Here is a 57,671-nt window from a genome sequence, read left to right as displayed (position 1 = left end):
CAGCTTCATCATCAGTGCTTTCCGTTGGCAGAAGACGGGGAGGAGGAGCGGGACGACCGGGTGCGGACGGCGCCGCCGATCCCGACGGCGAGCAGCGCCACCAGGGCCAGCCCGCTCGCCAGCAGTCCGGGCTTCAGTCCGGGCGTCTGGAAGGAGCACGAGAGCCGGGATCCGCCGTCGCCGAGGTTGACGGCCATCAGCCCGCCAAGAGTACCGGGGGCTCGGGCGGGCTTGCCGTCGACCGAGCACTGCCAGCCGGTGACGGCCGGGGTGGAGATCACGACGGTGCCGGTGGTGCCCTCGCGGAAGGTGGCGTCGATGGTGTGGCCGCCGGCGGTGACCTTCACGGGCGCGGTCGCCTTGAGGTGGTCGACGGCGGCATCCAGCTTGGCCTGGTTCAGGCAGCCGACGGGAAACTGCGGGACGCCCTGCGCCTTGTGGGTGCCGAGCGCGACGGTGAAGGTGCCGCTCGCGGGGACGGTGCCGAGCGGCAGCAGGGTGTTGCTGGTCATGCTGTTGCGGCCGTGCTGTTCGGTGGTGGTGCCGAGGGCCTGGACGCTGCCCGCGTACCAGGGTCCGTACCAGTAGGCCTGGCTGCCGGGGGTGCAACGGGCGGTGAACGACGTCCACTTGGCGCCCTTGGCGTTGCCGGGCAGCCACCAGTCGTTGTAGCGCCCGGTCTTCGGGGTGGGGCCGCCGGCGGGGGTGAGGGCGGGCACGTCGTAGACGGTGGCGCCGAGCACGCGCTCCTGGCGGGCGAAGACCGAGGCGTCGTGGGTCTTGGCGTCGGTGGCGTTGCCGGGGCGCAGGGTGACCACGGGCGGGGCGGCCACCGCGTGCTGGGTGAAGCCGTTGCCGTTCTTGGCCCAGTCCAGATAGCTGCCGACGCCCATGATGGCGCGGCCGACGGGGTCGGTGAAGCTCAGGGTGTGGCGGCCCTGTATGTACCAGCCGGCGCCGAGGGCGTGCAGGGCCGCGGCGGTCTTCGCCGGGACGTAGCTGCTGTAGTACGAGCCGCCCTGGCCGCCGAGGAGCAGGGGGTCGTTGTTGGCGAACTCGTGCGGGCCGGGGTCGCTGCGGGTGGCGGGCCAGTCGTCGTGGGCGCGGACGGCGTCGCGGGCGGCGAGCGAGCGGGAGTCCAGGGTCCGCTTCGGCTGCCACCAGGCGTTGCCGTCGCGGATGACGGTGACGGCGAAGACGGAGTAGGCGGTCGACAGGAACACGCCGCACGCGAGCGCGCCGGTCAGCACGGTGCGCATCCGGCGGTCGTCGCGGTGGCGGTGCAGCAGGACCAGCAGCACCAGGGCGAGGATTCCGCCGCCGATGGTGAGGATCCAGGTGGCGCCCGAGGCGTAGGGACCGCGCAGGGCGACCAGCGCGACGACGGCGGTCACGGCGGCGCCGTACAGCAGTTCCCGGGGGCTGGGGCGGCGGGACAGCGCCAGCCAGGCGACCATCACCAGCATCGAGGTGAGGGCGATGGAGGCGCGGTAGGGGCTGCCGTTGGGCATGGCCAGGCCGTGCCAGAGCAGGATCGTCGGCGCCCAGATGTAGGAGAGGGCGACCAGGACGAGCAGCACGCACCAGGCGATGCGCTCCTTGCCCGGCACCCGTCGCATGAAGGGGAAGGCGAGGACGAGGAGCAGCGGCAGGATGCCGACGGAGATCTGCGGCGCGTTGCCGAGCAGCCCGCCGGGCAGCAGGTGCGCGAGGTAGTCCGTGGCGCCGGGCGCGCCCTTGTAGGAGGCGTCGGGGGCGGGCTGGGAGAGCTTGCTGGCCTTGAGGCCGACGGTGAGGACGGGGGCGGCGAGCAGCAGCCCGGTCGCGGTCATGGCGCCGGCCCGCAGCGCCACGTTCAGACGGTGGCGGACCGGGGTGTCCTCCAGGATCAGCCGGACGACGAAGACCAGGCCCATGCCGATGGTGGCCATGGCGGCGATGTAGAAGTTGCCGGCCCAGGCGGCGAAGACGAGCAGCGCGCCGGGGATCCAGTGGCGGCCGCGCAGGCACCAGTCGGAGGCGATGCCGAGCATGGGGAAGGCGGCCAGGCCCCACATCCACATGGGGTCGGAGAACCCGTCGGAGATCATCCAGGCGCTGACGGCGTAGCCGACCGAGAGCAGGGCGCGCAGCCAGGGCGAGCCGGGGCGCAGCCGGCCGAGGAAGACGGTCATCAAGAACGCGGCGAGGCCGACGCTCAACAGGGTGACCAGGAAGACCGGTATCTCGACCTGGTCGCGGGGGAAGAGCCCGACGAGCCAGGAGAAGGGGTTCATCAGATAGGTGAAGAAGTCCCCGAGGAAGGGGACGCCGAAGCCGCTGCCCCAGTTGAAGACGAGGTCACCGGAGGTGGTGCCGTGCATGAGGTCCCACAGGTGCGCGTGGAACGGCACGAACTGGTTGCCGAGGTCGTTGACGGCCCGCGAGCGCGACCCGAAGGGATACGTGCCGTGAACGGCCATCGCCAGACAGTAGGCGCCCATGGAGATCAGCGCCGAAAGGGTGGCGGCCAGCGTCTGGGCCCCGGGGAGCCGGGCCCCGAGGATCTTCCTGCGGGGGCGGCTGCTGTCTTCGGTCGTCGCCGGTTCCGCGGGGGAGGTTTTCAGCACCGTGCCTTCTCGTTCGCTCGCTCTGTGACTTCTTCGCCCGCAGTGTCCTGCCGCAGCGGCAGGACAGGGTCCGAGGAAAAGTATGACGTTCCCGACGGGCCTGCGCCGCCGGCACGGCCCTATCGGGAGATGACCGGGAGGGGGCCTTGGTTGCCCACTCCATTCTCACGGTTGCGTAACGAAGGGCTGAAAGGGGCGGCACGCCCGTTCCACAAACGGGCGACGGCCGCCCCGGGCGGCTGCCGAGGGGGGCGTGGATACCAGGTAGCGTTGAACCGCATGCCAAGCACAAAAGGATTGAGGTGCCAGTGCCTGACGTCTCTGTGATCGTCATCGTCTACAACGATGCCGATCGACTGCCGACGGCCGTCCAGTCCGCTTTGGACCAGACCCACAAGAGCGTCGAGGTCCTGATCGTCGACGATTGCAGCAAGGACCGCTCCTACGAGGTCGCCCAGGAGCTCCAGGCCGCGAACCCGGGACGGGTGCGGGCGTTCCAGCTGCCGCAGAACAGCGGTGGCTGTGGAGCGCCCCGCAACCACGGCATCTCCGAGGCCCTTGGCACGTACGTGATATTCCTCGACAGCGACGACGTGCTGGAGAAGAACGCCTGCCGGAACATGGTCGCCGCGGCCGAGCGCACCGGCGCCGACCTCGTCTCCGGCATGTGTGTGCGGGTGCACGTGGACAACCGGCACGGCAAGACCGTCGACTGGTACCCGTGGATCTATGCGACGAGCCGCACGCTCGAGTCGATCACCGAGATGCCCGACCTGCTGGTCTTCGACACCCTGTCCACGAACAAGTGCTACCGGCGTGACTTCCTCCTGGAGCAGGGACTGTCCTTCCCGGTCGGCATCCACTACGAGGACCTGCTGTTCTCCGCGCAGGCCTATGTCGCCGCGCGCCGCATCGCGCTGATCCCCAACCACGTGTACTCGTGGAACGTCGTGGAGAACTCCGCCGCGAAGTCGATCAGCAACCGGCGTCATGAGATCGCCAACTTCGTGCACCGCATGGAGATCCACCGGCGCGTCGACGAGCTGTTGGAGGAGAAGGGCTACGACGACCTCAAGTTCCGCAAGGACGTCAAGTTCCTCAAGCACGACCTCGTACTGCATCTGCGCGATCTTCCGTTGCTCGACGACGCCTACCGGCACGAGTTCGCGGAGCTCGCCAACAGCTACCTGGCGACGATCTCCCCGCAGGCCTACGCCGAGGTTCAGCCCATCCAGGCGATCTGCGCCTACCTCCTGGGCAAGGAGGACTGGACGAACCTGCTGCCGGCGGCCGACGCCCTCATCAGCGCCGGCAAGCTCTCCGCGCCGCTGGTGGAGAAGAACGGTCGGATCTATTGGTGCGCCGAGCACTTGGACGACCCCGAGGGCGCACGCATCCTCGATGTCACCGAGGCCGGCTATCACACCCGCCCGCTCAGCAAGCTGTCGCTGGGCAATCGCCTCACCTCCTACTCGGATGACGGCCATGGCAAGGTACGGCTCGGCGGTTCCGTGGTGAACCCGCTGGGTCGCGTCAAGCCCGGAGCGAAGCTGAGCGGCACCCTGGAGTTCCGCGCGCGCCGCACCAGCCTTCAGTCCTTCCGCTTCCCGCTGACCTCGCTGACCCACGCGGGGCGCACCCTCGACTGGACGGGCGAGGCGGACATCGCGCGCAAGCTGCGCCCGCTGGGCATCATCGACGTGGTCTGGGACGTCCGGCTCGACATGGACATCGACGGCGAGACGGTCTCCACCCGCGTCTCGGCCGGCGCCATCGACGTGAACTCGGGTCATGCGCTGCACATCCGACCTCGTCTGACGCGCCTGGTCTCCGACCGCATCGAGCCGTCCATCTCCAAGAAGGGCAACCTGAGTTACGTCCTGACGTCCTCGGGCGCGGCCTCCGTGCGCACCCAGGGCCTGATCGAGGAGGCCCTGCAAAGCAGGGCCGCCGGCGTCGCCAAGAAGGGCCTGCGCAGGGCCCGCCGAGTGAAGAAGGACCTCAACTCGGGCCACACCAAAACGCGCGTCTACCACGAGGTGCTCTCCAAGCTGCCGATCCGCAAGGGTCTGGTGGTCTTCGAAAGCCACATGGGCAAGCAGTTCAGTGACAGCCCGAAGGCGATCTACGACGAGATGCGCCGCCAGAACGTCGACTTCGAGGCCGTCTGGTCGTACGAGGGCGCCAAGCCGACCGGCTTCCCCAAGGACGCCACGCTGGTGCGGCGCTGGAGCTACCCCTATCTGCGGGCGCTCGCCCAGGCCGAGTTCTGGATCGACAACCAGGGCTTCCCCCCGGCGCTGACCAAGCGGCCCGGCACCACCTACATCCAGACGTGGCACGGCAGCGCACTCAAGCGGATGGGGTTCGACCTGCCGCAGATGAAGGTGCTCAGCCGTCCCGAACGGGAGCGCCACCAGCGGGGCCTGGACCGCTTCGATCACTTCCTGGTCCGCTCCGAGCACGACGTACGCACCCTGGCCCGGGGCTTCAGGCTGCGCGAGGACCGGCTGCTGCGCACCGGCTACCCGCGCAACGACGAGCTCGTCAAGGCCCGTGAGAAGGAGACCGAATCCGGTGCGCGCGAGCGGGGCCCGCTCGCCGCCGCCCTGAAGATCGATCCGGCGAAGAAGGTCCTGCTGTACGCGCCGACGTTCCGGGCCACGCCCCAGGGTTCGGTGCGCCGCTTCGAGCTGCCCTTCGACGTCGAGGCGTTCGCGGACCGGTTCGGCGACGACTACACGCTGCTGATCCGCTCGCACTACCTCAACCAGGTCGTGCTCCCGCCCTCGGTGCGCGGCCGCGTGATCGACGTTTCCCAGGGCTATGACATCTCGCCGCTCCTGGTCCTCGCGGACGGTCTCATCACCGACTACTCGTCGCTGATGTTCGACTACACGCTCCTGGACCGCCCGATGATCTTCTTCACGTACGACTACGAGGAGTACGCGGGCGAGACCCGCGGCACCTACTTCGACCTGCGGGAGAAGGCGCCGGGTCCGGTCGTCGCCACCGAGGCCGCGCTGTTCGCTGCGGTGGACGAGTTCAAGTCGGCGGACACCGAGTACGCCCGGGCGCGGGAGCTCTTCGCGGCCGAGTTCGGCGAGTACGACAAGGGCACTGCCGCCCAGCAGATCGTTGCCAAGTTCTTCACCCCCGGGAGCGGCAAGTGACCGAGCAGACCGCCAGGGACGGCGGCCGTGACATCTTCTTCGTCTCGAACGCCGTCAACGAGCTGGGCGGCGTCGCCACCTGGTCGCACCAGATGGCCGGGCTGTTCGCGGCCAACGGCAACCGGGTGCACATGGTTGGCATCACCCCGCCGAGTCACCCCTTCGAGCTCGGCGACGACCTGCCGTACCTGACGACGACGCTGTACGACGTCCATCCGCCGTCGGTGCCGGGCCCGCGTGGCCTCAGGGGCAAGCTGAACCTGGCCGAGCACCGCCGTCGCACGGCCCGTGCCGCCGGCATGCAGGCGCAGGCCGCCAAGCTCACCCGGATGTTCCAGCAGGCCGGGCCGGGAGCGGTCGTCATCGTCACGCAGGTGTGGGCGATGGAGTGGGTGGCGCTGGCCGACACCTCCAACGTCACGGTCATCGGCATGACCCACGAGTCGTTCGAGACGTGCCGCAGGTCCTCCCGGTTCGGGCGGGTCAAGCGGTTCTACAAAGACGTCGACCGGCTGCTCGCGCTGACCCGCGAGGACGCCGACCTGTGGGCCCAACAGAGGCTCGACAACGTCGACTTCATGCCGAACCCGCTGCCGTTCTTCCCCGAGACGCCCTCGGAGCGCACCACCAAGCACGTGGTGAGCATCGGCCGTCTCCACGAGGAGAAGGGCACCGACCTGCTCCTGGACGCCTGGGCCGAGGTCGCCCCGCGCCACCCGGGCTGGACGCTGCGGATATACGGCACGGGCTCCGACGAGGAGGCGCTGCGCCGCCAGTGCGGCGAGCTCGGTCTGGACGGTTCGGTGGAGTGGATGGGCCGCACCGACGACCCGGCGGGCGCGCTGAAGGACGGCGCGGTCTTCACGCTGGCCTCGCGCGGCGAGGGCTTCCCGCTCTCGCTCCTGGAGGCCATGGCGACGGGTGTTCCGTGTGTGGCCTTCGACGTGGCGCCCGGCATCCGCGAGATCATCCGGGACGGCGAGGACGGTCTGCTCGCGCCGCCCGGCAACACCCTGCTCTTCGCACGTCGCCTGGACTCACTCCTGGCCGACCAGGACCTGCGCGACCGGCTCGGAAACGCGGCCCGGAAGAACATCCAGCGCTACCGCACGGACGAGATCGTCCGGCGCTGGGAGGATCTGTTCGCGTTCCTGGAGCGCTGATCCACCGCTCGGGCCGTCAGCGTCCCGGACCTGTGCGAAAGGCCCCGCCGATCCGGCGGGGCCTTTCGTCGCTGGGGGGACGGCCGGGTCAGCCGTCGCGGTGGTGGCGCCAGCCGGACCAGGCCGAGGAGATCATCGAGCGGACGTCGTGGTGGGCCTTCCAGCCGAGTTCGGCGGCGATGCGGTCGGCGGAGGCGACGACGCGTGCCGGGTCGCCCGCGCGGCGCGGGTGGACCTCGGGGGCGATGCCCCGGCCGGTGATCTCGTTGATCAGGTCGACCATCTCGCGCACCGAAACGCCTTCGCCGCGGCCGATGTTGACGGTCAGGTCGCGGTACTCGCCGGCCTTGGCGGCCTCGGCGAGACTGCGGGCGGCGGCCAGGTGGGCGTCGGCGAGGTCCTCGACGTGGATGTAGTCGCGCACACAGGTGCCGTCGGGGGTGGCGTAGTCGTCGCCGAAGATGCGCGGCGGCTGCCCGTCCTCCAGCTTCTCGAACACCATCGGTACGAGGTTGAAGATGCCGGTGTCGGCGAGCTCGGGGGTGGCGGCGCCGGCCACGTTGAAGTAGCGCAGGCAGCCGGTGGCGATGCCGTGGGCCTTGCCGGCCGCGCGCACCAGCCACTCGCCGGCGAGCTTGGTCTCACCGTAGGGGCTCATCGGCAGGCAGGGCGTGTCCTCGGTGACGAGGTCGACGTCCGGCATGCCGTACACGGAGGCGGAGGAGGAGAACAGGAAGGTCCGCACGCCCGCGGCGGCGACCGCCTCCAGGAGGACGGTCAGGCCGAACACGTTCTCCCGGTAGTAGTGCAGCGGGATCTCGACGGACTCGCCGACCTGCTTCTTGCCCGCCAGGTGCACGACGCCGGTGACGGAGTGCTCGGCGAGGGTGCGGTCCAGGAGCTCGCGGTCGAGGACGGAGCCGACCACCAGCGGCACGCCCTGCGGCAGCCGGCCGGCGTCACCGGTGGAGAGGTCGTCGAGGACGACGACGCGCTCCCCCGCCGACGTCATGGCCCTCACGACGTGGGAGCCGATGTATCCGGCGCCGCCAGTGATCAGAAAAGTCATATGCGCGTCCACGTTCCTCATCGTCGCCTTGGTCGAGCCGTCCGGGCCAGTCTGCGCAGCTTCCCGCCGACCACCCCGAAGGCCCCCTGCACTCCGGGCGCGAGCCGTACCGCGAGCGATCCGCTCGACGTCCGGTACGGCTGCACCAGCAGAACACCGTACCGGCTGCCGGGGACGGCCGTGCGCCGCAGCCCGGCCGCCCGGGCCCGTGCGGTGGTGTGCGCGCCGGGTCCCGCGGGGGTGTTCAGACGGACCCGGAGGTCCCAGATCTGGGTGCCGCGCCCGCCGGCCGCCGCGAGCCGCGCGAGCGGCACGGGGACCTGCCCGCTCCAGCCTCCGTCACTCTCGCCCAGCGGCGCGGTGACGGTCAGGGCGCTCTCGCCGCCGTCCCTGGGCACGAACTCGACGTCCGCGCTCGTGGGGGCGCCGGCGGCCGCGAGCCGCCCGTACAGCTCGTGCACGCGCAGCTTGAGGATCCCGCGGCGGCCGGCGAGCAGGGTCGCGTCGACCGTGACGGGGAGCCGGTCGGCGGGCAGCGCCTCGAACCCGTCCAGCGTTACGTCGACGAGATCGTCGGCCCATACGGGTGCGGAGCCGTCGGCGGTGGCGTACGGCGGGGTGAGGCGGGCGGGGTCGGCGGCGAGCTGGGAGAGCCGGTCCAGGTCGCGGGGGTCGTCGGCGGCGAGCACGACGCGCGCGAGCCAGCGGGCCGGGGCGGCGGCCGCGGCGAGCTCGGCGGGCTCGAAGCCGGCGAGGTGGGCGCGGGTCAGCCCCCACCAGCGCGCCCGGTAGGCGGCGTCGCGTACGCGCAGCTCGCGCAGGTACAGACACAGGTCGTAGTCGACGAACTTGGTGCGGCAGGCGGCCGCGAGCGCGGGGCGCCCGGCGGCCCGGAACGCCTCGACGGCCTCGGTGTGGGCGGTGATGCGCGCCTGCCAGTTGGCGACGTCCGTGCGGGCGAGCGAGAGGGACACCTGGGCGGCGGCGCGGCGCACGTGCCAGATGTAAACCAGCTCGGGCACGACGGCGACGCGGGGGGCCGCGGCGTACACCCGGGCGGTGAAGACGAAGTCCTCGTACACGAACTTGCCGTCGGGGAACCGGATATGACGGTCCGTCAAGAAGTCGCGCCGGTACAGCTTGTTGACGCAGAGCGTGTCGTGCAGCAGGGCCGGCTCGTCCTCGGGCGACTCGTACACGGCCGCCTCCCGGTAGAGCGCGGGCTGCCAGCGCACATCGCGCCCGGCCGGCAGCTCACGGCGCACGGCGCGACCGACGGTGACCTCGGTGCCGTGCTTCTCGGCGGCGGCCAGGAGCGCCTCGACGGCTCCGGGGGGCAGCACGTCGTCGCTGTCGAGGAACATGACGTACGCGCCGGTGGCGGCGGCGATGCCGTCGTTGCGGGGGGTTCCGCAACCGCCGCTGTTCTCTGTGCGGCGCACGACGCGCAGCCGGGGTTCGGTGGTGGCCAGCTGGTCCAGGACGGCGGCCGTGCCGTCGCTGGAACAGTCGTCCACCGCTACGACCTCGGTGACGGCGTCTCCCTGGGCCAGGGCCGACCGTACGGCGGCGGTGATGAGACCGGCGTCGTTGTAGGCGATGACGACGACGCTCACGCGCGGGGGGTCGTTCGGGGAGGTAGCGCTCTGACTCACCCAAGAATCCTACGGGACCCCCACCCCCCGGGGCCTCCGCCCCAGGCCCCCTATCGCGCCTGAACGCCGCTCGTCCTCAACCGCCGGACGGGCTGAGGGTGCCCGATGCGGGCCAGCACCGACCCGCCAGGGGCGCGAGGAACTGCGCGACCAGCCACCCACGACCCGCACCCAAACAGGAGCGCCCTGGGGCTCCGCCCCAAACCCCGATCGCGCCTTAAGGGCGCTCGTCCTCAAACGCCGGACAGGCTGAAGGTGCCCCCGCACCGAGCAGCCAAGGGGCGCGGGGAACTGCGCGACCAGCCACCCACGACCGGCAGGATCGAGAGGGTCAAGGGGCGCGGGGAACCGCGCAGACCAGCCCGGTGGCCTCGGACCGCGCCGCAGAGCCCGGGCCCGGCCCCGGGGAAAGCCCCCGGGGAGCAGCCCGGCCCAGCCTCAGAAGGGGCCGAACTCCTTGAATTCCTGGTCCGCCTCGTCCCGCTCCGCATCCCGATCCCGCCGCCGCTGAGCCGCCGGACGCGGCGCCTCGAGGCGGTGGTCCTCACCACGACGACCCAGCATCTCCGCACCCGCCATCATCGTCGGCTCCCAGTCGAAGACGACCGCGTTCTCCTCGGGACCGATGGCCACGCCGTCGCCCGCGCGCGCACCGGCCTTCATCAGGGCCTCCTCGACGCCGAGGCGGTTGAGGCGGTCGGCGAGGTAGCCGACGGCCTCGTCGTTGTTGAAGTCGGTCTGGCGGATCCAGCGCTCCGGCTTCTCGCCCCGCACCCGGTAGACCTCGTTCACCTCGTCGAAGGCGACGGTGAAGCCCGCGTCGTCGACGGCGCGGGGCCGGATGACGATACGCGTCGACTCCTGCTTGGGCTTGGCCGCACGCGCCTGCGCGACGATCCCGGCGAGCGCGAAGGACAGCTCCTTCAGGCCCGTACGGGCGACGGCCGAGACCTCGAAGACCTGGTAGCCGCGGGCCTCCAGGTCCGGGCGGATCATCTCCGCGAGCTCCTGGCCGTCCGGGATGTCGATCTTGTTGAGCACGACCAGGCGCGGCCGGTCGTCGAGACCGCCGTACTGCTTGAGCTCCTCCTCGATCATGTCGAGGTCGGAGACCGGGTCGCGGCCGGACTCCAGCGTGGCGGTGTCCAGGACGTGCACCAGGACCGAGCAGCGCTCGACGTGGCGCAGGAACTCAAGGCCCAGGCCCTTGCCCTGGCTGGCGCCGGGGATCAGGCCGGGGACGTCGGCGATGGTGTAGACGGTGGAACCGGCCGTCACCACGCCGAGGTTGGGGACGAGCGTCGTGAACGGGTAGTCCGCGATCTTCGGCTTGGCCGCGGAGAGCACCGAGATCAGCGAGGACTTGCCGGCGCTCGGGTAGCCCACCAGGGCGACGTCGGCGACGCTCTTGAGCTCCAGGACGATGTCGGCGGACTCACCGGGGACGCCGAGCAGCGCGAAGCCGGGGGCCTTGCGGCGGGCGGAGGAGAGCGCCGCGTTGCCGAGGCCGCCGCGGCCGCCCTGGCCCGCGACATAGGTGGTGCCCTCGCCGACCAGGTCGGCCAGGACGTTGCCCTGCTTGTCGAGGACGACGGTGCCGTCGGGCACGGGCAGGACCAGGTCCTGGCCGTCCTTGCCGGAGCGGTTGTCGCCGGCGCCGGGCTGGCCGTTGGTGGCCTTGCGGTGCGGCGAGTGGTGGTAGTCGAGGAGCGTCGTCACGGACTGGTCGACGACCAGGGTGACATCGCCGCCACGGCCGCCGTTTCCGCCGTCCGGGCCGCCCAGCGGCTTGAACTTCTCACGGTGGACGGAGGCACAGCCGTGGCCTCCGTTACCCGCGGCGACGTGCAGCTCGACGCGGTCCACGAAGGTGGTCATGGGATGTGCCTCCTGAGGCCCCCGGGCCTTTGTCGGGCTGGGGGAAGATACGGGGATGTCTATTCTGTAACACGCGAAAGGCGGACCCGCTTCCCGAAAGGGAAGTGAGGTCCGCCTCCGCTGGAATCGCTCTACAGATGCCTAAGTGATCAGGCAGCCGGAACGATGTTCACGACCTTGCGGCCACGGTGGGTGCCGAACTGCACCGCACCGGCCTCCAGCGCGAACAGGGTGTCGTCGCCACCGCGACCGACGCCCGCGCCCGGGTGGAAGTGGGTGCCGCGCTGGCGGACCAGGATCTCACCGGCGTTGACGGTCTGGCCGCCGAAGCGCTTGACGCCGAGCCGCTGAGCGTTGGAGTCGCGACCGTTCCGAGTGGACGATGCGCCCTTCTTGTGTGCCATGTCTCCTCAGTCCCTTACTTCGCAGCCGTGGGGATGCCGGTGACCTTGATCGCCGTGTACTGCTGGCGGTGGCCCTGGCGACGGCGGTAACCGGTCTTGTTCTTGTACCGAAGGATGTCGATCTTGGCACCCTTGTGGTGGTCCACGATCTCGGCGGTGACCTTGATCCCGGCCAGCACCCACGGGTCGCTGGTCACGGCGTCGCCGTCGACAACGAGCAGGGTCGAGAGCTCGACCGTGTCGCCAACCTTGGCAGTGGAAATCTTGTCAACCTCAACGATGTCGCCGACAGCAACCTTGTGCTGGCGACCACCGCTGCGCACGATGGCGTACACGCGGATCTCTCTCTCGCTCGATACGGGACCCTTGAAGCCAGCCTTCCCGCAGAAAGCAGGGGGCCTCCCCCGGCGGACCGGGAGGTGAGGTGCTCAGGGGCAGGCGCGTATATAAACACGCCGAAGGACAAGGCTACGGGGCCGGACGTGGCGGGTCAAACCAGCGTCATTACCCGCGCTGCTCAGCGACCAAACCAGGCGGACGCGTCCGCGGCAGGACCCCGCACGACGGGGCCCGCCCCCGGATGTTCCGGGGACGGGCTCCTGAGCCGCGTGCGGGCCAATTGCTCGGCGCGGTACGGCAGTTGAGGACCCTCAGCTCTCGGTCGGAACCGAGACCGAGGACTGCTACTGCTCCGCCGCCGCCGTCTTCTTGGCCGTGGCCTTCTTGGCGGTCGTCTTCTTCGCCGCGGTCTTCTTGGCCGCCGTCTTCTTCGTGGCGGCCTTCTTCGCGGTGGCCTTCTTCGCCGTCTTACGGGCCGCCTTCTTGGCCGGCGCGCCCTCCTCGGCGGACTCCGCCGACTCGGACACCGGCGCGGACACCGGCTCGGACGGCTCCGTCGACCCGGTCCGCTCGGCCGCCGGGGCGGCCTCCACGACGACGATCGCGGCTTCCTCGGCGCCCGACGGCGAACCGGCCGGGGCCGTCGCCTTGCGGGTCGCACGGCGGCGAGCACGCGGCGGGGCGGCGACGGGCGCCTCCTCGGCGGCAGGCGCGACGGACGCGACGGGTTCGGCCGCCGGCTCCCGCGCCGGCTCCTCGGCCTTCGGCTCGGGCACGGTGACGACCACCACCGGTTCGGCGACGGCCGAGGCCGGCGCGCCGGCCGGGGCGGACACCTTGCGGGTGGCGCGGCGACGGGTACGACCGCGCGGCGCGTCGTCCTCGATGAACGAGGCGACCGTCACCGCCGCCGGAGCCTGCTCGGCCTCCGGCTCCTCGACCACCGCGGCCGGGGCCTGCGGGGCCTCCGCGGCGGCCGTACGGGGCGCACCGGCCGGAGCCGAGGCCTTGCGGGTGGCACGGCGGCGCGCGGTGGCGCCCTGCTGACCCCGGCCGCCTCGGCCACGTCCGCCGCGCGCGGCGGCTTCCGCCTCGGCGACGCTTCCGTACAGCTCCTCGTCGGGCACGAACTCGGGCTCGGCGAGCGCGATCGGCGCCGCGATCTCCGCGGCGACCTCGGCCTCGGACTCGACGGCCTCCGTCTCGACGTCCTCGGGCTCGACGAGCTCGGCGTCCACGACGTCGTGCTCGTGCTCGTGGGTGTGCTGGTCGTGCTCGGCGCCGCCGCGGCCGCGCTTCTTCGCGCGCTTGCCGGTGCCGCCGCCGACCGAGGTCGGCTGCTCCATGTGCACGATCACGCCGCGCCCGTTGCAGTGGACGCAGGTCTCGGAGAAGGACTCCAACAGGCCCTGGCCGACGCGCTTGCGCGTCATCTGGACCAGGCCGAGCGAGGTGACCTCGGCCACTTGGTGCTTGGTGCGGTCACGGCCCAGGCATTCGAGCAGCCTGCGCAGGACGAGGTCGCGGTTGGACTCCAGGACCATGTCGATGAAGTCGATGACCACGATGCCGCCGAGGTCGCGCAGCCGCAGCTGGCGCACGATCTCCTCGGCCGCTTCGAGGTTGTTCCTCGTCACGGTCTCTTCGAGGTTGCCGCCCTGGCCGGTGAACTTGCCGGTGTTGACGTCGACGACGATCATCGCCTCGGTCTTGTCGATCACCAGCGAGCCGCCGGAGGGCAGCCAGACCTTGCGGTCCAGGGCCTTGGCGAGCTGCTCGTCGATCCGGTACGTCGCGAAGACGTCGACCTCGCTGGTCCAGCGGGAAAGCCGCTCGGTGAGGTCCGGGGCGACGTGCTGGACGTAGCCGTGGATGGTCTCCCACGCCTCGTCACCGCTGACGATGACCTTGGTGAAGTCCTCGTTGAAGATGTCGCGGACGACCCGGACGGTCATGTCCGGCTCGCCGTAGAGCAGCGACGGCGAGGACGTCGAGATCTGGTTGGCCTTCTTCTGGATGTCGGCCCACTGCGCCTGGAGGCGCTCGACGTCACGGCGCAGCTCGTCCTCGCTGGCGCCTTCGGCGGCGGTGCGCACGATGACGCCCGCGTCTTCGGGGACGATCTTCTTTAGGATGGTCTTCAGACGCGCGCGCTCGGTGTCGGGCAGCTTGCGGCTGATGCCGGTCATCGAGCCTTCGGGCACGTAGACCAGGTAGCGGCCGGGCAGCGAGACCTGGCTGGTCAGGCGGGCGCCCTTGTGGCCGATGGGGTCCTTGGTGACCTGGACGAGCACCGACTGGCCGGACTTGAGGGCGGCCTCGATGCGGCGCGGGCCGTTGCCCATGCCGAGCGACTCGAAGTTGACCTCGCCGGCGTACAGGACGGCGTTGCGGCCCTTGCCGATGTCGACGAACGCGGCCTCCATGGACGGCAGCACGTTCTGGACCTTGCCCAGGTAGACGTTGCCGACGTACGAGGTGGCCTGCTCCTTGTTGACGTAGTGCTCGACGAGCACGTCGTCTTCCAGGACGCCGATCTGGGTGCGCTCGCCGCTCTGGCGGACGACCATGACGCGCTCGACGGCTTCGCGGCGGGCCAGGAACTCGGCCTCGGTGATGATCGGGACGCGGCGGCGGCCCTGCTCGCGGCCCTCGCGGCGGCGCTGCTTCTTGGCCTCCAGACGGGTCGAGCCCTTGATGGACTGGACCTCGTCGGAGGAGGAGGACGTGAGGGCGTCCATGCGCTCGCGCACCGGGCGCGGCTCGCGGACCTTGACGACCGTACGCTCCGGGTCGTCGGGGCCCTGCTCGCCGTCGGGGCCCGAGTCGCCCGAGCGGCGACGGCGGCGGCGCCGGCGACGGCTGCTGCTGGTTCCGGCCGCGGACGGCGTGCCGTCCTCGTCCTCGTGCTCGTGCTCGTCGTGCTCGTCGTCGTCCTCGTCGGACTCGGCGCCCTCGGCCTGGTCGGCCTGCTCGTCGGGGTGCTCCTCGGCGGCGTCCTCGGCCTCGGTGGGCTCACCGCGGCGACGGCGGCGGCCACCACGGCGACGGCGGCGCGAGGGGCGGTCGTCGTCGGCGTCCTCGGACTCCGTTTCGGCCTCGGCCTCGGCCGGCTCCTCGACGTGCTCGTCCACGGGCTCGTCGACGGCCTTGTCCTGCGCGGGCTCGGCGGCCTCGCCACGGCGGCGGCGACGGCGCGAGCGGCCCTGCGGCTCGGCGGCCGGCTCGGGTGCCTCGAAGGTCTCGACGGCCTCGACGGAGGTCGGCTCGGTCTCCTCGGGCTCCTCGACGCGGGCGGCGGCAGCGGCGGCCGCGGCCGTCTCCGGGGTCTGGAACATGGGCTCGGTGAAGACCGGCGCCTGGAAGACGGCGACGGCGGGGCGCGTGGCGCGGCGACGGCCGGACGCGCTCTGGCCCTTGGCGCCGCGGCTGCGGCCCGTGGCGGGCTCCTCCGCCTGCGGCGCGGGCTGCGGCTCCGGCTCGACGGGGGTGAACTGCGGGGTGGACACGGGCCGGGCGGCGCGGCGGCGGGTGCGGCCGCGCGGCGCGTCGTCCTGGGCGGCGGCCGGGGTCTCGACCCGGGCCGGCTCCTCGGGCGCGGCGGGCTCCTCGGGCGCGGCCTGGGGCGCGCCGGCGGGTGCGGTGGCCTGGCGGGTGGCGCGGCGGCGGGTGCGGGGCGCCGGAGCCGCGGCGGGCTCCTCGGCGACGGGGGCCTCGGCGACGGCCTCGGCGCTCTCCTGCGCCTCCTCGTCCTCGTCGAGCTCGTCGGCGACGACGATCTCGGCGGCGGGGGCCGCGACGGTGGTCTGCGGCGCGGTCGCCTTGCGGGTGGCGCGGCGGCGGGTACGCGGTGCGGGGGCCTCGGAGGCCTCTTCGACGTTCCCGGACACGCTCTCGGGCGCCTCGGCGACGGCGGCCGGGGCGGCCTCCACGATCTCCTCGGCGGCCTGCGGCGCACCAGCAGGGGCCGTCGCCTTACGGGTCGCACGGCGACGGGCACGCGGCGCGGGGGCCTCGGAGGCCTCCTCGACGTTCCCGGACACGCTCTCCGGCGCCTCGGCGACGGCGGCCGGGGCGGCCTCCACGATCTCCTCGGCGGACTGCGGCGCACCAGCCGGAGCGGTGGCCTTACGTGTCGCACGGCGACGGGCACGCGGCGCGGGAGCCTCGGGCTCATCGGCGGCGGGCGCGGATGCCTCGGCGGCGACCGGGGCCGCAGTGGCCTCCACGATCTCCTCGGCGGCCTGCGGCGCACCGGCCGGAGCCGTCGCCTTACGGGTCGCACGGCGACGGGCACGCGGCGCGGGGGCCTCGGACTGCTCGGCGGCGGGCGCGGCCAACTCGGCGGTCCCCGCCGTCGGCTCGGTGGCCTGCTCGGCGGGTGTCGCACCCACCGGCGGCCCCGCGGGCCGCGACGCCGCGCGGCGCCTGCGGCGCGGCGGCAGCGTGTCGCTGGGGCTGTTCTGGTCGTTGTCCCGGGTGGTACCGGATTCGTTCTGCTCAAGCATGCGGGCGTAGCTCCCGTCACGCTCCCGGGCGCCGCGCCTGTTCCGGTCCGGCGGCACGGCCCGCTTGGTGTGCGCGGGTGCCGCCGTCCGGGGCGCGGGCGCCGCACGGGAGCTGTTATGTCTGGCTCGCCGGTTCCGTATGCGGTGTGCGTACGGCCTGGCGAAAGTCTTTTAGGTCTGTGCGCGGCCCGACCCAGGTGGCTCCGAGTGCCAGGGCTGCGCTACGACGACCGCCCTTACGCGGCGGGACCTTCCGGCGCCGTCGCAGAGACGGTCCCGGCGGCCGTTTGTGGAGCGGCCGGGGCTGCCTCGCGGTCGGGCGCGAGCGGGTCGGTCACCGTGCCGGACTCCTCGTCGAAGAGCCCCTGCGCCAGCCTGGTCACCGCTGCGGGGACCGGCGGCGCCAGGTCGGCCACAGCTCGGAGACCGGACAGGACGTCGTCGGGTCGTACGGCAGGTGTCAGGTGCCGCACTACCAGCCGCAGTATCGCACAGGCGTCGCCGAGAGGCCTATCGGCCTGCGGGGCAAGCGCCTGGAGCTCTGCGACCGCGCCCCTGGTGTCGAAGGTGCGCATGCCGTTCTTGGTCTTGCGCTGCACCTCGACGCTCTCGGCGGCGAGGAAGGTCTCGACTGCCTTGCCGGCCTCTTCGACGGTGACGCCGTCGAGGCGCAGCTCCCAGATGGAGGCGGTCAGTCGGTCGGCGAGGCCCGAGGTGCGGGCTTCGACGGCGTCGATGATGTCGAGCCCGGTGGGCAGCGACTCGTCGAGCAGGGCGCGCAGTTTCTCGGGGTCGCGCTGTGCGGTGAGCGCGATCTCCAGGTATTCGGCCTCGGAGCCGACGCCGGTGGGCGCGGCGTTGGCGTAGGAGACCTTGGGGTGCGGGGTGAAGCCCGCCGAGTAGGCCATGGGCACCTCGGCGCGGCGCAGGGCCCGCTCGAAGGCGCGCTGGAAGTCACGGTGGCTGGTGAACCGGAGGCGGCCGCGCTTGGTGTAGCGCAGTCGGATGCGCTGCACCGCAGGTGCGGGCGGCGGGCCTTCGGGCTGTCGCTTGCCCAGTGGTTCTTCTCCTCGGTGCGGGGCGGGCGCGGTGAGCGCCGCCCACCGTCCTGTGGGGGCCCCTCCGGTCACGGCCGGTGCGCCACCCGGCTCATCCCTCGGCTTTGCTGAGGGAGATCTCGGGGGCGGGCACCGCGCCGGAGGCAGTAGTTGTACTACCCAGAGTACGCGCCCGGTGCTCGGTCCGTTCCCGGGGCGGGCCGCCGACAAGGGCTCGCCAGGCCTCCTGCCGGGCGGTGCGTACGGTCTCGCGGGCCGTGGTCAGCGCCTGGCGTGCGGCGCGGCCCGCCTCGCGCGCGGCCCGGGCGGCCGGTCGCCACACGGCGTCCCGTACCGCGTGGCCGACCGGCGTCAGAATCACGACGTACACCCAGCGCGTCGGCCGTCCCACGAGGGTGTGGGCGAGCCACTTGAGGCCGCGCCCGATCGCCCGGGAGAGGTGTCCGGCGACCCGCCAGGCGTGGCCGATCGCGTGCCCGATCTCCCGCACGACGACGGCCAGCCCCCGCCCGAGCGGCGTCAGCACCCTCCGATACACCCACCCCACCGGAACCACCACCAACAGCACCCCCAACGCCACGAGCCCCCGCCCCAGCGCCACCAGACCGGCACCGATCAGCGCGGCCAGCCGGGCGAGGGCGTGGCCGGTGGGGGTGAGGGCGGTGCGGTAGAGCCAGGCCGCGGCGCTTTGCAGGGTGCGCAGGAGCCAGGACGCGGGCAGGAGGATTCCGTAGCGCAGCAGCGGGAACAGGAGGAGGCGCCACAGGGTGACGGGAGGCCACACGAACACCGCCCACAGCACCCGGGTGAGGCCGATCGCGAGGGCCTTGATCGTGTGGCCGGCGATCCGGGCGAGCGGCGTGAGCACCTGGCGGTACAGCCAGACCGAGGGGGCCGCGATCAGCGTCACCAGGACCCAGGTGACGGCGACCCCGACCGCCTCCCCCACCGCGGCGACGACCACGCCAACTCCCCTCGCCAGCCAGGCGGTTGACCGCCCCAGCGGGGTCAGCACCCAGCGGTACAACCACCCGAACGGGATCACGACGAGCCCGCGCCACAGGGGCGCGAGCACCACTCGCCGCAGGGCCTTGGCCCCGACCACCAAGAGGTCCCAGACGATCCGCACGGGAACGACGAGGACCAGCACCACGATGCGTACCGGGATGCGGATCGCCACGGTCAGGCAGCCTTCAGGGCCCTGCGGGGCCGGGCGGTTCTCCATGTGGGCAAGGACGCACGACGGGCCCCTCGCCGTTGCGACGGGGGGCCCTTCGTGATCAGGCGGTTACTTGACGACCGTCAGTGGCAGCAGCTTCTTGCCCGTGGGGCCGATCTGGATGGACGTGTCCATCTGGGGGCAGACACCGCAGTCGAAGCACGGCGTCCAGCGGCAGTCCTCGACCTCGGTCTCGTCGAGCGAGTCCTGCCAGTCCTCCCACAGCCAGTCCTTGTCGAGGCCCGAGTCGAGGTGGTCCCAGGGCAGGACTTCCTCGTAGGTGCGCTCGCGGGTGGTGTACCAGTCGACGTCCACGCCGTAGGCGGGCAGCGTCTTTTCGGCGCAGGCCATCCAGCGGTCGTAGCTGAAGTGCTCGCGCCAGCCGTCGAAGCGGCCGCCGTCCTCGTAGACGGCGCGGATGACGGCGCCCACCCGGCGGTCGCCGCGCGAGAGCAGGCCCTCGACGATGCCGGGCTTGCCGTCGTGGTAGCGGAAGCCGATGGAGCGGCCGTACTTCTTGTCGCCGCGGATCTTGTCGCGCAGCTTGGTGAGCCGGGCGTCGGTGTCCTCGGCGCTGAGCTGCGGCGCCCACTGGAAGGGGGTGTGCGGCTTGGGCACGAAGCCGCCGATGGAGACGGTGCAGCGGATGTCGTTCTGGCCGGAGACCTCGCGGCCCTTGGCGATGACGTTGACCGCCATGTCGCCGATCTGGAGCACGTCGTCGTCGGTCTCGGTGGGCAGGCCGCACATGAAGTACAGCTTCACCTGGCGCCAGCCGTTGCCGTACGCGGTCGCGACGGTACGGATCAGGTCCTCTTCGGAGACCATCTTGTTGATGACCTTGCGCATGCGCTCGGAGCCGCCCTCGGGGCGAAGGTGAGGCCCGAGCGGCGGCCGTTGCGGGTCAGCTCGTTGGCGAGGTCGACGTTGAAGGCGTCCACCCGGGTCGAGGGCAGCGACAGGCCGATCTTGTCGTCGGCGTAGCGGTCCGCGAGGCCCTTGGCGATGTCGCCGATCTCGGTGTGGTCCGCGGAGGACAGCGACAGCAGGCCGACCTCTTCGAAGCCGGTCGCCTTGAGGCCCTTCTCCACCATCTCGCCGATGCCGGTGATGCTTCGCTCCCGCACGGGGCGCGTGATCATGCCGGCCTGGCAGAAGCGGCAGCCGCGGGTGCAGCCGCGGAAGATCTCCACGGACATGCGCTCGTGGACGGTCTCGGCGAGCGGGACCAGGGGCTGCTTGGGGTAGGGCCACTCGTCGAGGTCCATGACGGTGTGCTTGGAGACCCGCCACGGCACGCCCGACTTGTTCGGTACGACCCGGGCGATGCGGCCGTCCGGCAGGTACTCGACGTCGTAGAAGGCGGGGACGTAGACGCTTCCGGTACGCGACAGGCGGAACAGGACCTCCTCGCGGCCGCCGGGGCGGCCCTCGGCCTTCCACGCCCGGACGATCTCCGTCATGTCGAGGACGGCCTGCTCGCCGTCGCCGATGATCGCGCAGTCGATGAAGTCCGCGATCGGCTCGGGGTTGAAGGCCGCGTGGCCGCCCGCGAGGACGATCGGGTCGTCGATCGTGCGGTCCTTGGACTCCAGCGGGATGCCCGCGAGGTCCAGGGCCGTGAGCATGTTGGTGTAGCCGAGCTCGGTGGAGAAGCTGAGGCCGAACACGTCGAAGGCGCGCAGCGGGCGGTGCGAGTCCACGGTGAACTGCGGCACCTTGTGCTCGCGCATCAGCGCTTCCATGTCGGGCCACACGCTGTAGGTGCGCTCGGCGAGGACGCCCTCGCGTTCGTTGAGTACCTCGTAGAGGATCATGACGCCCTGGTTGGGCAGCCCGACCTCGTACGCGTCCGGGTACATGAGCGCCCAGCGGACGTCACACTCGTCCCAGGCCTTGACGGTGGAGTTGAGCTCACCGCCGACGTACTGGATCGGCTTCTGCACATGCGGGAGCAGCGCTTCGAGCTGTGGGAAGACGGACTCGGCAGACATCTCGACCTTCGTGGGCTGGCAGGGGGCGACTCTCTAGCGTAACGCGAGCCGCGTCGCCCCCTCGCACGACGATCACTCGCCCCTTCGCACGACGATCAAGGGGCCGCCGTGCCCTTGGGGAGCCCGGGCCGGGCGGCGCGGGCCCATACCCCGGGCAGTTGGTGCTCGCGCCGTGCGGCCGTCGCCTGTTCGTGTCCGTACAGGAGTCCCCAGGTGAACGCGGACTCGCCGGCCGCGTGGGCCTGCGCGGCCAGGGTGCGCAGCGCGTCGCGGGCGACCACGCTGTCGTGGTGCTCGCCGAGGACGTTCTGGACGGCCTTGAGGCGCTTGGTGAGTTTCTTGGCGGGCTTGCCGAGGGCGGGGGCCGCGGCCTGGGCGGCGTACCGGGCGCGCTTGGCCGCCTTGCGGGCCGCGTGCAGGGCGAGGTCGCGCTCGGGGCCGGGTTCGAGGGCGAGCGCGGTGTCGAGGCGGCGGGCGAGGCGCCGGTGGTCCTTGCGGACGGCCTTGCGGAGCACGCCGGGGGCGGGTTGGTTGGCCGCGGGCCGCAGCGGCGGGGCGGCGAGCAGCGCGTCGAGTGCGTCGAGCAGGGCGAGGTAGCGCTGGCCGTCGAGGGCGGTGAGCGTCCTGCGCCGGGCGTCGGCGCGGCCGGCCACGGTACGGATCCGCAGCCGGGCGTGGACCGGGCCGAGCAGCAGCGTGTCGGGGAGCGCCGCGATCCGGGTCATCAGGCGTTCGGCGAGCACTTCCCCGTCGCGTTCGACGCCGAGTTCGGCGGCGAGCCAGGTGAGTTCCGCCCGGACGGGTTCGGTGGCGGACCGGTCGATCACCTTGGCGTACGAGCGGAAGGCGCTGCGCAGCCGGCGGGTGGCGACCCTCATCCGGTGGACGGCGTCGGGCAGTTCGCGCCGCACGGCGGGGTCGAGGGCGATCAGGGTGTCGCGCTGGGCCCGCAGATGGGCCAGGACGTGGGCGCCGGCGGTGCCGTCGGCGGGTTCGGTGGTGGTGTCGCGGGCGCGCGGGGGCGCGGGGGTCGTCTCGCGCAGGGCGCGGGCGACCTTGGAGGCGCTCGCCGAGGGCAGGATGCCCGCCGTCCGCAGCGTGTTCTCCACCGCGTCGAGGAGGTCCTGGTCGTGGACGCCGTCGGCGAGTTCGACCTCGATCTCGGTCCAGGTGGTGCTCGTCGCGCCGTCGGTCAGACCCTGGGCGACGACGGTGTCGATGCTGAGCTCGGCGAGCGGCGTGGCGTCGTCGGCCAGGAGGAGGCTGACCTCGCGCGAGGACAACAGCCGTACCACGGGGACGAGTTGGCGCTCGCGCACGCGGGAGCGCAGCAGGGCGGCGAGCGCGGGCGGCACGTCGTCGCTGAGCGGGGCGCGGATCTCGTCGCGGACACCGGCGGCGACGGGGACCTTCAGATGCCAGCCGGCGTCGTCGCCGCCGGTGCGGCGGCGCAGGGTGAGCTGGGCGGCGTCGAGGCGCAGGTCCTGGGTGTCGTAGTAGACGGCGTCGAGCTCCGTGACGCCCTGGGCCGCGACGCGGGCGATGCCGGGGACGCCGGTCAGGTCGGGGAGCTCGGTGCGGTCCTCCCCGCCGGCCGTGGGGAACTCGAATTTCCGCTCGATCTCGCGCTTGGTGTCCGCCATGAGAAAAATCTAGACGCGTTCGGCGCCCGGCGGCAGGGCGCCCGGACCGGCCGTGTCCGGCCGGTCCCTTCCTGGTCGGGCCTCCTCGGCGCGGCTATGCCGTTATCGGCCGCTGCACCCGGATCGACTGGAGCAGCCCTATGGCGACCCACACCGCGAACATCGAGGACCCTCCGTAGGAGACGAAGGGCAGCGGGATGCCGGTGACCGGCATGATGCCGAGCGTCATGCCGATGTTCTCGAAGGACTGGAAGGCGAACCAGGCGATGATGCCGGCCGCGACGATCGTGCCGTACAGCTCGGTCGTCTCGCGGGCGATGCGGCAGGCGCGCCACAGGACGACGCCGAGCAGCACGATGATCAATCCGGCGCCCACGAAGCCGAGTTCCTCGCCGGCGACGGTGAACACGAAGTCCGTCTGCTGTTCGGGTACGAACTGGCCGGTGGTCTGGGAGCCCTTGAACAGGCCGGTGCCGGTGAGGCCGCCGGAGCCGATGGCGATCCTGGCCTGGCTGGTGTTGTAGCCGACGCCGGCCGGGTCGAGGCTGGGGTTGGCGAAGGCGGCGAAGCGGTTGATCTGGTACTTGTCCAGTATTCCGAGCGCGGCCACGAGCACCGCTCCGACCACTCCGGCCGAGAACAGGCCGATGATCCAGCGGTTGGACGCCCCGGAGGAGAGCAGCACACCGAGGATGATCACCACGATGACCATGGTGGAGCCGAGGTCGGGCATGAGCATGATGCAGCCGATCGGCACCATCGCGAGGGCGAGCGCCTTGGTCACGGTGCGGTGGTCGGGGTGCAGTTGGTCGCCGGCGTCCACCCGCGCGGCGAGCAGCATCGCCATGCACAGGATGATCGAGATCTTCGCGAACTCGGAGGGCTGGAGGGAGAACCCGCCGCCGAGCACGATCCAGGAGTGCGCACCGTTGACGGTGGCGCCGAGCGGCGAGAGCACCGCGAGCAGCAGCAGGATGGACAGGCCGTACAGGATGGGCACGGCGCCGCGCAGGGTGCGGTGGCCGAGCCACATCGTGCCGATCATCAGGCAGAGCCCGATGCCGGAGTTCACGATGTGCCGGATGAGGAAGAAGTACGGGTCGCCCTGGTTGATGGCGGTGCGGTTGCGGGTCGCGGACCACACCAGGAGCGAGCCGATGAGGCAGAGCGCGAGGGCCGAGAGCAGCAGCGGCCAGTCGAGCCGGCGCAGCACCGAGTCGCGCGCCGTCAGCTTGGCGAAGGCGCCGCGCTCGGGGGCGTAGCGCTGGACGGAGAAGCCTGCCATGGCGCTAGTCCCTCCGTGGGTTGCGGTTGTCGACGGTGGCCGCCGGGCTGTTGTCGGGCTGCGGCTGGCCGGCGGGCTGCTGCTTGCCCTTGTCCTTGTCCTTGGTCTTGCCCGCGTCCGGGTCGTACGCGGCGACGGCCGGGGCGTCGATGGAGCCGTCTGCCTGGATCTTGGGCAGGGACTGCTCGGGCTGCGGGAGCAGGGCGCGCTTGATGTCCTGGTTCCCCGCGTCGTCGATGCCGTACATCGCCTCGTAGATCTTGCGCACGGCGGCACCGGAGGCGCCGGAACCCGTACCGGCCTGGGCGATCGTCATGACGACGGTGTAGTCCTTGGAGTACGTGGCGAGCCAGGAGGTGGTCTGCTTGCCGTAGACCTCGGCGGTGCCGGTCTTGGCGTGGAGTTCGACCTTGTCCTGCGGCCAGCCCTGGAACTTCCAGGCGGCGGTACCGCTGGTGACGACGCCCGCGAGGGCCTTGTTGAAGCCGTCGAGGGTGGCCTGGGTGACCGGGAGCTTTCCGTTGACCTTCGGCTTGATCTCCGTGATCGACTTGCCGTCGGCGCTGATGATCGCCTTGCCGATGGTGGGGGCGTGCATGGTGCCGCCGTTGGCGATGGCCCCGTAGATCATGGCCTCCTGGATCGGCGTGACGAGGGTGTCGCCCTGGCCGATGGAGTAGTTGATCGAGTCGCCCTCACGCATCTTGTTGCCTTCGAGGCAGTTCTCGTACGCGATCTTCTCGACGTAACTGCCGTCCTTCTTGCCCGTCTTGCACCAGCTGTCCTTGTTGGCCGCCCAGTAGTTCTCCTTCCACTGGCGGTCGGGGACGCGGCCGGTGACCTCGTTGGGCAGGTCCACCCCGGTGGGCTTGCCGAGGCCGAACTGGTGGGCCGCCTTGTAGAAGTAGTCCTTGGGCTGGCCCTTCTTCGGGTTGATCCCGCCGTCCTTCTTCCACTCGTTGTCGGCGAGCCCGTAGAAGACGGTGTCGCAGGAGACCTCAAGGGCGCGGCCGAGGGAGATGGGTCCGAAGTTCTCGCCCTCGAAGTTCTTGAAGACCTGCCCGCCCACGGAGTACGAGCTGGTGCAGGGGTAACCGCCGTCCCACTTGTAGCCGGCTTCGACCGCGGCGGCCGTGGAGACCACCTTGAACGTCGAACCGGGCGCGGCCTGACCCTGTATGGCGCGGTTCAGCAGCGGATAGTCGCTGTCCTTGCCGGTGAGCTGCTGGTAGTCCTTGCCGGAGATGCCGCCGACCCAGACGTTGGGGTCGTAGGTGGGCGCCGAGGCCATGGCGACGATCCGCCCGGTCTTGGCCTCCATGACGATGACCGCGCCGGAGTCCGCCTTGTAGTTCTCGTTGGTGATCTTGTCGAACTGCTGGCGGGCCTCGACCATCGCGTTGTTCAGCTCGTACTCGGCGACCGCCTGCACGCGTGCGTCTATCGACGTGACGACGTTGGAGCCGGGCTGGGCCTTGTCGCTCTCGGCCTGCCCGATGACCCGGCCGAGGTTGTCGACCTCGTAGCGGGTGACGCCGGCCTTGCCGCGCAGCTGCTTGTCGTAGGTGCGCTCGAGGCCCGAGCGGCCGACCTGGTCGGAGCGCAGATAGGGCGAGTCGGTGTCCTTGGCCTTGGTGATCTCGTCGTCGGTGACGGGCGAGAGGTAGCCGAGCACCTGCGCGGTGTTGGACTTGCCGGGCGCCGGGTAGCGGCGCACGGCGGTCGGGTCGGCGGTGATGCCGGGGAAGTCCTCGGAGCGCTCGCGGATTTGCAGGGCCTGCTGGGTGGTGGCCTTGTCGGTGACCGGGATCGGCTGGTACGGGGAGCCGTTCCAGCACGGCTTGGGGGTCTTGGCGTCACAGAGCCGGACCTTGTCCATGACGTCCTGCGGCTTCATGCCGAGCACCCCGGCGAGCCGGGTCAGGACGGCCTTGCCCCGGTCGGGCATCTTGGACAGGTCGGTGCGCGAGGCGGAGACCACGAGCCGGGTCTCGTTGTCGGCGAGCGGGACGCCCCGCGCGTCGAGGATCGAGCCGCGCACGGCGGGCTGGACGACCTGCTGGACGTGGTTGTTCTTGGCCTCGTCCTGATACTCCTGGCCGTTGCGGATCTGGAGGTACCACAGGCGCCCGCCCAGGGTGAGCAGGAGCGAGAAGACCAGGACCTGGATGATGATGAGGCGGATTTGCACCCGGGGGGTGCGTCCGGTCTCGGGGATGTTGCTCATGCTGTGACGACCCCCTGGTTCACAGTCGCTTGACGCCCTTGATGCGGCCGGCGCGGGCCGCCCTGTTCCTGGCGGCCTTGATCCGCAGACCGCCGCGCTGGTTGCCGATGCGCAGACCGGTGCCGCCGGAGAGCCAGCCGGAGGTGATGTTGCTCTTGGGGCTGCCGTTGGCGGTGGTGTCGGCGAGCGGGTCGTTCTCGGCCCGCCGGGCGATCGCCATGATCAGCGGCACGGTGAACGGAGCGAGCAGCAGATCGTAGACGGTGGCCGTGAACAGCAGGCTGGGCAGGCCGACATGGCGGGCCGCGGTGTCTCCCACCAGGGCCCCGACGGTGGCGTAGAGCAGCGTCGAGCCGATGGCCGCGCCGACCACCACCAGCATCGGGCCGACCGCGGTGCGCAGCCGTCCGTGGTCGGGCTTGGCGAGGCCGGCGAGGTAGCCGATCACGCAAAGCACCAGGGCGTAGCGCCCGGCGGCGTGGTCGGCGGGCGGCGCCAGGTCGGCGAGCAGCCCCGCGCCGAAGCCGACGAAGGCACCCCCGAGATGGCCGTACACCAGGGCCAGACCGAGGACGGTCAGAAGCACCAAGTCCGGTACGGCGCCGGGGAGTTGGAGGCGGGCGAGGACGCTCACCTGGATGACGAGGGCGACGACGATCAGGGCGGCGGAGAGGAGGACCCTGTTGAGACGCATCTGGATCAGCTCCTACTGCTCGCCGTCGGCGTTGGCGTTGCCGTTGCCGTCCGGGTTGGGCTTCGGATTGGCGTTCGGGTTCGTTCCGGCCGGTGGGTTGGCGTTGCCCGCCGGCGGGTTGGCGTTGCCGCCGGCCGGGTCGGGCTTCGCGTTCGGGTCGGGGTTGCCGACGCCGTTCGCGTTCTGGTTGGCGATGTCCGTGTTGCCCTGCGGGTTGGGCGTCCCGGACGGGGTGGCCGTGACGGTGACCGTGGGCGTCGGGGTGGGCTGGGGCTTGGCGGGCAGCACCTGGTCGCGCGGGTCGGTGCGCGGGGCCTGGACGACGACGCCGACGATGTCGAGCTTGGTGAAGCCGACGTAGGGGCGTACGTAGATGGTGCGGGTGAGGTCGCCGCCCGAGGGGTCGACCTTGACGACCTCGCCGACGGGAACGCCGGGCACGAACGGCTTGTCGGCCTGGGAGCCGAAGGTCACCAGGCGGTCGCCGGGGTTGACCTTGGCCTTGCCGTTGAGCAGCTGCACCGAGAGCGGACGGTCGCCGTGGCCGGTGGCGAAGCCGAGCTCGTCGCTCTTCTCCATCCGGGTGCCGACGGTGAAGTCGGGGTCGTTGGCGAGCAGCACGGTCGAGGTGGAGGGGCCGACGGTGGTGACCCGCCCGACCAGGCCCTCACCGTTGAGCACCGTCATGTCGCGCTGGATGCCGTCGTTGGACCCGGCGTCGATGGTGACCGTCCAGGAGAAGCCCTGGGCCGCTCCTATGGCGACGACCTGGGCGGCCTTGATGCCGTACTGGCCTTCGCCGGCGGTCTTCAGCATCGCGTCGAGCTGGTTGAGACGGCTGCGGTTGCGGGCGTCGCTGCCGAGCCTCTGCTTGAGGGCTTCGTTCTCGGCCTGGAGGGCGGAGATCCTGTCGTGGCGCTTTCCTGAGTCGCGTACCGCGCCGATCGCGTTGCCTACCGGGTCGACGGCGGCCGCGACCCCGTTCTCCACCGGTCCGAAGACCGCGGCGGCGGCCTGCCGGGCGCCGTCCACCGGTGAATTCGCCCCGCCTCTGATGTCGACCGTGATCAGCGCGAACGCTACGGCGATCAGCAGCACCAGGAGCAGCCGGCTCTCTCGTGTGTCCCTCACGTGCGGCGGCCGTGCCTTCCTCGTAGGAATGTGGGTGATCTACAAGATCTCTTCGATCTGTATATCAACGATCCGCCGTACGGGTTGGCAGTGACCCATACGGCGGACAGCAGGCTCCGGGAGCTAGCGGCGGGGCTGTGCGTCGAGCACCTGCTGGAGCGCTTCGAACTCCTCCACGCACTTGCCGGACCCCAGGGCGACCGAGTCGAGCGGGTCCTCGGCGATGTGGATCGGCATGCCGGTCTCCCGGCGCAGCCGCTCGTCCAGGCCGCGCAGCAGGGCGCCGCCGCCGGTGAGGACGATGCCGCGGTCCATGATGTCGCCGGAGAGCTCGGGCGGGCACTTGTCGAGCGTCGTCTTCACGGCGTCGACGATCGCGTTGACGGGTTCCTCGATCGCCTTGCGCACCTCGGCCGCGGAGATCACCACGGTCTTGGGCAGCCCGGAGACGAGGTCGCGGCCGCGGATCTCGGTGTGCTCGTCCTTGTCGAGGTCGTACGCGGAACCGATCGTGATCTTGATCTGCTCCGCGGTGCGCTCACCGAGGAGGAGGGAGTACTCCTTCTTGATGTGCTGGATGATCGCGTTGTCCAGCTCGTCGCCCGCGACCCGGATCGACTGTGCCGTGACGATTCCGCCGAGCGAGATGACGGCGACCTCGGTGGTGCCGCCGCCGATGTCCACCACCATGTTGCCGGTGGCCTCGTGGACCGGCAGACCCGAGCCGATGGCCGCGGCCATGGGCTCCTCGATGATGTGCACCTGGCGGGCGCCCGCCTGGGTGGAGGCCTCGATGACGGCGCGGCGCTCGACTCCCGTGATGCCCGAGGGCACACAGACCACGACGCGCGGGCGGGCCAGATACCGGCGCTTGTGGATCTTCAGGATGAAGTAGCGGAGCATCCGCTCGGTGATTTCGAAGTCGGCGATCACGCCGTCCTTCAGGGGCCGTACGGCGACGATGTTGCCCGGCGTACGGCCGATCATCTTCTTGGCTTCCGCGCCGACCGCCAGGATGCCGCCGGTGTTGGTGTTGATGGCGACGACGGACGGCTCGTTCAGGACGATTCCGCGGCCCCTGACGTACACCAGCGTGTTGGCGGTCCCGAGGTCGACAGCCATGTCACGGCCGATGAACGACATTTTGTTGCTCCCCATGAGGATGCGTCCGGCCTTCCCTAATCGAGCGTTGACGGCTTCTCAGGTCGGCGAGGTGGGTGCGTTGAGCGTGAGGCCCCATCGTAGTCCGGCCTGCGCGGACACGGCGCGGTGGTCCACCTCAGTAATGGTGACGTCGTGTCGGGGCGATGCGTTCCCGAAGTCGGCCCGCATATGCCCAGGGACGACCGAAATTCCTTCGGTCGCCCCAGGTCATGAGCGCTATATGGCTGACATCGCGTCAGTATGTGTTCAGGCGCGGCCGGGGAAGAAGAGCTTCAGTTCCCGCTCGGCGGACTCCTCGGAGTCCGAGGCGTGGATGAGGTTCTCCCGGACGATGGTGCCGAAGTCGCCGCGGATCGAACCGGGGGCCGCCGCGATCGGGTCGGTGGGACCCGCCAACTGGCGTACACCCTCGATGACGCGCTCACCCTCGACGACCAGGGCGACGACCGGGCCCGAGGACATGAACTCCACGAGCGGCTCGTAGAACGGCTTGCCCTTGTGCTCGCCGTAGTGCTGCTCCAGGGTGTCCTGGTCCAGGGCGCGCAGTTCGAGGGCGGTGATCTCCCAGCCGGCCTTGCGCTCGATGCGGCCGATGATCTCGCCGACCAGCGAGCGGCGGACGGCGTCCGGCTTGAGGAGGACGAGGGTGCGCTGCGTCATGGTGTACGGCTCCTTGGCAAACGTGTGCGGTCCGCCGAGATTACCGGGTGTAGCCGAAGCCCCGGCACCCGGTCCCGCCAAGGGCCCTCAGGCCCCCGGCTGGGCCTCGGCCGCCGCGGCGAATCGCGCCTTCGCCTCGTCGATCTTGCGGCCGTAGTGCACCGAGGCCCACCACAGGGCGCCGAAGACGAGGCCCATGAAGAACATCAGCGGAACGGCGAAACCGCTCGCGATCAGGGCGACCTGGAGGGCCCAGCCGAGCTCGACCCCGCCGCGCCGGCCGAGCATCCCGCACAGCAGCACCGAGAGCAGCATGCCGATGCCGCACACCGTCCACACGGTGGTGGTGGCGAGGTCGGGGTCCTTCATCGCGACCAGGCCCGCGAAGGCGATCACGAAGAATTCACCGATCAGGGTGGACGCGCAGAGCGTACGCATCGGGCTCAGCCCCTCTTCAGCAGCAGCCGGGCGTCGCCGACCGTGAACACGGAGCCGGTGACGAGGACGCCCGCGCCCGCGTACTCGTCCTCCTCCTCGGCGAGGGTGATGGCGGCCTCGATCGCGTCGTCGAGCCGGGGCTCGACCACCACCCGGTCGTCGCCGAACACCTCGACGGCGAGGGCGGCCAGCTCGTCCACGTCCATGGAGCGCATGGAGGTGTTGGCGGTGACGACCACCTCGGCCAGGACCGGCTCGAAGGCTTCGAGGACGCCCTTGACGTCCTTGTCGGCGCTGGCGGCGATCACGCCGATCAGACGGGAGAAGCCGAACGCCTCGGTCAGGCCGTCCGCGGTGGCGCGGGCGCCCGCCGGGTTGTGCGCGGCGTCAAGCACGACGGTGGGCGAGCGGCGCACGACCTCCAGGCGGCCGGGCGAGACGACGGCGGCGAACGCCTTGCGGACGGTGTCGATGTCCAGCGGGCCGGGCTGCTGGGAGCCGACGCCGAAGAACGCCTCGACCGCGGCGAGCGCCACCAGCGCGTTGTGCGCCTGGTGGGCTCCGTACAGCGGCAGGAAGACGTCCTCGTACTCGCCGCCGAGGCCCCGCAGGGTCAGGAGCTGGCCGCCGACGGCGACCTCGCGCCGCACGATGCCGAACTCCATGCCCTCGCGGGCCACCGTGGCGTCCGTCTCGACGGCCTTCTTCAGCATGACCTGCGCCGCGTCGACGGGCTGCTGGGCGAGGATCACCGTCGCGCCCTGCTTGATGATCCCGGACTTCTCGACGGCGATCTCGGCGGGCGTGTTGCCGAGCCGGTCGGTGTGGTCGAGGTCGATGGGGGTGACGACGGCGACGCCCGCGTCGATGACGTTCGTCGCGTCCCAGGAGCCGCCCATGCCGACCTCGATGACGGCCACGTCGACCGGCGCGTCCGCGAAGGCCGCGTACGCCATGCCGGTGAGGACCTCGAAGAAGGAGAGCCGGAACTCCTCGCGCGCGTCCACCATCTCGACGTACGGCTTGATGTCGTCATACGTCTCGACGAAGCGCTCGGCGGAGATCGGCAGGCCGTCCAGGCTGATGCGCTCGGTGATCGACTGGACGTGCGGCGAGGTGTAGCGCCCCGTGCGCAGCTCGAAGGCGCCGAGCAGGGCCTCGATCATCCGGGCGGTGGAGGTCTTGCCGTTGGTGCCGGTGATGTGGATCGTCGGGTAGGCGCGCTGCGGCTCGCCCAGGACGTCCATCAGGGCGGCGATGCGGCGCACCGACGGCTCCAGCTTGGTCTCGCCCCAGCGGCCCGCGAGCTCGGTCTCGACCGCGCGCAGCGCCGCGTCCACCTCGGGGTCGGCGGGGCGGCCGGGCACGGCCTCGCCCTGCGGCGCTCCGCCGTGGGTGCGCAGGGTGCGGCTGCCCGCTTCGATCACCGCCAGGTCGGGGTCTCGGGTGGTCTCGGCTTCGACGATGTCGTCGAAGTCATCGGCTTCACGGGGGTCGGGCTGCTCGGTCACGGGACCAGTCTACGGAGGGGTACCGACAGGACCTTGGACCCGCCCCTTTCGGGACCTTCGGCCCCCGGGTCCCCGGCACTCCCCCGGCAAACTTGGCGATCATGGACATAGGGATCGACCTCGGGACCGCCAATACGCTTCTCTACGCCCGCGGGCAGGGCATCGTGCTCAACGAACCGTCCGTGGTGGCGATGAAGGAGGGCGGCCGCACGGCGCTCGCCGTCGGCACGGAGGCCAAGGAGACCATCGGCCGCACGCCCGGCTCGATCACCGCGATCCGGCCGCTGCGCGACGGGGTGATCAGCGACTACGAGGCGGCCGAGGAAATGATCCGCCACTTCGTGAAGAAGGCCGTGCCCGGGCGCAGGCCGCGCACCCGCATGGTGGTGTGCGTGCCGAGCGGGGTGACCCCGGTGGAGCGGCGGGCCATCGTGCACGCAGCGCAGCGGGCCGGCGCGAAGGCCGTGCACCTCATCGAGGAGCCGATGGCGGCGGCGATCGGGGCCGGCCTTCCGGTGGCCGAGCCGCGCGGTTCGATGGTGGTGGACATCGGCGGCGGCACCACCGAGGTCGCGGTGATCTCACTCGGCGGCATCGTGACCTCGCAGTCCCTCAGGGTGGGCGGCGACCGCCTGGACGCCGCGATCACCGACTACGTACGCAAGGAGCACTCGCTGCTCATAGGCGAGCGCACCGCCGAGGACGTCAAGTGCGCGATCGGGTCGGCGTGGCCGGTGCCGGGCGACGAGGAGCTGGAGGAGCGGACTTTCAGGATCCGGGGCCGCGAGAAGGTGCGGGGCCTGCCCAAGACGCTCTCGCTCACCACGCGCGAGGTGCGGGCCGCCCTCGACGAGCCCGTGGAGTCGATCATCGCGGCGGTGAAGGTGACCCTGGAGGAGTGCCCGCCGGAGCTGTCCGGGGACGTGATGGAGCACGGCATCATGCTGACCGGCGGCGGCGCGCTGCTGCCGGGCCTGGACCTGCGGATGGCGTCGGCGACCGGCATCCCGGTCTTCGTGGCGGACGACCCGCTGGACTGTGTGGTGCTGGGTTCGGGCAGGTGCGTGGAGGACTTCGACGGGTTGCAGCGGGTGCTGACCGGCGCGTAGCCCCTCTCCGCAGCCCGGGGCCACGCCCCCAGCCGGCTCGACACTGGCCCACCTACCAGGCCCCCGAGAACCCGCGCGCCTTGCCGGCCCGGCACTGGCCCACCTACTAGGGGCGCGGGGAACTGCGCGACCAGCCCACGACGGGCCGCACCGATCCACGTACACGCGGAAGCGCGACACCCCGGTGCCGGGCACCTTCGTCCGCGGACCATGGGACCCGTTCGCGCAGTTCCCCGCGCCCCGGGGGGTGCCTCTATGTCCTTCGTCAAGCCTGAGCTGGTCATGCGACGGCTGCTTCAGGGACGCGTGGTTCGTAGAAGGTGCCGTCGCGGAGCATGGCGAACAGGACGCTGATGCGGTGGCGGGCGAGGCGGAGCAGGGCCTGGGTGTGGGTCTTTCCCCGGGCCCGGCATTTGTCGTAGTAGGTGCGGGAGGCGGGATCGTGCAGGGCTGCGAACGCGGACAGGAACATTGCGCGTTTGAGCTGCCGGTTTCCGCCTCGTGGTGCGTGTTCGCCGTGGATCGAGGTCCCCGAGGACTTCGTTGTCGGGGCGAGGCCGGCGTAGGAGGCCAGGTGGGCGGCGGTGGGGAAGCTGGTGCCGTCGCCGACGGTGACCAGCAGAACTGCGGCGGTCCTGACCGCGACCCCTGGCATCGAGGTCAGGACCTTGGAAAGAGGGTGGTCCTCCAGCAGGGCTTTGATCTGGGCTTCCAGGGCCCGGCGTTGTTCGTGGACCGCCGCGAGCGATCGGGCCAGGGAGGGCACGACCGTGTCGAGGGTGCCGGTGCCGGGAACGACCACGGTCTGTTCGTCCAGGGCGTCGAAGACGTCGTCGACCAGCCGGGTAGCCATGCGCGGGGCCTTGGGCCGGATGAGTTCGACGAGTCTGCGGCGGCCGGCTTTCCGCAGGGCGGCCGGGGAGCCGTAGCGTTCCAGCAGCCAGGTGACGGCGGGGTGGTCCAGGCGGGGGCCGAGGACGCGTTCCAGCGAGGGGTGGAACTGGGTGAGCAGGCCGCGTATCCGGTTGGAGGTGCGGGTTGCCTCGGCGGCGAGGTCCTGGTCGAAGCCGGTCAGGACGGTGAGTTCGGCGGTGATCTCGTCGGTCAGCTCCAGAGAGCGCAGCGTGTGCGGCATGGTGCGGGCGGCGTCCGCGATCACCGCGGCGTCCTTCGCGTCGGTCTTGGCCTCGCCCGGGTAGAGGTCGGCGATGCGGCGCATCGCGAGTCCGGGCAGGTAGGCGACCTTGCAGCCCGCGTCCCGGGCCACGGTCAGCGGGAGGGCTCCGATGGAGGCGGGCTGGTCCACGATCACCAGGACGGTGCCGAACTTCGCGGTCAGCTTGTCGAAGACGGCCCGCAGTTTCGGCTCGCTGTTGGGCATCGGCTTGTCGAAGACCTTCTTCCCGGCCGGGGTGAGCCCATGGCCGTGATGAGCGGTCTTGCCGACGTCCAGGCCGAGGAACACGCCTACGTCTTCGGTGTCGAACATCGTGCCCTTCCAGCAGAGTTGAACGTGCCGGCCTTGGCAGTGGTGTCGTACGCGCGCATCCACGTTATGCAGACCTGCCGCCCGCGAGCTGTCCGGCATTGCGCCGGACCGGGTGGTGGCCGGACCTCTCATCAGCGTCTCCGACGGCACCTCCCGGGCCCGGTGACACCACCCCCCAGGTCATCCGTTCGACAGGGGGCAACAGTCATGCCGGGCCCGGAGGCCAGCGGCCCTCTTGCAGGACCGCGAAGAAGATAACGGGGCTGACCTACGTGGTCGTCCGCAGGCCGTGCGTGGCTGGGCGCGCAGTTCCCCGCGCCCCTGGGGAGTTGGGGGCTGGGCAGCGCCGAGAGGGAAGGCCCCCCGGGGAGGGCAGCCCCGGTCAGCCGATCGCGCCCGCCGGGAGCGTGGCCCGGACCTCGTACGTCGTGTCGGTACGGGTCGTCGCGAGCGAGCCGCCCATGCTCTCCACCCGTTCCCGCATCGAGGACGTCCCGGTCCCGGTGGAGACCGGGGCCTTGACCGGCGCCGAGCGCGGCAGCGGGTTCTGCACGGTGACCACGAGGTCCCCGGCAGCCAGCCGGATCGTCACCGCGACGGGCTCGCCCCGGGCGTGCTTGACCGAGTTGGTCAGGCACTCCTGGACCACCCGGTAGACGGCCGCCTGCCGCAGCGGGGACAGCCGGTGGGCGGCCTCCTCGATGTCGAGACCGACCGGGGTGCCCGCGAGCCGGCTCTCCTCGGCGAGCGCGTGCAGCCCGTCGATCCCGGGGGTGGCGGTGCGTTCGTCCGCGCGCCGCACGATGATCTCGTTGAGCATGAGGTGGGCCCGGCGCGCGGTGTCGGCGAGCTCCTCGAAGTCCTTGTGGTGCGGCTCGTTCCTGGCCCGTACCGCCAGCACCTCGGAGCGCACCGCGAGCATCGTCAGCTCCCGTCCCACCATGTCGTGCACGTCCCGGGCGACCGAGACCCGCTCGGCCTGCACGGCGTGCAGGGCCGCGCTCTCGGCGCGCTGGACCTCCAGCTCGTGGACGAGGTCGTGCCGGTAGGCGGAGATGCCGACGCCGGAGGCGAGCACGCCCACCGGCACCACGATCGCCAGGAACGAGCTGAGCGTCTCGCCCCGGATGTCGGGCCACCCCGGCAGGTTGAACAGGACGTACGCCACCGCGATGTATCCGCAGGTGGCCAGGATGCCCGCGCGGCGGCCCCGGAAGCGGCCCAGCGAATACAGCGCGAACTGCACCAGGTTGAGCTGGTGCAGCCAGCCCAGGAACACCAGGGCGACCAGATACGGCACCCATGGCCATCGGCGCCGCAGCAGCAGGGTCGCCGCGCCCAGGGCCAGGACGGGCGGCGCGGTATAGCTGTTGAGGGAGTTGTCGCTCCGGGCCAGGCCCGGCACGTCCAGGACCATCAGGCCGAAGCAGCTCAGTGCGATCAGCACGTCCAGGGCGCGCTCCTCGCCCACCCAGCGGGTGCCCGTCGCCCGCGCCGCCGCCAGCGCGCGCTGTGGCGCGGAGGTGGGGAGCGGGGTGTGCATGCCTTCCATCATCCAAGGTCTTTGGGCCCGAACGCCCGAGTCGAACGGCCCCCATGTAGTGATATGTCGCACGCTCCCCTCGTCCGCCCCGCCGCTGCCGGGCCCGGGGCGGCCGCCCCGCGCGCATGAGGAAGGCCCCCGGGACCGAGGTCCCGGGGGCCTTGCTCACCTCGCCATGACGCCGGTCAGCCCTGGGGCAGCGACGCGATCTGGCGGGCGATGCGCTCGATGTCGGACTCGGCCTTGGCCAGCCGCGTACGGATCTTGTCGACCACGTTGTCGGGGGCCTTCGCGAGGAAGGCCTCGTTGCCGAGCTTCTTGTTCGCGTCCGCCTTCTCCTTCTCGGCGGCGCCGAGGTCCTTGGTCAGGCGCTTGCGCTCGGCCTCGACGTCGATGGTGCCCGACAGGTCGAGCGCGACCGTGGCGCCGGCGACCGGCAGCGAGGCGGTGGCGTGGAAGTCCTCGCCGGCCGGCTGGAGCCGGAGCAGCTGGCGGATGGCCGCCTCGTGCGGGGCCAGCGCCGTGCCGGTCAGGGTGAGCTCGGCCGGGACCTTCTGGCCGGGCTGGAGACCCTGGTCGGAGCGGAAGCGGCGGACCTCGGTGACGACCTGCTGGACCAGCTCGATCTCGCGCTCGGCCGCCTCGTCGCGGAAGCCGCTGTCACGCGGCCAGTCGGCGACGACCAGGGACTCGCCGCCGGTCAGCGTCGTCCACAGGGTGTCGGTGACGAACGGGACGATGGGGTGCAGGACCCGCAGCATCACGTCGAGGACCTCGCCGAGGACCCGCCCGGAGACCTTCGCCTGCTCGCCGCCCGCGAAGAACGTCGTCTTCGACAGCTCGACGTACCAGTCGAAGACCTCGTCCCACGCGAAGTGGTACAGCGACTCGCTGAGCTTGGCGAACTGGTAGTCCTCGTAGTACGCGTCGACCTCGGCCACGGTCTTGTTCAGCCGCGACAGGATCCAGCGGTCGGTCGCCGAAAGCCGCTCCACGGGCGGGAGTTCGCCCTCGATGGTGGCGCCGTTCATCAGCGCGAAGCGGGTGGCGTTCCAGATCTTGTTGGCGAAGTTGCGGGACGCCTGGACCCAGTCCTCGCCGATCGGCACGTCCGCACCGGGGTTGGCGCCCTTGGCCAGGGTGAAGCGGACCGCGTCCGAGCCGTAGGCGTCCATCCAGTCGATGGGGTCGACCGCGTTCGGGTTGGACTTCGACATCTTCTTGCCGAACTCGTCGCGCACCAGACCGGTCAACGCGACCGTCTTGAACGGGACTTCGCCGTCCATCGCGTACAGGCCGAACATCATCATCCGGGCGACCCAGAAGAAGATGATGTCGTGGCCGGTGAGCAGGACGTCGGTGGAGTAGAACTTCTCCAGATCGGCGGTCTTCTCCGGCCAGCCGAGCGTGGAGAAGGGCCACAGGCCCGAGGAGAACCAGGTGTCCAGGACGTCGGGGTCCTGGTACCAGCCCTCGCCGGTCGGGATCTCGTCGTCGGGTCCGACGCAGACGACCTGGCCCTCGGGGCCGTACCAGATCGGGATGCGGTGGCCCCACCACAGCTGGCGCGAGATGCACCAGTCGTGCATGTTGTCGACCCAGTCGAAGTACCGCTTCGACATGTCCTCGGGGTGGATCTTGACCCGGCCGTCGCGGACCGCGTCGCCTGCGGCCTGCGCGAGCGGGCCGACCTTGACCCACCACTGCATCGACAGGCGCGGCTCGACGGTCGTCTTGCAGCGCGAGCAGTGCCCGACCGAGTGCATGTAGGGGCGCTTCTCGGCGACGATGCGACCCTGCTCCTTGAGGGCGCCCACGACGGCCGAGCGGGCCTCGTAGCGGTCGAGACCCTGGAAGGGGCCGGGGACGGTGATGACACCGCGCTCGTCCATGATCGTCATGGATTCCAGGCCGTGGCGCTGCCCGATGGCGAAGTCGTTCGGGTCGTGCGCCGGGGTCACCTTGACGCAGCCGGTGCCGAACTCGGGGTCGACGTGGGTGTCCGCGACGACCGGGATGGAGCGGTCGGTCAGCGGCAGCTTGATGAGCTTGCCGACGAGGTGCTTGTACCGCTCGTCGTCGGGGTGGACGGCGATCGCGGTGTCGCCCAGCATCGTCTCGGCGCGGGTGGTGGCGACGACGAGGGTGTCGTCCCCCTCGCCGTACTTCAGCGAGACGAGCTCGCCCGGGTCGTCCTGGTACTCGACCTCGATGTCGGAGATGGCGGTCAGACAGCGCGGGCACCAGTTGATGATGCGCTCGGCGCGGTAGATCAGCTCGTCGTCGTACAGGTTCTTGAAGATGGTCTGGACGGCCTTGGAGAGGCCCTCGTCCATGGTGAACCGCTCACGCGACCAGTCCAGGCCCGCGCCGAGCCGCCTGAGCTGGCCGAGGATTCGGCCGCCGTACTCGTCCTTCCACTGCCACACGCGCTCGGTGAAGGCCTCGCGCCCCAGGTCCTGGCGGGACTTGCCCTCCTCGGCGAGCTGCTGCTCCACCTTGTTCTGGGTGGCGATGCCCGCGTGGTCCATGCCGGGCAGCCACAGCGTCTCGTAGCCCTGCATCCGCTTGCGGCGGGTGAGCGCGTCCATGAGCGTGACCTGGAAGGCGTGCCCCAGGTGCAGCGCTCCGGTGACGTTGGGCGGCGGGATGACGATGGTGTACGGGTCCTTCTCGGACCCGGCGTCGGCGGTGAAGTAACCGCGCTCCACCCAGCGCTCGTACAGCTTCCCCTCTACCTCGGCCGGCGCGTACTGGGTCGGCAGTTCGGTGGTGGGCGCTGGGTTCTGCTGCTGAGTGTTCTCGGTCACGGGGTCAGTTTAGGGGTGTCACCGGCCCGCACCGAAACGGGAATGATTCGTAACGGCGGGGCCCCCGATGCACGGGGTCGGCGGCCGTTCCGCGAGGATGTTCGGATCGGATGAACGTGTCTAGGGGGAACCCAACCATGAGCTACAACCAGCCGGGCCCGTACGGTGGCCAGCCCCAGCAGCCCGGCCCGTACGGCCAGCAGCCTCCGCAGCAGCCCCCGTACGGGCAGCCCGGTCCGCCGCAGCCCGGTTACGGCTACCCGCAGCAGGCCCCGCAGGGCGTGCCGCCGCAGCAGCCGGGCCCGTACGGTCAGCAGCAGCCGCAGCAGCAGCCCTACGGCTACCCGCAGCAGCAGGCCCCGCAGTACGGCCAGCAGCCGCCCTACGGCCAGCAGCCCCCGTACGGCGCGCCGACGCACCCGATGCCGCCGGTCCCCCCGAAGAAGAAGACCGGCCTGATCGTCACGGCGGTCGTCGTGGCGCTCGCGGTCGTCGGCGGCGGCGCGTGGTTCCTCACCAAGGGCGGCGCGAGCAACAGCGACGTGTCGGCCGACACCAAGGGCTACAAGGTCGTCCTGCCCGCCACGGTCGAGGACTTCAAGAAGGACGCCAAGGGCGACGACACGGCGCCGATGTCGGACGAGCAGAAGAAGAAGGCCGAGGCAGCCGGGGTCAAGAACCCGCAACAGACCGGCGCCTCGTACGCCTCCGGCGACCCGAAGCTGAACCCGCTGACCGCCAAGTCGCTTCAGATCAACGCCTATTGGGGCGAGATCAGCGACCCGGCGAAGGTGATCGACGCCTCGTTCCAGAACGCCAAGGACAACACCGCCAAGAGCAAGACCATCAAGGTCGAGCTCATCGGCTCGCCCAAGCTCGTCAAGCCGGCCGGGTTCAAGGGCGCCCTGATGAAGTGCCAGGACATGAAGTTCACCAACTCCGGCGCCGACGGTTCGCTGGACAAGGGGCCCAAGGAGTTCACGGCCCCGGCGTGCGTGTGGGCGGACTACAGCACGTACGGCGTCGTGCTCCTGATGGACATCGGCAAGGCCTCCACGGGAGGCGGCGCGAGCCAGGAGGACGCCGCCAAGCTGACGGCCTCGGTCTACAACACGGCCCGCAAGAAGGCCTAGCACACGTCAAAGGGCCCGTCCGGTCAAGGAAGTTGACCGGGCGGGCCCCTTGGTGTGTGCGAGAGGCCGAGTGCGGTGCTACGCGCTCTTCTCGTGCCGGCCGTCGTTCTTCACGATGCGGGGCTCGCGCGGGACCAGCGTCGGGTTGACGTTGTTGCGGACCACGTCGGCGGTGATGACGACGCGGGCGACGTCCTTGCGGGACGGCACCTCGTACATCACCGACTGGAGGACCTCCTCCATGATGGCGCGCAGTCCTCGGGCGCCGGTGCCGCGCAGGATCGCCTGGTCGGCGATGGCCTCCAGGGCCGGGCGGTCGAAGTCCAGCTCCACGCCGTCGAGTTCGAACAGGCGCTGGTACTGCTTGACGAGCGCGTTGCGCGGCTCGACCAGGATCTGGAGCAGGGCCTCGCGGTCGAGGTTGTGGACCGAGGTGAGGACGGGCAGGCGGCCGATGAACTCGGGGATCATCCCGAACTTCACCAGGTCCTCCGGCATGACCTCCTGGAACTGGTCACTGGCCTCGATCTCCCGCTTGGAGCGGATCGTCGCGCCGAAGCCGATGCCCTTGGCGCCGGCCCGGGACTCGATGATCTTCTCCAGGCCCGAGAAGGCACCGCCCACGATGAACAGCACGTTCGTCGTGTCGATCTGGATGAACTCCTGGTGCGGGTGCTTGCGTCCGCCCTGGGGCGGGACGGAGGCGGTGGTGCCCTCCAGGATCTTCAACAGGGCCTGCTGGACGCCCTCGCCGCTGACATCGCGGGTGATCGACGGGTTCTCGCTCTTGCGGGCGACCTTGTCGATCTCGTCGATGTAGATGATGCCGGTCTCGGCCTTCTTGACGTCGTAGTCGGCCGCCTGAATCAGCTTCAGGAGGATGTTCTCGACGTCCTCGCCGACATAGCCGGCCTCCGTGAGCGCGGTCGCGTCGGCGATCGCGAACGGCACGTTCAGCATGCGCGCCAGGGTCTGCGCGAGCAGCGTCTTGCCGGAGCCGGTGGGGCCGAGCAGCAGGATGTTGGACTTGGCGAGCTCGATCGCGTCGTCCCGGCCCTGCGCGCCGCCGTTCTCGCCGGCCTGCACGCGCTTGTAGTGGTTGTAGACCGCCACCGAGAGGGCCTTCTTGGCGGGCTCCTGCCCGACGACGTACCCCTCCAGGAACTCGTAGATCTCGCGCGGTTTGGGGAGTTCCTCCCACCGCACCTCGGAGGACTCGGCGAGTTCCTCCTCGATGATCTCGTTGCAGAGGTCGATGCACTCGTCGCAGATGTACACCCCGGGGCCTGCGATGAGCTTCTTCACCTGCTTCTGGCTCTTTCCGCAGAACGAGCACTTGAGCAGGTCGCCGCCGTCACCGATGCGTGCCACGAGGTGCTTCCCCTTCGCCTGGGAGACGCCATGTGCGCCGCCTCCTGGTGCCTACTGCGTTTTCCGGGGGGACGCCCCCAGACCCCCTACCGACGGTACCTTGCCGGGGCCCCCGTTCGGGCCCCCCTTGGCGCGGTTCACTTCCACGTGGACCGCGCCAAGCTCGCCGAAGCGGGTCAGGCGGCCGCGGAGGTCGTCGTCTTGCGGGTCGACACGATCTGGTCGACCAGGCCGTAGGACAGCGCGTCCTCGGCCGTGAGGATCTTGTCGCGCTCGATGTCGTCGCGGATCTTCTCGATCGGCGTCGTCGAGTGCTTGGCCAGCATCTCCTCCAGCTGCGAACGCATCCGGAGGATCTCGTTGGCCGCGATCTCCAGGTCGGAGAGCTGCTCGCGGCCGGTGCCGCCCGAGGGCTGGTGGATCAGGACGCGTGCGTTCGGCAGCGCCATGCGCTTGCCCGGCGTACCGGCGGCGAGCAGGACGGCGGCGGCGGAGGCCGCCTGGCCCATGCAGACCGTCTGGATGTCGGGCTTCACGAACTGCATCGTGTCGTAGATCGCCGTGAGGGCGGTGAAGGAACCACCCGGGCTGTTGATGTAGATCGAGATGTCACGGTCGGGGTCCATCGACTCCAGGCACAGGAGCTGCGCCATGACGTCGTTGGCGGACGCGTCGTCGATCTGCACGCCGAGGAAGATCACGCGCTCCTCGAAGAGCTTCGCGTACGGGTCGTACTCGCGCACGCCCTGCGAGGTGCGCTCGACGAAGCGCGGGACGATGTAGCGGTTGTCGACCTGCGGGCCGGTGTAGAGGCCGCTCGCGTTGGCCGAGAGGCCGGAGAAGTTGCTCATGGGGGTCTTCACCATCCTGGTGGCGTTCAAGTGGGCAGGGGGAGCGGGTGCGGGTCGGGGCTCAGGCCCCGGTGCCGCCGCCGCCCGGAACGCCCGAGGCAGCGGAGATGATCTCGTCGATGAGGCCGTATTCCTTGGCCTCCTCCGCCGTGTACCAGCGGTCGCGGTCGCCGTCGCGGATGATCGTCTCGACGGTCTGGCCGGAGTGCGCGGCAGTGATCTCCGCCATGCGCTTCTTCGTCCGGATCAGGTACTCGGCCTGGATCTTGATGTCGGAGGCGGTGCCACCGATACCGGCGGAGCCCTGGTGCATCAGGATGTCGGTGTTGGGGAGCGCGAAGCGCTTGCCCGCGGCGCCACCGGTCAGCAGGAACTGGCCCATCGAGGCGGCCATGCCCATGCCGATGGTGACCACGTCGTTCTGGATGTACTGCATGGTGTCGTAGACCGCCATGCCGGCCGTCACCGAGCCGCCGGGGCTGTTGATGTAGAGGTAGATGTCCTTGTCCTGGTCGGCAGCGGCCAGGAGGAGCATCTGGGCGGTGATCTTGTTGGCGATCTCGTCGTCGACCTGCTGGCCGAGGAAGATGATGCGGTCGTTGAGCAGTCGGCTGTAGACCTGGTCACCGAGGCCACCACCGAGGGACGGCTCTCCGGCGGCGTAAGGCATCAGATTCGTCACGTATCCACCTGCTCGTCTCTGACGGCTTCAACCGTCTCAGCGTCTTCGTTCCGGGGGCGCGGACTCCGGCTCGCCAGACTCCACCACCCTCGTATTCATGGACCCTAACGCGCAGGTGGGACAACGCCATCCCGGTTCCCGAACTGTTCGCTCGGAGCGCAAGGTGGTTGAAGCGGAATTCGGTACGAAGAAGGGCCCGTGCGCGGCTGCGCAGGGCCCTTCTCAGCGGTCAGAAGGAGGCTTTAGGCCTCGGTCTTCTCCGCGGCCTCGTCCTCGGCGGACTCGGCGGACTCGACCTCGGCGGCGGCCTCGGCGGCCTCGTCCTCGGCGTCCTCCAGGTCGACGACCTCACCGTTGGTGTCGGTGACCTTGGCGGCCTCGACGACGACGGCGAGCGCCTTGCCGCGGGCGACCTCGCCGACGAGCATCGGCACCTGGCCACCCTCGACGACGGCCTGGGCGAACTGGTCCGGGCTCATGCCGGAGGAGGCGGCACGCCGCATGAGGTGCTCGGTGAGCTCCTCCTGGTTGACGTTCAGCTTCTCCTTGTTGACGAGCTCGTCCAGGATGAACTGCGTCTTGATGCCCTTGACCGCCTGCTCCTCGGTCTCGGCGGTGAACTCTTCCTCGGTCTTGCCCTGGATCTCCAGGTACTTGGCGAGGTCGATGCCCATCTGGCCGAGCTGGTGGTGCTCGAGGTTGTGCTTGCGGGTCTGGATCTCGTCCGCGAGGAGCTTCTCGGGGATCGGGACCTCGGCCAGCTTCAGGAGCTCGTCGAGGACGCGCTCCTGGGCCTGGGTGGCCTGGTCGTACTGCTTCATGTTCTCGAGGCGCTTGCGGCTGTCGGCCTTGAGCTCGTCCAGGGTGTCGAACTCCGACGCGAGCTGCGCGAAGTCGTCGTCCAGGGCAGGCAGTTCACGGGCGGCGACCTGGGTGACCTTGACGGTGACCTCGGCCTCCTTGCCCTCGGCCGAGCCGCCCTTGAGCTCGGAGGTGAAGGTGGCCTCGCCACCGGCCTCCAGGCCCTTCACGGCGTCGTCGATGCCCTCGAGGAGCTCGCCGGAACCGATGGTGTACGAGACACCCTCGGCCACGCCGTCCTCCAGGACCTCGCCGTCGACCTTGGCCTCGAGGTCGATCGTCACGACGTCGCCGTCCTCGGCGGCACGCTCGACGGGGGAGGTCGAGGCGAAGCGCTCGCGGAGCTGCTCCACGGACTTCTCGACGTCCTCGTCGCTGACCTCGACGGCGTCCACGGTGACCTCGATGCCGGAGTAGTCCGGGATCTCGATGGTCGGGCGGATGTCGACCTCGGCGGTGAAGTTCAGCGTCTCGCCGTCCTTCAGCTCGGTGATGTCGACCTCGGGCTGACCCAGCGGGTTCAGCTCCGCCTCGTTGATCGCCTCGGTGTAGAACTTCGGAAGCGCGTCATTGACGGCCTCTTCGAGCACGGCGCCACGACCGAACCGCTGGTCGATCACTCGGGCCGGGATCTTGCCCTTACGGAAGCCCTTGACCGTGACCTGCTGGTTGATCTTCTTGTACGCCGCGTCGAGGCTGTCCTTGAGCTCCTCGAAGGGCACCTCGACAGTGAGCCGAACCCGAGTCGGGTTCAGGGTCTCCACGGCGCTCTTCACGGTTCGGTCTCCTTGTGGCTGACTTCTTTGGGGTTCTGCCGCAGACCGACGGTCTGGAGCGGATGGGGCCCGGTACATCGGATTCATCAGACACACGGGCACGCAGCTTGCATAGTAACCGCAAGCGGGATGCCTCCCACAATGTGATCTTGATACGCGGAGAACGCGGAGATCGAACGTCGGTGACGCTGGTCGGGGTGGCGGGATTTGAACCCACGGCCTTCCGCTCCCAAAGCGGACGCGCTACCAAGCTGCGCCACACCCCGTCGGTGCGAGACGTAGGGTACATGCCCGCGAGGGCCGCGTCGGCCGCTTTGTTCGGGGCGTCCGCCCGGCGGGGCGCGCGCCCGGATCGGGCCCGGGCGGCCCGGCTCGGCCCGCTCAGGACGGTGGCCGGGAAACGCGGTGTGCACGTCCGGGGGGTGACCCGCTACGATGCTCTACGTGCCGGGGTCGCGATGACCTGCGGCGCGATGCTTGCGGGCGTAGCTCAATGGTAGAGCCCTAGTCTTCCAAACTAGCTACGCGGGTTCGATTCCCGTCGCCCGCTCTCGATAGGTCCGAAGGGCCCGGCAGCCGAGCTGCCGGGCCCTTCGGCGTGCTCAGAACTTGATCTGGTTGATCGTGTCCGCTATCGAGTTCAGGAAGCGCTGGATCGAGGGGGCCATGCCCGTCGATGCCAGGAAGAAGCCGAAAAGTATCGCGACGATCGCTGGGCCGGCCTTGATGGAGCCGCCGCGGATGAGCACCACGAGGACGACCGCCAACAGCACTACGGCTGACAGTGAAATGGCCACAACTGATCACACACCCCTTGGTCGGTCCGCCTTGCCGGCCCGAGGGCATGTCGCACACACCCCCGCGAGAACCATCGTGCCACCAACACCCCTGTGGTTGTCCCCGGGTGGCGGACGGACCATGCATGGATCCGGCCAACCGCGAGCCCGCCTCCAGGGGTTCACCTGTTCACGAGTCGCGCGGGGCGCCCGGATTCCGGGCGGCCCGCGGCCACCCGCTTGATGGAGGGTTCGGTCAAGTGCCGTGGCGCTCGCGGGAGTTCGGCGAAATCTGGCCAGCGGAGCGAGACGTTCCGCGTGCCTCGGTCGGCCCGTGGCCCGGCGCGGGCTCACTTCAGGGCGGCGCGGGCGGGCAGGGCGGTCGCGGCCAGGCCCAGGACCAGGATGCCGCCAGCGAACGAGCCGTACAGGAGCGGCGGTATGTACGGGGCGCGGCCGGTGAGGCCGTTCACCATCGGGACGAGGGTGGCCAGGGCGATCGCGCTGCCGATGACGATGCCGGCCGCGACCACCAGGAGCGCCTCCCAGCGGATCATCTTGAGGACCTGGCGGCGGGTGGTGCCGATCAGGCGCAGGGTGCCGAGTTCGCGGCGGCGGTCGAAGACCGTCATCACCAGGGTGTTGACGGCGGCGACGGCCGCGAAGCCGCCGAGTACCGCGGCCATGACGGTGTTGGCCCAGGCGTTGACCTCCCGGTCCGTGCTCTGTGCGGCGGCGTGGCCCGCGGCGTCGGTGACCTTGCCGAGGGTGGCGAGGGGCGCGGCCGCGGCGGGGGTGGCCCTGGTCAGCAGGGTGGTGGGGTTGGGGCGGGTGAGGTGGGCCGTCAAGTCGGCCTGGGGGAAGGTCAGTTGGGCCAGGCCGAGGCCTCGGTCGTAGGTGGCCACGATCTTCGGGGACGCCTTGGTGCCGTCCGGCAGCAGCAGCGGGAGGCGGTCGCCGAGGCGCACGTGGGCGGCTTCGGCGAGAGAGGCGTCGAGGGCGGCGGTGCCCGGGGCGAGGGCGGCCAGGGATCCGGTGCTCAGGCCCAGGTCCTGGACCTTGGCGAGGTCGGCGCCGCTGCCGGTGACGCCTTGCGCGGAGGCTTCGCTGGGGGTGTAGCCGGTGCCACCGTTCGGGATGAGGACGGAGGTGCGGGTGAGGCCCACCGCCGTCGCGACGCCGGGCATGGCGCCGGCCCGGGCCACCGCGTCGGAGGGCAGGCCGGCGGGGTCGGTGACCACCTGGTTCGCGGTGATGCCGGCCCGCTGCTGGTCCTCGATCGCCCGGTCCTCGCTGGTGTGCAGGAAGACCAGCACCGAGGAGAAGGCCATCGCGAGGACGATGGGGGTGATCGCGGAGGCCAACCGGCGTGCGTTGGTACGGGTGTTGGCGGCGGCGAGTGAGCCGGCCGCGCCGGCGGCGCGCAGCGGGAGGCCGAAGACGGCGGTGCAGCCGCGGGCGAGCAGCGGGCCGAGCAGGGCGACGGCCATCATGAACAGCATGACGACGCCGAGGGCGGCGTTGGCCGCGTCCTCCCCCGTCTCGGAGGCCGCGAGCCCGGCGAAGGAACACCCGCCGACGACGGCGCCGACACCGAGCGTGGTACGGATCCAGCCGGGGCGCAGCCGCTCCGCGGCGGACTCGGCGAGCGCCTGACCAGGCTTGATCTTCGCGGGCCGGCGGGCCGCGGCGGCGCCGGCGCACAGGGCGGTCACGACGGTGGCGCCCACGGCGACGAACAGCGGCAGCGGGGTGATCGCCAGGTCCACGCTCTCCGGGATCGCGCCCTTGTCGCGCAGCTGCCCGAACCACCAGGTCGCGAGCGCGACACCGGGCAGGCAGCCGAGGGCTCCGGCGAGCGGGGCGACGAGCAGGGCCTCGGTGGCGATGGTGCGGCGGATCTGGCGCGGGGTGGCGCCGATGGCGCGCAGCAGGGCGTACTCACGGCGGCGCTGTCCGACGAAGAGGGCGACGGTGCCGGCGGCGGTGAACACGGCGACCATCGTGGCCACGCCGCCGAAGGAGCCGCCGAGGCCGATGAGCACCTCCTTGGCCTGGGCGAGGCCGCGGTCCTCGACGGTGGAGCGGTCGTCCCCGGTGTGCACCTGCGCCCGGTCGCCGAGGGCGCGCTTCACCTGGGCGGCGAGGGCGTCGGTGGAGGTGCCGGGCTGGGGCAGTACGGCGATCGCGTCGACTTTGCCGGGGTGTCCGGACAGGGCACGGGCGTCGGCGTCGTTCAGCCAGATGCCGGTCGTGGCGGTCGCGTCGCCGGTTGCGCTGCTTGTGGCGGTTGTGGCGATCGTGCCGGAGACCTTGAACTCCCTTGGTCCGGCAGGGGTGTCGAGGGTGATCCGCTCCCCCACCGTGCCCGTCGTGATGACCACCTCGCCGGGGCGGGGCGCGGCGCCGGAGGCCGGCTTCGTACCGGTGAAGGCGGTGGAGGCCCAGGTGTACGCCGTGACGGGGACGTTCTTGCCGGTACGCACCGGCACGGCGAGGTCGGCGATCGTGGCGGCGGCGCCGGGGGCCGAAGCGGCCTTCGCCACCAGGGAGTCGTCGAGGCGGGCCCGGTCCGGCAGGGCCAGCCGCTCCTCGTCGCGGTCCTCGCCGGTGCCGATCGTGTACCGCAGGTTCTGGTCGGCGGCGACCACGACGGGGGCGGCGGCGTAACGCTGGGGCGGCACGGAGGCGGTGAGACCGGTCGCGAGCAGGAGGCCGCAGGCGGAGACGATCATCGCGGCCATGAGCAGCGCGACGAATGTGCCGGCGAAGGCGGACGGTTTGAAGCGGAGGGCTGCGCGGGCCAGGCGGTTGGGGGCGTGCATTGGGGGTCTCCTGCGGAGGGCTGATGGAGGGGGGCTTGGGGTTGCGGTTTGGGTGCGGGCCGCCTGTGGCTGGGCGCGCAGTTCCCCGCGCCCCTAACTACTCGGCGCTGGGGCACCTTCAGCCTGTCCGGCGATTGAGGACGAGCGCCCTTAAGGCGCGATCGGGGTCTGGGGCGGAGCCCCAGGGGCCGAACCGGTCAACCCCTAGGCCGCTGTGCTTACCCGGCGGGTTGTCAGGGTGGTCATGCGGGTGGCGATCTGGGAGGCCGAGGCCTGCGAAAGGGCGTCCACCATGGAGCCGTCCGCAAGGAAGAGGACCTGGTCGGCGTAGGCGGCCGCCGAGGGGTCGTGGGTGACCATCACCACCGTCGCCCCCAGCGCGTCCACCGCGTTGCGGAGCAGGGCGAGGACCTCGGCCGCGGTGGTGGTGTCCAGCGCGCCGGTCGGCTCGTCCGCGAAGATCACGTCCGGATTGGTGACCAGCGCGCGGGCGATCGCCACGCGCTGCTGCTGGCCGCCGGAGAGTTCGCCGGGGCGGCGGTCGCCCTTGCCCTCCAGGCCGACCTGGGCGAGGAGTTGGGCGGCGCGGCGGCGGTCGGGGCGGTCGCCCGCGAGCCGCATCGGCAGGACCACGTTCTGCTCGACGGTGAGCGAGGGCAGCAGGTTGAACGCCTGGAAGACGAAGCCGAGGCGGGAGCGGCGCAGCTCGGTGAGCTTGTTCTCGCTCATGCCGGTGATCTCGGTGCCGCCGAGCCGCACCGAGCCCTCGCTGGGCCGGTCCAGGCCCGCCGAGCACTGGAGGAACGTCGACTTGCCGGAGCCGGAGGGGCCCATCACCGCGGTGAAGCTGGCCCGGGGCAGGGTGAGGTCGATGCCACGCAGGGCGTGCACGGTGGCGGCGCCGCGCCCGTACCGGCGCGTGACGCCGCGCAGTTCGACGGCCCAGTCGTGGCCGGGCGCCGCGTTCGCCGCGGTCGTCCGCCGTGTGTTCTTGGCCCGTCGCAGTGCCATGGCCCCTGCCCTTCGCTCGCTCCGGCCGACGCGCTCGCGCCGACCCTTCGAACCTAGGGAGCGGGGTGGGGTGGGGGCCATGGCGGCCGCCGGTGGATCAAGGGTGGGGCTGGCCCCACCACGGCGGCCCGGCCGGCCCCCGGGGCCGTGGCCGTGCGGGGTTCAGGCGTCGCGCCTGATCAGCAGTAGGGCGCGGTCGTCGTTGACGTCCTTGGCGACCGCTTCGATCAGATGCCAGGCCGCCCCGCCGAAGCCCGTGGTGACATAGCGGTCGGCCTCCCCGGTCAGGCGGTCGATGCCTTCGCCGATGTCGCGTTCGGAGGTCTCCACGAGGCCGTCGGTGAAGAGCATCAGGACGTCGCCGGGGGCCAACGAGCCCTTGGCCGGGTGGAATTCGGCGCCGTCGTAGACCCCGAGCAGGGGGCCCTCGGCGGCCTGTTCCTGCCAGCGGCCGGAGCCCGCGTGGAGTTGCAGGGCCGGGGGGTGGCCGGCGGAGAGGAGTTCGTAGTCGCCGGAGTCGAGGTCGAGGACGAGGTGGATGGCGGTGGCGAAGCCCTCGTCCCAGTCCTGGCGGAGCAGATAGCCGTTGGCGGCGGGCAGGAAGGCGTGCGGGGGCAGTGAGCCGAGGAGTCCGCCGAAGGCGCCGGAGAGCAGCAGGGCGCGCGAGCCGGCGTCCATGCCCTTGCCGGAGACGTCGGTCAGGACGATCTCCAGGGTGCGGCCGTTGCCGGTGCGGGCCGCCACGACGAAGTCGCCGGAGAAGGACTGGCCGCCGGCCGGCCGCAGCGCCATCTCGCGGTGCCAGCCCCGGGGCAGCGGCGGCAGCGCGCTCTGGACGCGGATGCGTTCGCGCAGGTCGAACAGCATGGTGCCGCCGCGCCGCCAGGGCACCCCGACCCGGGCCCGGAACTGGGCGATGAGCAGCCCGAAGAGGCCGCAGGCCGCCACCACGAGGACCGTGCCGGGGGTGACCCGGGAGGGGCCCGCCGTGTAGGGGCCGAGCCGTACCGACTCCACGATCAGGGCGGCCGCGGCGGCCGCGTACAGGCCGAGGAGGTTGGCGGGGCGCAGCAGGAGGCCGCCCGCCACGATCGGCAGGACGAGGGCGGAGGGGGCGCACCAGAGCGGGGCGATGAGGGTGGCGCAGGTGATGGCGGGGACGGTGAGGAGCAGTCCGGCCAGCGCGACCCAGTCCGAGCCGTCGCCGCGGAAGTAGTCGACGCCGGATCTGCGCACCGCGTTGCGGACCCGGTGCAGCGCCTTGCGCCACCGGGCGGTGAACGAGTCCGCTCTCATCGCACGTGCCATCGTCGAGGACCCTATCCAGCCGGTGCCGCCGCGCGCAGGTGACCCCCGGCGCCCGGAACGGGCGCCCCGATGGAAACCGGGTCGCTCGGACGGCGTACTCCCTGTTAGGAAGGGCCCATGACGATGGAGTTTCGGGTTCTGGATCCGGCCGAGTGGGATCAGTGGTATGCGGCCCTGGTGGTGGCCTTCGGGGGCATATCGGACGCCCCCGACGAGGTGGACGTGTGGCGGGAGTTGATCGACCCCGAGCGAACGATCGCCGTGTGGGACGGCGACCAGTGCGTCGCCGGCACCAGCACCTTCCCGTTCCGGCTGAGCGTCCCCGGCGGGGCCGTGGTGCCGGCCGCGGGCGTGACGGGGGTCGGCGTCATGGGCACCCATCGTCGTCGCGGCTTTCTCACCTCGATGATGCGGCGCCAGCTGGACGATCTGCGGGAGCGCGGCGAGGCGCTCGCCGTCCTGACCGCGTCCGAGCCGGCCATCTACGGGCGGTTCGGCTACGGCATCGGCACCATGGCGCTGTCCGCGGAGGTGGACACGACCCGGGTGCGGCTCGATGTCCCGCCGGGCACCGACGAGGTGCGGCTGCGCTATGTGAAGACCGGGGAGTCCCTCGCGGCGTGCGAGGAGTTGTACGCGCGTCTGGTGCCGGGGCGCCCCGGGATGCTGGCCCGCCAGCCGGGCTGGGACCGGTTCACCACGCTCGACCCGGTGGCGTACCGCGACGGCGCATCGCCGCTCCAGTGCGTCCTGGCCGAGCGGGACGGGGAACTCGTGGGGTACGCGCGCTACCGGATCGCGATGGCCTCGGAGCCGACGGGCGCCAACGGCACGGTGACGCTCCAGGACCTGGAGGCGGTGGACCCGGCGGCCGCCGCGGCGCTGTGGCGCTATCTGTTCGGCCTGGACCTGACGAACACGCTGAAGGTCAAGAGCCGTCCGGTCGACGACCTCTTCCAGCACCTGGTCTCCGATGTGCGCCGCTGCGGTCTGCGGCTGCGGGACTCGCTGCACGTGCGTCTGGTGGAGGTGGGGGCGGCCCTGGAGGCGCGTACGTACACGGCGCCGGTGGATGTGGTGTTCGAGGTGGAGGACGCCTTCTGTCCGTGGAACGCGGGCCGCTGGCGGCTGACCGGTGACGCCAAGGGCGCCTCCTGTGTCCGCACCGAGGACCCGGCCGAACTGGCGCTGTCCGTACGGGAGTTGGGCTCCGCCTACCTCGGCGGCGTCACCCTGGCCTCACTGGCGGCGGCGGGCCGGGTGCGCGAGCTGCGCCAGGGCGCCCTGGCGGAGGCCTCGACGGCGTTCGCCGGCGTGCTCGCGCCCTGGCTGCCTCACGGCTTCTGACAGCCGGGGCACCAGAACAGGTTGCGGGCGGCGAGGTCGGCGGTGCGGATCTCGCCGCCGCAGATGTGACAGCCCTGGTGGGCGCGGCGGTAGACGTACACCTCGCCGCCGTGGTCGTCGAGGCGCGGCGGGCGGCCCATCGCCTCGGGGGTGTGCTCGGGGCGGACGGTGTCGATGCGGTTCAGCCGTACGCCCTCGCGCATCAGCTCCACCAGGTCGGCCCAGATCGCGTCCCAGGTGGCGCGGTCGAGGTCCTTGCCGGGGCGGTAGGGGTCGATGCCGTGCCGGAAGAGGACTTCGGCGCGGTAGACGTTGCCGACGCCCGCGATGACCTTCTGGTCCATGAGCAGGGCGGCGATCGTGGTGCGGCTGCGGGAGATCCGCTGCCAGGCCTTGTCGCCGGTGTCGGCGGGCCGCAGCGGGTCGGGGCCGAGCCGGTCGTGTATCGCCCGCTTCTCGCCGTCGGTGATCAGCGCGCAGGTCGTCGGCCCGCGCAGGTCGGCGTAGGCGGTGTCGTTGAGGAGCCGCAGCCGTACGGTGTCAGTGGGCGGCGGGGCCGGTGCCTCGCCCAGGGCGTACTTGCCGAAGAGGCCGAGGTGGATGTGGATCCAGCCCGAGGGTCCGAAGCCGAGGAACAGGTGCTTGCCGTGGGCTTCGGCGCCTTCCAGGACCTGGCCGTCGACGAGGGCCGCGCCGTCCGAGAACTTGCCCTGGGGGCTGGCGGCGCGCAGCGGCCGGCCGCCGAACATCAGGTCGTGGTCGGCGGCCAGGCGGTGGATGGTGTGACCCTCGGGCATGGGCCGGGTTCAGCCCTGCTGCGGGTGGTGGGCCGGGATCTCGGGGAGCTTGCCGCTGGTCTCGTACTCGGTGAGCATCTCGATGCGCCGGGTGTGGCGCTCCTCACCCGAGTACGGGGTGGCGAGGAAGATCTCGACGAAGCGGGTCGCCTCCTCCTCGGTGTGCATCCGGCCGCCGATGGAGATCACGTTGGCGTCGTTGTGCTCACGCCCGAGCGCCGCGGTCTGCTCGCTCCAGGCCAGTGCGGCACGGACGCCCTTGACCTTGTTGGCCGCGATCTGCTCGCCGTTGCCGGAGCCGCCGATCACGATGCCGAGCGCCTCCGGGTCGGCGGCCGTCTTCTCGGCGGCCCGCAGACAGAACGGCGGGTAGTCGTCCTGGGCGTCGTAGATGTGCGGACCGCAGTCCACGGGCTCATGGCCGTGGGCCGTGAGCCACTCGACGAGGTGGTTCTTGAGTTCGAAGCCGGCATGGTCGGAGCCGAGGTACACGCGCATGTACCCGAGTGTGGCATGCGTGGGGCTGGGCAGGGCTGAGCGGGGTGAGGCCTTTGGTCCCTGTCGTTGGTCCTGTCTAACGATCCGGATTCAGGCCTTCCGTCCCGAAGCGGACCAGGTTTGAATACCCGGGCTCGTAACCCGAGTGCTCCGAAGACGTAAGGAAGCGTTCATGACCTCGCAGCCGTCCCTTGCGAAGGAAGACCGCCTGCCCGGTGAACCCGGTGATGCGCAGGTGCCCGACAGCGGCCTCAAGGCCGGTCTCAAGAACCGTCATCTGTCCATGATCGCCATCGGTGGTGTGATCGGCGCCGGCCTGTTCGTGGGCTCCGGCTCCGGCATCGCCGCGGCAGGACCCGCCATTCTGCTCTCGTACGCCCTCGTCGGCGTGATGGTCGTCTTCGTGATGCGGATGCTGGGCGAGATGGCGGCGGCCCGCCCGTCGTCCGGCTCGTTCTCGGCCTACGCGGACCGGGCGCTCGGCCGCTGGGCCGGGTTCTCCATCGGCTGGCTCTACTGGTTCTTCTGGGTCGTGGTGCTCGCCGTCGAGGCCACCGCCGGCGCGAAGATCCTGCACGACTGGGTGCCGGGGGTCCCGCAGTGGGGCTGGGCGCTCATAGTGATGGTGGTCCTGACCGCCACCAACCTCGCCTCGGTCTCCTCGTACGGTGAGTTCGAGTTCTGGTTCGCCGGGATCAAGGTCGTCGCGATCGGCGGCTTCGTGATCATCGGTCTGCTCGCGGTGTTCGGCGTGCTGCCGGGCTCCGACAACCCGGGCGAGGGCTTCGCGCACCTCACGGACGCCGGCGGGTTCTTCCCCAAGGGCTACGGCGCGATCCTCACGGGTGTGCTGATGGTCGTGTTCTCCTTCATGGGCTCCGAGATCGTCACCCTGGCCGCAGGCGAGTCCGAGGACCCGCGCCGCGCCGTGACGAAGGCCACCAACAGCGTGATCTGGCGGATCGCGGTCTTCTACCTCGGTTCGATCTTCATCGTGCTGACCCTCCTGAAGTGGAACGACCCCTCGATCGTCGCGGACGGCTCCTATGTGGCGGCCCTCAAGACGATCGGCATCCCGCACGCCGACCAGATCATGAACGTGATCGTCCTGACGGCGGTGCTCTCCTGCCTCAACTCCGGCCTGTACACGGCGTCCCGGATGGCGTTCTCGCTCGGTGAGCGCGGCGACGCCCCCAAGTCCTTCGCCCGGACCAACAAGCGGGGCGTGCCACGGGTCGCGATCCTCTCCTCGGTCGTGTTCGGCTTCGTGGCGGTCTTCTTCAACTACGAGTGGCCGGACACCGTCTTCGCCTTCCTGCTCAACTCCTCGGGCGCCGTCGCCCTGTTCGTGTGGCTGGTGATCTGCTTCACCCAGCTGCGGATGCGCGGCATCATCCTGCGCGAGCAGCCGGAGAAGCTGACGGTGAAGATGTGGGGCTTCCCCTATCTCACGTGGCTCACGATCGGGATGATCTCCTTCGTCCTCGTCTACATGCTGTTCGACGACTCGGGGCGCGAGCAGGTGCTGCTCTCGCTGCTCGTCGCGGCGATCGTCATCGTGATCGCGGTGGTCAAGGAGAAGGTGCTCGCGGGCCGCGCCGCCGCCTACAGCGGGGTGAAGGACGACGTCACCGCGTCATAGGCGCCGAGGGCGGCGGTCTCCGTGTCGGCCTGGTACCAGGTGTTGACCTGGTAGGACTTGCCGCCCTCGTCGAAGCCGATCTGGCGGGCCTTCCAGGGGACGCCGTTCTGCGTGAAGTCGTAGTCCCAGACGATGGCCGGCTGCTCGTGGAAGGTCGTCCGCTCCAGACGGATCTTCCGGTAGCCGGGCACGTCGTGCGAGCCCGCCTCGGCTCCCTGCCACTGGGTCATGAGATCGCCGCCGCGTACGAGTGCGTACGAGGCGGCGATCTCTTGTTGTCCGCCCGGCGCGTGGTAGTGGATGTTGGACGGGCTCTTGGCGGTACGGGTCCAGCCCTCGGGCGGGATCCAGGCGAAGCCGGTCTCGTCACGGGAGCCGGGCGGGGGCGTGGCGGAGGGCGGCCGTGACGTGCCCTCGACGGTGGGCGTCACCGGCCCACCGGACCCGCTCGCGGTGCCTCCGCGCTCCGCGGGTTTTGCGATCAGCACGGCGGCCACGGCGAGGGCCACCACCCCGAGGGCCACGGCCGGCATCCAGGCCCGGATCCTGCGGCGGCGGGGGGCGGGCGTGCCGGGCTGGGCGGGTTTGGCTCCGCCAGGCGGGTGGGGGGCGGTTCCGCCGGGCTGGCCGGGTGCAGTACCGCCGGACGAGGCGGGCGCGGTTGCGCCGGGCCAGGCGGGTGCGGGGGCGCCGGACCGGTCGGACGTGGTCCCACCCGGCCGATCGGACGCGCCAGCGGGCCGGTCCGGCGCGGCCCCTCCGGGCCGGGCGGGGGCCGGGACCCCGGGCTGAGGTTGGACCGGAGCCGGGACCGCGGGCTGAGGACGAACCGGGGCCGGGGCCGCGTGCTGAGCCGGGGCCGGTACCGCGTGCTGAGCCGGGGCCGGGACCGGGACCGCGGGCTGAGGACGAACCGGGGCCGGAGCCTGGGACTGGGCCGGGGACGGGGCCTGGGGTTGGGGCGGGGTCTGGGATTGGGGCGGGGCCGGGGCCTGGGGTTGGGGCGGGGCCGGGGCCGCGTGCTGAGCCAGGGCCTGGGGTTGGGCCGTGGGCGGGGGCTGGGATTGGGCCTGTGCCTGAGGCAACTCCCTTGCTGGAGAGGGAGGTTGGGCCCCCACCGACCGGCCCGGCCAGGGCTGTGGGGTGTCGTACACCTGGAGGGTCGGCGGATGGGGGGCCGGGACGGTCGGGGGCGCGGCGATCGGCGTCAGCAGGGCGGTGATCTCGGCGAGGCCCGGCCGCAGCTCCGGGTCCTTGACCAGGAGCCGCTCCAGGAGGGGCGCCAAGGGGCCCGCGGCGGGCGGGAGTTCGGGCTCCTCGTACAGCACCGCGTGCAGGGTGGCCAGGGTGGACGCCCGGGAGAAGGGGGAGCGCCCGCCGACGGCCGCGCACAGGGTGGCGCCGAGCGACCAGATGTCGGAGGCGGAGCCCTGGGGTTTGCCGGTGACGCGCTCGGGCGCCATGTAGTCGGGCGAGCCCACCAGCATCCCGACCACGGTGAGGGCCGTCGCGTCCTGGATGGCGGCGATGCCGAAGTCGGTGAGGACGACCCGGCCGCCCGCGCCGAGCAGCACATTGCCCGGTTTGATGTCGCGGTGCAGAACGCCCACCGCGTGCACCTCGACGAGGGCCGCGGCGAGCCCGACGCCGATACGGGCGGCTTCGCGCGGGGTGACGGGCCCGTCCTCCACGAGCAGCTTCTCCAGGGAGCGGGATTCGACGAGCTCCATCACGATCCACAACCGGTCGCTCTCCTCGGCCACCACGTCATAGACCCGCACCACGTTCGGATGGTCGATCCGGGCGGTGGCGCGGGCCTCGCGCAGAGAACGCTCGCGGCGAATTCGACTGTCCTCGGCATCGAATTCGTCGATGCGCATTTCTTTTACGGCGACCTGGCGGTCGAGTATCTCGTCCGCCGCACGCCACACCCGCCCCATTCCTCCCTGGCCAATTGTTTCGCCCAGGCGGTAGCGCCCCGCGATCAATAGCCCCCGCGTTCCCGGCATGACCATCCACCCCCTCAGCACCTACTGTGACCTGGACTGATTCATGACGGTGACACCATCACAGCATAATTCCTGCCAATCTTGTGGGACCCTTCTGTGCACAGAAGCACCCACCACGGGTGAGGGGGACGGGAAATGCGTGTTCGAAAAACCAAAGGATCTCAATTCGCCTCGGCATTCGCCGCACTGCTGATGGTTTCGTTCGGCGCGGGCACGGCTCTGGCCGCCGGTCCGACGCCGGGCAGCAGCCAGGGCGGCACTCCGGGGCCGAGCGCCCCGGCGGGACTGAAGATCTCCACCGAACTACCGTCGACGATCAGGGTGAACAACGCGACGCACCGCACCACGTTCACCGCGACCGTCGCCAACCACGGCAGCCGGGCGACGGGTCCGGTCACCCTGACCGTGCTCGGACTGGGCGGCATGAAGATCACCGGGGTGCGGGGGTGTGCGCCGCTGCCGAGCGGCAAGCGTCCGCCGGTCACCAACAGCGGCTTCGGCTGCGCGATCCCCGATCTGGCACCCGGCCAGTCGCGCTCGTACACCGTCTCAGCCACCTACGACCTGACGAAGACCGGCAAGATCTGTCTGCCGGTGACCGAGGGCAAGAGCGACAAGGTGCTGTGGCAGCAGGGCCCGGTGCCGTTCGGTACGACGAGGCCGACGCCGAACGCGCCCGACACCCCGCTGCTGCTGGGCACCGACAACGTCCCAGCGGCCCCGCCCTCGGGTACGGCCTCCCCCTCCCCGAGTGCGTCAGCGAAGAGCCCGGCGCCGTCCTCACCCTCCGCGCCGCCCCAGCTCCCGAAGACAGGCGTCAGCGACGGGGTCCTCCCGCTCACCGCGGCCGGCATCCTGTTCCTGTTCGCCGGGGGCGCGGGCCTGTGGTGGACGACGAGGAGCCGACGCCGGACGGTCGGGCACTGAAGGAAACCCCGAACGCGCCTTCTCGGCAAGGGAGTTGAGTCCCGGACGAAAGGGAAACTACAGGACCGAGGTGTCCAGGACCGG

41 protein-coding genes, 2 tRNA genes and 1 pseudogene (2 of these 44 running past the window's edge) are annotated in these 57,671 nt (G+C 71.0%); 8 read left to right on the top strand and 36 right to left on the bottom strand.

Annotated features, from left to right (window positions below; genetic code table 11):
- Both DWB77_RS25305 and DWB77_RS25300 read right to left on the bottom strand, forming a co-directional pair.
- On the bottom strand, nt 1-9 hold the 5' end (the start) of the coding sequence (locus DWB77_RS25305) for a glycosyltransferase family 2 protein (RefSeq protein ID WP_120728224.1). The gene continues 981 nt to the left of window position 1, outside the view; only the first 9 of its 990 coding nucleotides appear in the window; the start codon lies at nt 7-9; its stop codon lies beyond the left edge, outside the window.
- 2 nt (nt 10-11) lie between these two features.
- Complete coding sequence (locus DWB77_RS25300) at nt 12-2,609, bottom strand: YfhO family protein (RefSeq protein WP_120723420.1); 2,598 nt, start codon at nt 2,607-2,609, stop codon at nt 12-14.
- Nucleotides 2,610-2,911: 302 nt separating this feature from the next.
- Between DWB77_RS25300 and DWB77_RS25295 the strand changes: the two genes are divergently transcribed.
- Nucleotides 2,912-5,782, top strand: coding sequence for a bifunctional glycosyltransferase/CDP-glycerol:glycerophosphate glycerophosphotransferase (locus DWB77_RS25295; RefSeq protein ID WP_120723419.1), 2,871 nt, complete (start codon nt 2,912-2,914; stop codon nt 5,780-5,782).
- The gene (locus DWB77_RS25290; protein WP_120723418.1) at nt 5,779-6,945 is read left to right on the top strand and encodes a glycosyltransferase; all 1,167 of its coding nucleotides are present in this window, start codon (nt 5,779-5,781) and stop codon (nt 6,943-6,945) included. Before DWB77_RS25295 ends, DWB77_RS25290 begins: the two co-directional genes overlap by 4 nt.
- A gap of 88 nt (nt 6,946-7,033) precedes the next feature.
- Here DWB77_RS25290 and galE read toward each other — a convergent pair whose 3' ends face one another.
- From galE to folC, 18 genes and pseudogenes are all read right to left on the bottom strand, one after another.
- A complete protein-coding gene (gene galE, locus DWB77_RS25285; RefSeq protein ID WP_120723417.1) occupies nt 7,034-8,014 on the bottom strand; it encodes a UDP-glucose 4-epimerase GalE in 981 nt (326 codons plus the stop codon).
- A 17-nt stretch (nt 8,015-8,031) separates the two neighbouring features.
- Nucleotides 8,032-9,669, bottom strand: coding sequence for a glycosyltransferase family 2 protein (locus tag DWB77_RS25280; protein WP_120723416.1), 1,638 nt, complete (start codon nt 9,667-9,669; stop codon nt 8,032-8,034).
- A gap of 438 nt (nt 9,670-10,107) precedes the next feature.
- Entirely contained in the window at nt 10,108-11,547 is a 1,440-nt protein-coding gene (gene obgE, locus DWB77_RS25275) for a GTPase ObgE (protein WP_120723415.1), read from the bottom strand.
- A gap of 149 nt (nt 11,548-11,696) precedes the next feature.
- Nucleotides 11,697-11,951, bottom strand: a complete 255-nt coding sequence (gene rpmA, locus DWB77_RS25270; protein ID WP_120723414.1) for a 50S ribosomal protein L27 — start codon at nt 11,949-11,951, stop codon at nt 11,697-11,699.
- A 14-nt stretch (nt 11,952-11,965) separates the two neighbouring features.
- Entirely contained in the window at nt 11,966-12,286 is a 321-nt protein-coding gene (rplU, locus tag DWB77_RS25265; protein WP_120723413.1) for a 50S ribosomal protein L21, read from the bottom strand.
- 348 nt (nt 12,287-12,634) lie between these two features.
- On the bottom strand, nt 12,635-16,798 hold the full coding sequence (locus DWB77_RS25260) for an Rne/Rng family ribonuclease (RefSeq protein ID WP_120723412.1): 4,164 nt from the start codon (nt 16,796-16,798) through the stop codon (nt 12,635-12,637).
- A 236-nt stretch (nt 16,799-17,034) separates the two neighbouring features.
- Entirely contained in the window at nt 17,035-17,814 is a 780-nt protein-coding gene (locus DWB77_RS25255; RefSeq protein WP_120723411.1) for a TIGR03936 family radical SAM-associated protein, read from the bottom strand.
- 133 nt (nt 17,815-17,947) lie between these two features.
- Nucleotides 17,948-19,081 carry a hypothetical protein gene (locus DWB77_RS25250; protein WP_120723410.1) on the bottom strand — a complete coding sequence of 378 codons (1,134 nt, stop codon included), beginning with the start codon at nt 19,079-19,081 and terminating at the stop codon, nt 17,948-17,950.
- 63 nt (nt 19,082-19,144) lie between these two features.
- Nucleotides 19,145-21,069: pseudogene (locus DWB77_RS25245) on the bottom strand (TIGR03960 family B12-binding radical SAM protein).
- A 95-nt stretch (nt 21,070-21,164) separates the two neighbouring features.
- Nucleotides 21,165-22,712, bottom strand: coding sequence for a CYTH and CHAD domain-containing protein (locus tag DWB77_RS25240; RefSeq protein WP_120723409.1), 1,548 nt, complete (start codon nt 22,710-22,712; stop codon nt 21,165-21,167).
- A gap of 94 nt (nt 22,713-22,806) precedes the next feature.
- Nucleotides 22,807-23,997, bottom strand: coding sequence for a rod shape-determining protein RodA (gene rodA / locus DWB77_RS25235; protein ID WP_120723408.1), 1,191 nt, complete (start codon nt 23,995-23,997; stop codon nt 22,807-22,809).
- Between the two features lie 4 nt (nt 23,998-24,001).
- The gene (mrdA, locus tag DWB77_RS25230) at nt 24,002-26,224 is read right to left on the bottom strand and encodes a penicillin-binding protein 2 (protein ID WP_120723407.1); all 2,223 of its coding nucleotides are present in this window, start codon (nt 26,222-26,224) and stop codon (nt 24,002-24,004) included.
- 19 nt (nt 26,225-26,243) lie between these two features.
- Nucleotides 26,244-26,918 carry a rod shape-determining protein MreD gene (gene mreD / locus DWB77_RS25225; protein ID WP_120723406.1) on the bottom strand — a complete coding sequence of 225 codons (675 nt, stop codon included), beginning with the start codon at nt 26,916-26,918 and terminating at the stop codon, nt 26,244-26,246.
- A gap of 12 nt (nt 26,919-26,930) precedes the next feature.
- Complete coding sequence (mreC, locus tag DWB77_RS25220; RefSeq protein ID WP_120723405.1) at nt 26,931-28,049, bottom strand: rod shape-determining protein MreC; 1,119 nt, start codon at nt 28,047-28,049, stop codon at nt 26,931-26,933.
- Between the two features lie 123 nt (nt 28,050-28,172).
- The gene (locus tag DWB77_RS25215; RefSeq protein ID WP_053727412.1) at nt 28,173-29,192 is read right to left on the bottom strand and encodes a rod shape-determining protein; all 1,020 of its coding nucleotides are present in this window, start codon (nt 29,190-29,192) and stop codon (nt 28,173-28,175) included.
- Nucleotides 29,193-29,459: 267 nt separating this feature from the next.
- Complete coding sequence (gene ndk / locus DWB77_RS25210) at nt 29,460-29,873, bottom strand: nucleoside-diphosphate kinase (RefSeq protein WP_120723404.1); 414 nt, start codon at nt 29,871-29,873, stop codon at nt 29,460-29,462.
- An 87-nt stretch (nt 29,874-29,960) separates the two neighbouring features.
- Nucleotides 29,961-30,311: a DUF4233 domain-containing protein gene (locus DWB77_RS25205; RefSeq protein WP_120723403.1), complete on the bottom strand. Its 351-nt coding sequence runs from the start codon at nt 30,309-30,311 to the stop codon at nt 29,961-29,963.
- A gap of 5 nt (nt 30,312-30,316) precedes the next feature.
- A complete protein-coding gene (folC, locus tag DWB77_RS25200) occupies nt 30,317-31,822 on the bottom strand; it encodes a bifunctional tetrahydrofolate synthase/dihydrofolate synthase (RefSeq protein ID WP_120723402.1) in 1,506 nt (501 codons plus the stop codon).
- A 101-nt stretch (nt 31,823-31,923) separates the two neighbouring features.
- Between folC and DWB77_RS25195 the strand changes: the two genes are divergently transcribed.
- The gene (locus DWB77_RS25195; protein WP_120723401.1) at nt 31,924-32,931 is read left to right on the top strand and encodes a rod shape-determining protein; all 1,008 of its coding nucleotides are present in this window, start codon (nt 31,924-31,926) and stop codon (nt 32,929-32,931) included.
- 280 nt (nt 32,932-33,211) lie between these two features.
- Here the strand turns inward: DWB77_RS25195 and DWB77_RS25190 are convergent, their stop codons facing one another.
- From DWB77_RS25190 to DWB77_RS25180, 3 genes are all read right to left on the bottom strand, one after another.
- Nucleotides 33,212-34,420 (bottom strand): IS110 family transposase, encoded by a 1,209-nt coding sequence (locus DWB77_RS25190; protein WP_120720370.1) that lies wholly within the window; start codon nt 34,418-34,420, stop codon nt 33,212-33,214.
- Between the two features lie 382 nt (nt 34,421-34,802).
- Nucleotides 34,803-35,963 carry a sensor histidine kinase gene (locus DWB77_RS25185; RefSeq protein ID WP_120723400.1) on the bottom strand — a complete coding sequence of 387 codons (1,161 nt, stop codon included), beginning with the start codon at nt 35,961-35,963 and terminating at the stop codon, nt 34,803-34,805.
- A gap of 185 nt (nt 35,964-36,148) precedes the next feature.
- Nucleotides 36,149-38,773, bottom strand: a complete 2,625-nt coding sequence (locus tag DWB77_RS25180; RefSeq protein WP_120723399.1) for a valine--tRNA ligase — start codon at nt 38,771-38,773, stop codon at nt 36,149-36,151.
- A gap of 137 nt (nt 38,774-38,910) precedes the next feature.
- Here DWB77_RS25180 and DWB77_RS25175 point away from each other — a divergent pair, with 137 nt between their 5' ends.
- Nucleotides 38,911-39,906 carry a hypothetical protein gene (locus DWB77_RS25175; protein WP_120723398.1) on the top strand — a complete coding sequence of 332 codons (996 nt, stop codon included), beginning with the start codon at nt 38,911-38,913 and terminating at the stop codon, nt 39,904-39,906.
- A gap of 78 nt (nt 39,907-39,984) precedes the next feature.
- Here DWB77_RS25175 and clpX read toward each other — a convergent pair whose 3' ends face one another.
- From clpX to DWB77_RS25150, 5 genes are all read right to left on the bottom strand, one after another.
- Complete coding sequence (gene clpX, locus DWB77_RS25170; RefSeq protein WP_120723397.1) at nt 39,985-41,277, bottom strand: ATP-dependent Clp protease ATP-binding subunit ClpX; 1,293 nt, start codon at nt 41,275-41,277, stop codon at nt 39,985-39,987.
- Between the two features lie 176 nt (nt 41,278-41,453).
- Nucleotides 41,454-42,143 carry an ATP-dependent Clp protease proteolytic subunit gene (locus tag DWB77_RS25165; protein ID WP_120723396.1) on the bottom strand — a complete coding sequence of 230 codons (690 nt, stop codon included), beginning with the start codon at nt 42,141-42,143 and terminating at the stop codon, nt 41,454-41,456.
- Nucleotides 42,144-42,189: 46 nt separating this feature from the next.
- The gene (locus DWB77_RS25160) at nt 42,190-42,798 is read right to left on the bottom strand and encodes an ATP-dependent Clp protease proteolytic subunit (RefSeq protein ID WP_120728222.1); all 609 of its coding nucleotides are present in this window, start codon (nt 42,796-42,798) and stop codon (nt 42,190-42,192) included.
- A gap of 254 nt (nt 42,799-43,052) precedes the next feature.
- The gene (tig, locus tag DWB77_RS25155) at nt 43,053-44,447 is read right to left on the bottom strand and encodes a trigger factor (protein ID WP_120723395.1); all 1,395 of its coding nucleotides are present in this window, start codon (nt 44,445-44,447) and stop codon (nt 43,053-43,055) included.
- Between the two features lie 189 nt (nt 44,448-44,636).
- A tRNA-Pro gene (locus DWB77_RS25150) sits at nt 44,637-44,713 on the bottom strand.
- Nucleotides 44,714-44,926: 213 nt separating this feature from the next.
- On the opposite strand from DWB77_RS25150, the gene DWB77_RS25145 reads away from it, so the two are divergent.
- Nucleotides 44,927-44,997: transfer RNA gene (locus tag DWB77_RS25145), tRNA-Gly, on the top strand.
- Nucleotides 44,998-45,049: 52 nt separating this feature from the next.
- Here DWB77_RS25145 and DWB77_RS25140 read toward each other — a convergent pair.
- From DWB77_RS25140 to DWB77_RS25125, 4 genes are all read right to left on the bottom strand, one after another.
- Nucleotides 45,050-45,244: a hypothetical protein gene (locus tag DWB77_RS25140; RefSeq protein WP_100579694.1), complete on the bottom strand. Its 195-nt coding sequence runs from the start codon at nt 45,242-45,244 to the stop codon at nt 45,050-45,052.
- Nucleotides 45,245-45,573: 329 nt separating this feature from the next.
- Nucleotides 45,574-48,048 (bottom strand): FtsX-like permease family protein, encoded by a 2,475-nt coding sequence (locus DWB77_RS25135; RefSeq protein ID WP_120723394.1) that lies wholly within the window; start codon nt 48,046-48,048, stop codon nt 45,574-45,576.
- 204 nt (nt 48,049-48,252) lie between these two features.
- Nucleotides 48,253-49,059, bottom strand: a complete 807-nt coding sequence (locus DWB77_RS25130) for an ABC transporter ATP-binding protein (protein ID WP_120723393.1) — start codon at nt 49,057-49,059, stop codon at nt 48,253-48,255.
- A 162-nt stretch (nt 49,060-49,221) separates the two neighbouring features.
- The gene (locus DWB77_RS25125) at nt 49,222-50,367 is read right to left on the bottom strand and encodes a PP2C family protein-serine/threonine phosphatase (protein WP_120723392.1); all 1,146 of its coding nucleotides are present in this window, start codon (nt 50,365-50,367) and stop codon (nt 49,222-49,224) included.
- Nucleotides 50,368-50,484: 117 nt separating this feature from the next.
- Here DWB77_RS25125 and DWB77_RS25120 point away from each other — a divergent pair, with 117 nt between their 5' ends.
- The gene (locus DWB77_RS25120) at nt 50,485-51,714 is read left to right on the top strand and encodes a GNAT family N-acetyltransferase (protein WP_120723391.1); all 1,230 of its coding nucleotides are present in this window, start codon (nt 50,485-50,487) and stop codon (nt 51,712-51,714) included.
- Here the strand turns inward: DWB77_RS25120 and DWB77_RS25115 are convergent.
- A complete protein-coding gene (locus DWB77_RS25115) occupies nt 51,702-52,511 on the bottom strand; it encodes an Fpg/Nei family DNA glycosylase (RefSeq protein ID WP_120723390.1) in 810 nt (269 codons plus the stop codon). The genes DWB77_RS25120 and DWB77_RS25115 overlap by 13 nt on opposite strands.
- Nucleotides 52,512-52,520: 9 nt before the next feature.
- A complete protein-coding gene (locus DWB77_RS25110; RefSeq protein WP_120723389.1) occupies nt 52,521-53,009 on the bottom strand; it encodes a ribose-5-phosphate isomerase in 489 nt (162 codons plus the stop codon).
- A 172-nt stretch (nt 53,010-53,181) separates the two neighbouring features.
- Between DWB77_RS25110 and DWB77_RS25105 the strand changes: the two genes are divergently transcribed.
- A complete protein-coding gene (locus DWB77_RS25105; protein WP_120723388.1) occupies nt 53,182-54,651 on the top strand; it encodes an amino acid permease in 1,470 nt (489 codons plus the stop codon).
- On the opposite strand, the gene DWB77_RS25100 is transcribed toward DWB77_RS25105, so the two are convergent.
- Nucleotides 54,615-56,591: a serine/threonine-protein kinase gene (locus tag DWB77_RS25100; RefSeq protein ID WP_246033628.1), complete on the bottom strand. Its 1,977-nt coding sequence runs from the start codon at nt 56,589-56,591 to the stop codon at nt 54,615-54,617. The genes DWB77_RS25105 and DWB77_RS25100 overlap by 37 nt on opposite strands.
- 204 nt (nt 56,592-56,795) lie before the next feature.
- Between DWB77_RS25100 and DWB77_RS25095 the strand changes: the two genes are divergently transcribed.
- On the top strand, nt 56,796-57,587 hold the full coding sequence (locus DWB77_RS25095) for an LPXTG cell wall anchor domain-containing protein (protein ID WP_120723387.1): 792 nt from the start codon (nt 56,796-56,798) through the stop codon (nt 57,585-57,587).
- A 57-nt stretch (nt 57,588-57,644) separates the two neighbouring features.
- Here the strand turns inward: DWB77_RS25095 and DWB77_RS25090 are convergent, their stop codons facing one another.
- On the bottom strand, nt 57,645-57,671 hold the final stretch of the coding sequence (locus tag DWB77_RS25090; protein WP_120723386.1) for a Uma2 family endonuclease. It continues 585 nt past the right edge of the window; the window shows 27 of its 612 coding nt (coding positions 586-612); its start codon lies beyond the right edge, outside the window; the stop codon is at nt 57,645-57,647.

This window comes from Streptomyces hundungensis (genome assembly GCF_003627815.1).
In the GTDB taxonomy this organism is placed as follows: domain Bacteria; phylum Actinomycetota; class Actinomycetes; order Streptomycetales; family Streptomycetaceae; genus Streptomyces; species Streptomyces hundungensis_A.
Note: the sequence above shows the minus strand (reverse complement) of the source record. Positions and strands in the feature narration are given on the sequence as shown.

Excerpts from the sequence above, each read along its gene's own strand:
- galE (WP_120723417.1), bottom strand. The coding sequence starts at position 8,014 with ATGACTTTTCTGATCACTGGCGGCGCCGGATACATCGGCTCCCACGTC.
- obgE (WP_120723415.1), bottom strand. The coding sequence starts at position 11,547 with ATGACCACCTTCGTGGACCGCGTCGAGCTGCACGTCGCCGCGGGTAAC.
- rpmA (WP_120723414.1), bottom strand. The coding sequence starts at position 11,951 with ATGGCACACAAGAAGGGCGCATCGTCCACTCGGAACGGTCGCGACTCC.
- DWB77_RS25260 (WP_120723412.1), bottom strand. The coding sequence starts at position 16,798 with ATGCTTGAGCAGAACGAATCCGGTACCACCCGGGACAACGACCAGAAC.
- DWB77_RS25250 (WP_120723410.1), bottom strand. The coding sequence starts at position 19,081 with ATGGAGAACCGCCCGGCCCCGCAGGGCCCTGAAGGCTGCCTGACCGTG.
- DWB77_RS25240 (WP_120723409.1), bottom strand. The coding sequence starts at position 22,712 with ATGGCGGACACCAAGCGCGAGATCGAGCGGAAATTCGAGTTCCCCACG.
- rodA (WP_120723408.1), bottom strand. The coding sequence starts at position 23,997 with ATGGCAGGCTTCTCCGTCCAGCGCTACGCCCCCGAGCGCGGCGCCTTC.
- mrdA (WP_120723407.1), bottom strand. The coding sequence starts at position 26,224 with ATGAGCAACATCCCCGAGACCGGACGCACCCCCCGGGTGCAAATCCGC.
- mreD (WP_120723406.1), bottom strand. The coding sequence starts at position 26,918 with ATGCGTCTCAACAGGGTCCTCCTCTCCGCCGCCCTGATCGTCGTCGCC.
- DWB77_RS25215 (WP_053727412.1), bottom strand. The coding sequence starts at position 29,192 with ATGTCGTTCATCGGCCGTGACATGGCTGTCGACCTCGGGACCGCCAAC.
- ndk (WP_120723404.1), bottom strand. The coding sequence starts at position 29,873 with ATGACGCAGCGCACCCTCGTCCTCCTCAAGCCGGACGCCGTCCGCCGC.
- DWB77_RS25205 (WP_120723403.1), bottom strand. The coding sequence starts at position 30,311 with ATGCGTACGCTCTGCGCGTCCACCCTGATCGGTGAATTCTTCGTGATC.
- DWB77_RS25195 (WP_120723401.1), top strand. The coding sequence starts at position 31,924 with ATGGACATAGGGATCGACCTCGGGACCGCCAATACGCTTCTCTACGCC.
- DWB77_RS25190 (WP_120720370.1), bottom strand. The coding sequence starts at position 34,420 with ATGTTCGACACCGAAGACGTAGGCGTGTTCCTCGGCCTGGACGTCGGC.
- DWB77_RS25185 (WP_120723400.1), bottom strand. The coding sequence starts at position 35,963 with ATGCACACCCCGCTCCCCACCTCCGCGCCACAGCGCGCGCTGGCGGCG.
- DWB77_RS25175 (WP_120723398.1), top strand. The coding sequence starts at position 38,911 with ATGAGCTACAACCAGCCGGGCCCGTACGGTGGCCAGCCCCAGCAGCCC.
- DWB77_RS25165 (WP_120723396.1), bottom strand. The coding sequence starts at position 42,143 with ATGGTGAAGACCCCCATGAGCAACTTCTCCGGCCTCTCGGCCAACGCG.
- DWB77_RS25160 (WP_120728222.1), bottom strand. The coding sequence starts at position 42,798 with ATGCCTTACGCCGCCGGAGAGCCGTCCCTCGGTGGTGGCCTCGGTGAC.
- DWB77_RS25135 (WP_120723394.1), bottom strand. The coding sequence starts at position 48,048 with ATGCACGCCCCCAACCGCCTGGCCCGCGCAGCCCTCCGCTTCAAACCG.
- DWB77_RS25130 (WP_120723393.1), bottom strand. The coding sequence starts at position 49,059 with ATGGCACTGCGACGGGCCAAGAACACACGGCGGACGACCGCGGCGAAC.
- DWB77_RS25125 (WP_120723392.1), bottom strand. The coding sequence starts at position 50,367 with ATGGCACGTGCGATGAGAGCGGACTCGTTCACCGCCCGGTGGCGCAAG.
- DWB77_RS25120 (WP_120723391.1), top strand. The coding sequence starts at position 50,485 with ATGACGATGGAGTTTCGGGTTCTGGATCCGGCCGAGTGGGATCAGTGG.
- DWB77_RS25115 (WP_120723390.1), bottom strand. The coding sequence starts at position 52,511 with ATGCCCGAGGGTCACACCATCCACCGCCTGGCCGCCGACCACGACCTG.
- DWB77_RS25110 (WP_120723389.1), bottom strand. The coding sequence starts at position 53,009 with ATGCGCGTGTACCTCGGCTCCGACCATGCCGGCTTCGAACTCAAGAAC.
- DWB77_RS25105 (WP_120723388.1), top strand. The coding sequence starts at position 53,182 with ATGACCTCGCAGCCGTCCCTTGCGAAGGAAGACCGCCTGCCCGGTGAA.
- DWB77_RS25100 (WP_246033628.1), bottom strand. The coding sequence starts at position 56,591 with ATGGGGCGGGTGTGGCGTGCGGCGGACGAGATACTCGACCGCCAGGTC.
- DWB77_RS25095 (WP_120723387.1), top strand. The coding sequence starts at position 56,796 with ATGCGTGTTCGAAAAACCAAAGGATCTCAATTCGCCTCGGCATTCGCC.